55 protein-coding genes (1 of these 55 only partly in view) are annotated in these 56009 nt (G+C 69.2%); 30 read left to right on the forward strand and 25 right to left on the reverse strand.

What is annotated here, in order from left to right:
- Positions 1 to 145 precede the first annotated feature (145 nt).
- The gene (gene hemG / locus AC3WS6_RS00640) at positions 146 to 1708 is read right to left on the reverse strand and encodes a protoporphyrinogen oxidase (protein ID WP_492499155.1); all 1563 of its coding nucleotides are present in this window, start codon (positions 1706 to 1708) and stop codon (positions 146 to 148) included.
- A gap of 17 nt (positions 1709 to 1725) precedes the next feature.
- Positions 1726 to 2748: a uroporphyrinogen decarboxylase gene (gene hemE / locus AC3WS6_RS00645; RefSeq protein ID WP_492499156.1), complete on the reverse strand. Its 1023-nt coding sequence runs from the start codon at positions 2746 to 2748 to the stop codon at positions 1726 to 1728.
- Positions 2749 to 2810: 62 nt separating this feature from the next.
- Here hemE and AC3WS6_RS00650 point away from each other — a divergent pair, with 62 nt between their 5' ends.
- The 4 genes from AC3WS6_RS00650 to AC3WS6_RS00665 all read left to right on the forward strand — a co-directional run bounded on the left by AC3WS6_RS00650 (position 2811) and on the right by AC3WS6_RS00665 (position 5616).
- On the forward strand, positions 2811 to 4115 hold the full coding sequence (locus AC3WS6_RS00650; protein WP_492499157.1) for a glutamyl-tRNA reductase: 1305 nt from the start codon (positions 2811 to 2813) through the stop codon (positions 4113 to 4115).
- Between the two features lie 146 nt (positions 4116 to 4261).
- Positions 4262 to 4585 (forward strand): hypothetical protein, encoded by a 324-nt coding sequence (locus AC3WS6_RS00655; RefSeq protein WP_492499158.1) that lies wholly within the window; start codon positions 4262 to 4264, stop codon positions 4583 to 4585.
- A gap of 36 nt (positions 4586 to 4621) precedes the next feature.
- Positions 4622 to 5194, forward strand: coding sequence for an HhH-GPD-type base excision DNA repair protein (locus tag AC3WS6_RS00660; protein WP_492499159.1), 573 nt, complete (start codon positions 4622 to 4624; stop codon positions 5192 to 5194).
- On the forward strand, positions 5191 to 5616 hold the full coding sequence (locus AC3WS6_RS00665; RefSeq protein ID WP_492499160.1) for a DUF1801 domain-containing protein: 426 nt from the start codon (positions 5191 to 5193) through the stop codon (positions 5614 to 5616). The genes AC3WS6_RS00660 and AC3WS6_RS00665 overlap by 4 nt, the downstream gene beginning before the upstream one ends.
- Here the strand turns inward: AC3WS6_RS00665 and AC3WS6_RS00670 are convergent.
- From AC3WS6_RS00670 to AC3WS6_RS00680, 3 genes are all read right to left on the reverse strand, one after another.
- Positions 5606 to 6337 (reverse strand): hypothetical protein, encoded by a 732-nt coding sequence (locus AC3WS6_RS00670; RefSeq protein ID WP_492499161.1) that lies wholly within the window; start codon positions 6335 to 6337, stop codon positions 5606 to 5608. The genes AC3WS6_RS00665 and AC3WS6_RS00670 overlap by 11 nt on opposite strands.
- 5 nt (positions 6338 to 6342) lie before the next feature.
- Entirely contained in the window at positions 6343 to 7728 is a 1386-nt protein-coding gene (locus tag AC3WS6_RS00675) for a glycine--tRNA ligase (RefSeq protein WP_492499162.1), read from the reverse strand.
- Positions 7729 to 7842: 114 nt separating this feature from the next.
- On the reverse strand, positions 7843 to 8535 hold the full coding sequence (locus AC3WS6_RS00680; RefSeq protein WP_492499163.1) for a GNAT family N-acetyltransferase: 693 nt from the start codon (positions 8533 to 8535) through the stop codon (positions 7843 to 7845).
- Between the two features lie 91 nt (positions 8536 to 8626).
- Here AC3WS6_RS00680 and AC3WS6_RS00685 point away from each other — a divergent pair, with 91 nt between their 5' ends.
- Positions 8627 to 10090, forward strand: coding sequence for a peptide MFS transporter (locus AC3WS6_RS00685; RefSeq protein WP_492499164.1), 1464 nt, complete (start codon positions 8627 to 8629; stop codon positions 10088 to 10090).
- A 60-nt stretch (positions 10091 to 10150) separates the two neighbouring features.
- On the forward strand, positions 10151 to 11593 hold the full coding sequence (locus tag AC3WS6_RS00690; RefSeq protein ID WP_492499165.1) for an MFS transporter: 1443 nt from the start codon (positions 10151 to 10153) through the stop codon (positions 11591 to 11593).
- Between the two features lie 45 nt (positions 11594 to 11638).
- Here AC3WS6_RS00690 and AC3WS6_RS00695 read toward each other — a convergent pair whose 3' ends face one another.
- The 4 genes from AC3WS6_RS00695 to AC3WS6_RS00710 all read right to left on the reverse strand — a co-directional run bounded on the left by AC3WS6_RS00695 (position 11639) and on the right by AC3WS6_RS00710 (position 15748).
- A complete protein-coding gene (locus AC3WS6_RS00695) occupies positions 11639 to 12034 on the reverse strand; it encodes a hypothetical protein (protein WP_492499166.1) in 396 nt (131 codons plus the stop codon).
- Between the two features lie 43 nt (positions 12035 to 12077).
- Complete coding sequence (locus tag AC3WS6_RS00700; protein ID WP_492499167.1) at positions 12078 to 13001, reverse strand: serine hydrolase; 924 nt, start codon at positions 12999 to 13001, stop codon at positions 12078 to 12080.
- Positions 13002 to 13179: 178 nt separating this feature from the next.
- Entirely contained in the window at positions 13180 to 15144 is a 1965-nt protein-coding gene (locus tag AC3WS6_RS00705; RefSeq protein ID WP_492499168.1) for a M13 family metallopeptidase, read from the reverse strand.
- Between the two features lie 43 nt (positions 15145 to 15187).
- On the reverse strand, positions 15188 to 15748 hold the full coding sequence (locus AC3WS6_RS00710) for a DnaJ family domain-containing protein (protein ID WP_492499169.1): 561 nt from the start codon (positions 15746 to 15748) through the stop codon (positions 15188 to 15190).
- A gap of 108 nt (positions 15749 to 15856) precedes the next feature.
- On the opposite strand from AC3WS6_RS00710, the gene AC3WS6_RS00715 reads away from it, so the two are divergent.
- Both AC3WS6_RS00715 and AC3WS6_RS00720 read left to right on the forward strand, forming a co-directional pair.
- On the forward strand, positions 15857 to 17176 hold the full coding sequence (locus AC3WS6_RS00715) for an MATE family efflux transporter (protein WP_492499170.1): 1320 nt from the start codon (positions 15857 to 15859) through the stop codon (positions 17174 to 17176).
- A gap of 116 nt (positions 17177 to 17292) precedes the next feature.
- Positions 17293 to 17496, forward strand: a complete 204-nt coding sequence (locus AC3WS6_RS00720; RefSeq protein WP_082488386.1) for a hypothetical protein — start codon at positions 17293 to 17295, stop codon at positions 17494 to 17496.
- A gap of 12 nt (positions 17497 to 17508) precedes the next feature.
- On the opposite strand, the gene AC3WS6_RS00725 is transcribed toward AC3WS6_RS00720, so the two are convergent.
- Both AC3WS6_RS00725 and AC3WS6_RS00730 read right to left on the reverse strand, forming a co-directional pair.
- The gene (locus tag AC3WS6_RS00725; RefSeq protein WP_492499171.1) at positions 17509 to 17976 is read right to left on the reverse strand and encodes a VOC family protein; all 468 of its coding nucleotides are present in this window, start codon (positions 17974 to 17976) and stop codon (positions 17509 to 17511) included.
- 70 nt (positions 17977 to 18046) lie between these two features.
- Positions 18047 to 18709 carry a TrmH family RNA methyltransferase gene (locus tag AC3WS6_RS00730; RefSeq protein WP_492499172.1) on the reverse strand — a complete coding sequence of 221 codons (663 nt, stop codon included), beginning with the start codon at positions 18707 to 18709 and terminating at the stop codon, positions 18047 to 18049.
- Positions 18710 to 18779: 70 nt separating this feature from the next.
- On the opposite strand from AC3WS6_RS00730, the gene AC3WS6_RS00735 reads away from it, so the two are divergent.
- The gene (locus tag AC3WS6_RS00735; protein ID WP_492499173.1) at positions 18780 to 20069 is read left to right on the forward strand and encodes an Nramp family divalent metal transporter; all 1290 of its coding nucleotides are present in this window, start codon (positions 18780 to 18782) and stop codon (positions 20067 to 20069) included.
- Positions 20070 to 20171: 102 nt separating this feature from the next.
- Here the strand turns inward: AC3WS6_RS00735 and AC3WS6_RS00740 are convergent, their stop codons facing one another.
- Positions 20172 to 22730, reverse strand: a complete 2559-nt coding sequence (locus AC3WS6_RS00740) for a rhamnogalacturonan lyase (RefSeq protein WP_492499174.1) — start codon at positions 22728 to 22730, stop codon at positions 20172 to 20174.
- A gap of 145 nt (positions 22731 to 22875) precedes the next feature.
- Here AC3WS6_RS00740 and AC3WS6_RS00745 point away from each other — a divergent pair, with 145 nt between their 5' ends.
- From AC3WS6_RS00745 to AC3WS6_RS00765, 5 genes are all read left to right on the forward strand, one after another.
- A complete protein-coding gene (locus AC3WS6_RS00745) occupies positions 22876 to 23178 on the forward strand; it encodes a hypothetical protein (RefSeq protein WP_492499175.1) in 303 nt (100 codons plus the stop codon).
- Positions 23179 to 23229: 51 nt separating this feature from the next.
- Entirely contained in the window at positions 23230 to 23862 is a 633-nt protein-coding gene (locus AC3WS6_RS00750) for a metal-dependent transcriptional regulator (protein WP_492499176.1), read from the forward strand.
- Positions 23863 to 23938: 76 nt separating this feature from the next.
- Entirely contained in the window at positions 23939 to 24748 is an 810-nt protein-coding gene (locus tag AC3WS6_RS00755; RefSeq protein ID WP_492499177.1) for an HAD-IIA family hydrolase, read from the forward strand.
- A 1-nt stretch (position 24749) separates the two neighbouring features.
- A complete protein-coding gene (locus AC3WS6_RS00760; protein WP_492499178.1) occupies positions 24750 to 25319 on the forward strand; it encodes a YdeI/OmpD-associated family protein in 570 nt (189 codons plus the stop codon).
- Positions 25316 to 25486 carry a hypothetical protein gene (locus AC3WS6_RS00765; protein ID WP_492499179.1) on the forward strand — a complete coding sequence of 57 codons (171 nt, stop codon included), beginning with the start codon at positions 25316 to 25318 and terminating at the stop codon, positions 25484 to 25486. The genes AC3WS6_RS00760 and AC3WS6_RS00765 overlap by 4 nt, the downstream gene beginning before the upstream one ends.
- A gap of 14 nt (positions 25487 to 25500) precedes the next feature.
- On the opposite strand, the gene AC3WS6_RS00770 is transcribed toward AC3WS6_RS00765, so the two are convergent.
- The 3 genes from AC3WS6_RS00770 to pyrE all read right to left on the reverse strand — a co-directional run bounded on the left by AC3WS6_RS00770 (position 25501) and on the right by pyrE (position 28254).
- Positions 25501 to 26658, reverse strand: coding sequence for an anhydro-N-acetylmuramic acid kinase (locus tag AC3WS6_RS00770; protein WP_492499180.1), 1158 nt, complete (start codon positions 26656 to 26658; stop codon positions 25501 to 25503).
- Between the two features lie 136 nt (positions 26659 to 26794).
- The gene (locus AC3WS6_RS00775; RefSeq protein WP_492499181.1) at positions 26795 to 27697 is read right to left on the reverse strand and encodes an ROK family protein; all 903 of its coding nucleotides are present in this window, start codon (positions 27695 to 27697) and stop codon (positions 26795 to 26797) included.
- Positions 27694 to 28254 carry an orotate phosphoribosyltransferase gene (pyrE, locus tag AC3WS6_RS00780; RefSeq protein WP_072592022.1) on the reverse strand — a complete coding sequence of 187 codons (561 nt, stop codon included), beginning with the start codon at positions 28252 to 28254 and terminating at the stop codon, positions 27694 to 27696. Before pyrE ends, AC3WS6_RS00775 begins: the two co-directional genes overlap by 4 nt.
- A 37-nt stretch (positions 28255 to 28291) precedes the next feature.
- Here pyrE and AC3WS6_RS00785 point away from each other — a divergent pair, with 37 nt between their 5' ends.
- Both AC3WS6_RS00785 and AC3WS6_RS00790 read left to right on the forward strand, forming a co-directional pair.
- Positions 28292 to 29140 carry an exodeoxyribonuclease III gene (locus tag AC3WS6_RS00785; protein ID WP_492499182.1) on the forward strand — a complete coding sequence of 283 codons (849 nt, stop codon included), beginning with the start codon at positions 28292 to 28294 and terminating at the stop codon, positions 29138 to 29140.
- Between the two features lie 4 nt (positions 29141 to 29144).
- Entirely contained in the window at positions 29145 to 29969 is an 825-nt protein-coding gene (locus AC3WS6_RS00790) for a Cof-type HAD-IIB family hydrolase (protein ID WP_492499183.1), read from the forward strand.
- Between the two features lie 59 nt (positions 29970 to 30028).
- Here the strand turns inward: AC3WS6_RS00790 and AC3WS6_RS00795 are convergent, their stop codons facing one another.
- Genes AC3WS6_RS00795 through AC3WS6_RS00805 form a run of 3 tightly spaced genes read right to left on the reverse strand, consistent with a single transcriptional unit; the run spans position 30029 to position 31927 of the window.
- Entirely contained in the window at positions 30029 to 30316 is a 288-nt protein-coding gene (locus tag AC3WS6_RS00795; protein WP_492499184.1) for a winged helix-turn-helix transcriptional regulator, read from the reverse strand.
- Positions 30313 to 30717 (reverse strand): VOC family protein, encoded by a 405-nt coding sequence (locus tag AC3WS6_RS00800; RefSeq protein WP_492499185.1) that lies wholly within the window; start codon positions 30715 to 30717, stop codon positions 30313 to 30315. Before AC3WS6_RS00800 ends, AC3WS6_RS00795 begins: the two co-directional genes overlap by 4 nt.
- A gap of 31 nt (positions 30718 to 30748) precedes the next feature.
- Entirely contained in the window at positions 30749 to 31927 is a 1179-nt protein-coding gene (locus AC3WS6_RS00805; RefSeq protein WP_492499186.1) for an MFS transporter, read from the reverse strand.
- A 79-nt stretch (positions 31928 to 32006) separates the two neighbouring features.
- On the opposite strand from AC3WS6_RS00805, the gene AC3WS6_RS00810 reads away from it, so the two are divergent.
- The 6 genes from AC3WS6_RS00810 (at position 32007) to AC3WS6_RS00835 (ending at position 38644) form a co-directional block, all read left to right on the forward strand.
- The gene (locus tag AC3WS6_RS00810; protein WP_492499187.1) at positions 32007 to 33305 is read left to right on the forward strand and encodes a sensor histidine kinase; all 1299 of its coding nucleotides are present in this window, start codon (positions 32007 to 32009) and stop codon (positions 33303 to 33305) included.
- Complete coding sequence (locus tag AC3WS6_RS00815; protein WP_492499188.1) at positions 33302 to 34003, forward strand: response regulator; 702 nt, start codon at positions 33302 to 33304, stop codon at positions 34001 to 34003. The genes AC3WS6_RS00810 and AC3WS6_RS00815 overlap by 4 nt, the downstream gene beginning before the upstream one ends.
- Before the next feature lie 34 nt (positions 34004 to 34037).
- Positions 34038 to 35234 carry a benzoate/H(+) symporter BenE family transporter gene (locus AC3WS6_RS00820; protein ID WP_492499189.1) on the forward strand — a complete coding sequence of 399 codons (1197 nt, stop codon included), beginning with the start codon at positions 34038 to 34040 and terminating at the stop codon, positions 35232 to 35234.
- A 50-nt stretch (positions 35235 to 35284) separates the two neighbouring features.
- Entirely contained in the window at positions 35285 to 36520 is a 1236-nt protein-coding gene (locus AC3WS6_RS00825) for a hypothetical protein (RefSeq protein ID WP_492499190.1), read from the forward strand.
- 133 nt (positions 36521 to 36653) lie between these two features.
- Entirely contained in the window at positions 36654 to 37550 is an 897-nt protein-coding gene (locus tag AC3WS6_RS00830) for an ABC transporter ATP-binding protein (RefSeq protein ID WP_492499191.1), read from the forward strand.
- 38 nt (positions 37551 to 37588) lie between these two features.
- A complete protein-coding gene (locus AC3WS6_RS00835; RefSeq protein WP_492501430.1) occupies positions 37589 to 38644 on the forward strand; it encodes an ABC transporter permease in 1056 nt (351 codons plus the stop codon).
- A gap of 173 nt (positions 38645 to 38817) precedes the next feature.
- On the opposite strand, the gene AC3WS6_RS00840 is transcribed toward AC3WS6_RS00835, so the two are convergent.
- Positions 38818 to 42306, reverse strand: coding sequence for a bifunctional proline dehydrogenase/L-glutamate gamma-semialdehyde dehydrogenase (locus tag AC3WS6_RS00840; RefSeq protein ID WP_492499192.1), 3489 nt, complete (start codon positions 42304 to 42306; stop codon positions 38818 to 38820).
- Positions 42307 to 42454: 148 nt separating this feature from the next.
- On the opposite strand from AC3WS6_RS00840, the gene AC3WS6_RS00845 reads away from it, so the two are divergent.
- Positions 42455 to 43363, forward strand: a complete 909-nt coding sequence (locus AC3WS6_RS00845; protein ID WP_492499193.1) for a LysR family transcriptional regulator — start codon at positions 42455 to 42457, stop codon at positions 43361 to 43363.
- A 740-nt stretch (positions 43364 to 44103) separates the two neighbouring features.
- Positions 44104 to 44691 carry a nitroreductase family protein gene (locus AC3WS6_RS00850; RefSeq protein WP_492499194.1) on the forward strand — a complete coding sequence of 196 codons (588 nt, stop codon included), beginning with the start codon at positions 44104 to 44106 and terminating at the stop codon, positions 44689 to 44691.
- Positions 44692 to 44773: 82 nt separating this feature from the next.
- Here the strand turns inward: AC3WS6_RS00850 and AC3WS6_RS00855 are convergent, their stop codons facing one another.
- Both AC3WS6_RS00855 and coaBC read right to left on the reverse strand, forming a co-directional pair.
- Positions 44774 to 46990, reverse strand: coding sequence for an ATP-dependent Clp protease ATP-binding subunit (locus AC3WS6_RS00855; RefSeq protein ID WP_492499195.1), 2217 nt, complete (start codon positions 46988 to 46990; stop codon positions 44774 to 44776).
- 76 nt (positions 46991 to 47066) lie between these two features.
- Positions 47067 to 48281, reverse strand: coding sequence for a bifunctional phosphopantothenoylcysteine decarboxylase/phosphopantothenate--cysteine ligase CoaBC (gene coaBC / locus AC3WS6_RS00860; RefSeq protein WP_492499196.1), 1215 nt, complete (start codon positions 48279 to 48281; stop codon positions 47067 to 47069).
- A 78-nt stretch (positions 48282 to 48359) separates the two neighbouring features.
- Between coaBC and AC3WS6_RS00865 the strand changes: the two genes are divergently transcribed.
- Positions 48360 to 49061, forward strand: a complete 702-nt coding sequence (locus tag AC3WS6_RS00865) for an NRDE family protein (protein WP_492499197.1) — start codon at positions 48360 to 48362, stop codon at positions 49059 to 49061.
- Between the two features lie 25 nt (positions 49062 to 49086).
- Here AC3WS6_RS00865 and AC3WS6_RS00870 read toward each other — a convergent pair whose 3' ends face one another.
- Positions 49087 to 50064: a GlxA family transcriptional regulator gene (locus AC3WS6_RS00870; protein ID WP_492499198.1), complete on the reverse strand. Its 978-nt coding sequence runs from the start codon at positions 50062 to 50064 to the stop codon at positions 49087 to 49089.
- An 87-nt stretch (positions 50065 to 50151) separates the two neighbouring features.
- On the opposite strand from AC3WS6_RS00870, the gene AC3WS6_RS00875 reads away from it, so the two are divergent.
- Positions 50152 to 50313, forward strand: coding sequence for a hypothetical protein (locus AC3WS6_RS00875; RefSeq protein ID WP_492499199.1), 162 nt, complete (start codon positions 50152 to 50154; stop codon positions 50311 to 50313).
- Between the two features lie 51 nt (positions 50314 to 50364).
- Entirely contained in the window at positions 50365 to 50904 is a 540-nt protein-coding gene (locus tag AC3WS6_RS00880; protein ID WP_492499200.1) for a hypothetical protein, read from the forward strand.
- A 502-nt stretch (positions 50905 to 51406) separates the two neighbouring features.
- On the opposite strand, the gene AC3WS6_RS00885 is transcribed toward AC3WS6_RS00880, so the two are convergent.
- Positions 51407 to 52609 (reverse strand): glycosyltransferase, encoded by a 1203-nt coding sequence (locus AC3WS6_RS00885; protein WP_492499201.1) that lies wholly within the window; start codon positions 52607 to 52609, stop codon positions 51407 to 51409.
- 11 nt (positions 52610 to 52620) lie between these two features.
- Positions 52621 to 53829, reverse strand: a complete 1209-nt coding sequence (locus AC3WS6_RS00890) for a glycosyltransferase (RefSeq protein ID WP_492499202.1) — start codon at positions 53827 to 53829, stop codon at positions 52621 to 52623.
- A gap of 121 nt (positions 53830 to 53950) precedes the next feature.
- Between AC3WS6_RS00890 and AC3WS6_RS00895 the strand changes: the two genes are divergently transcribed.
- From AC3WS6_RS00895 to AC3WS6_RS00905, 3 genes are all read left to right on the forward strand, one after another.
- On the forward strand, positions 53951 to 54541 hold the full coding sequence (locus tag AC3WS6_RS00895) for a hypothetical protein (RefSeq protein WP_492499203.1): 591 nt from the start codon (positions 53951 to 53953) through the stop codon (positions 54539 to 54541).
- A 167-nt stretch (positions 54542 to 54708) separates the two neighbouring features.
- Positions 54709 to 55191, forward strand: coding sequence for a MarR family winged helix-turn-helix transcriptional regulator (locus AC3WS6_RS00900; protein ID WP_492499204.1), 483 nt, complete (start codon positions 54709 to 54711; stop codon positions 55189 to 55191).
- A complete protein-coding gene (locus AC3WS6_RS00905) occupies positions 55188 to 55838 on the forward strand; it encodes a hypothetical protein (protein ID WP_201470759.1) in 651 nt (216 codons plus the stop codon). Before AC3WS6_RS00900 ends, AC3WS6_RS00905 begins: the two co-directional genes overlap by 4 nt.
- A gap of 16 nt (positions 55839 to 55854) precedes the next feature.
- On the opposite strand, the gene AC3WS6_RS00910 is transcribed toward AC3WS6_RS00905, so the two are convergent.
- Positions 55855 to 56009, reverse strand: partial view of an MmcQ/YjbR family DNA-binding protein gene (locus AC3WS6_RS00910; RefSeq protein ID WP_492499205.1) — the 3' portion only. Its footprint extends 256 nt past the window's final position; the window shows 155 of its 411 coding nt (coding positions 257–411); its start codon lies off the right edge, out of view; it ends in the stop codon at positions 55855 to 55857.

A 56009-nucleotide genomic window follows, 5' to 3' on the forward strand; every position in this document is an offset into this window, starting at 1 on the left:
CCTAGGGCGAACCGACGGCTGCGGGCCGCCTGCAAGTGTCCAGCGTAACGCCGTATGCCGATTTCGGCATCTACTCGTCAGAGGGTTGACAGCGCGCCCCTGATGGGGATCGGTGCGGAGAAGGACCCGACCGTCTCCGTCCCTGTCAGTCCCAGAGGAGTGCGCGGCGCAGCCGGTCGGCTTCGGCCTGCGCGTCGGGCACGACCTGTGCGAGACCGGTCCCCGCCAGCCAGGCACCGACGGCGGCGAGGCCCGGCACAGCCTGCACCGCCGCGCGTGCTGCGCTGCGCCTCTGGCCCGAGCCGATGATCGAGGCCGGCTGAGACTGCACGAACCGGGAGCGATGCGCGGCGACGACATCGTCCGGAGCGAGCGGGACGCCCAGAAGCGCAGAGGCCTCGCGCACCGCGAGTCGCACGGCGGCGGCGTCGTCGAGCGCGGCCGTCGCGGGCGGCTCGCCCTGCGCACCGAACGAGACCCGAACGACGTGTCGACCGGATGCTGCCCGCTGCACCCACTCCCATTTGGCGGTCGAGTGGGTGAGCGCTTTGGCCGTGTGGCTTCCCGGCACCGTGAGCACGCCGGTGCCTCGCGGCGTCCCGTCGAGCGCCGTCGAGGCCAACAGCAGCGTGACGAGCTCGATCGACGGCGATTCGGCCGCGTCCGTCGCGTCGAGCTCAGGGGCCACCGTCGCCAGCAGGGTGCGCGCCGTCGCCTCAGGCGTCGCGATCACGACCGCGTCCGCCTGGAGCGGGGCGTCGTCGAGAGCATCGTCCGTGGCGAGAGCGCCGCCGGTTACGAGAGCGGCGCCTTCGGAATCAGCGGCGGAGACACCGACGGGTGTCTCGATCGCCACGTTCCACAGCTCACCCGACTTCGTGAGCTCCGTCACCCGCACGCCGGTGCTCACGACGGCTCCGAGCTTCTCGAGGTCGGCCATGAGCGCGTCGATCAGAACCGTCATGCCGCCGTCGAGCCCTTCGACGGCAGCGCCGGGAGACTGCGCCTTCGCGGCCCGTGAGGCGCTCTCATCACGCAGCGCCTGCACTGCTCCCGACAAGGATCCGACGCGGGTCAGCGCCGCATTGAGTCCCGGCGCGGCGACGTCGACGTCGACGTCGTCGGGCGACGCCGAGTAGACGCCGGTCGTGACGGGGGCCACGAGCCGGTCGCGCACCTTCGCGCCCATGCGCGATGCCACCAGATTGCCCAGACTGTGACTGTGCCCGATGGTCAGCGGGGGCCGCACGCGGTCGAGGTACGCGCGCCAGACCCCGGACCATCCGAGGATGCGACGGACGTCTTCCTGGAACGGATTCGCGGGTATGCCGAGGATGCCTCCGACGGGCAGAGGCGCCGCGCCGACACCGGGGATGCCTGCGAGCCACGCCCCGCCTGCCGCGGGAGCGACGATGCGATCGGCGATGCCCAGGTCTTCGATGAGCGCACGCACACAGCCACCGCGGGTCGCGTAGCTCTCGGCGCCCGCGTCGAGTGCGACGCCGTCGAGCTCGGCGCGCTGCAGAGCACCCCCGACGACGTCCGTGCTCTCGAGCAGAGTCACGCGCATGCCGACCTTGGCGCATTCGCGCGCCGCGATCAGACCGCCGACGCCGCCGCCGACGACGACCACGTGCGTGCGCGCGGCGCGCTCGGCGCGGGCTGCGAGCTCGGCACGTGAGTGGGTGGTCTCTGCATCAGGAGTCATGGTTGCGGCCCTTCCCGTCAGATCGAGTGGACGAGCTCGACGATCCGCGTCAGCTGACCGGGATCGGCCTCGGGCGGCACACCGTGGCCCAGGTTGACGATGTGACCTCGAGCCGCGCGACCACGCTCGACCACGTCGCGCACATGCGCCTCGAGGACCGGCCATGGCGCCCCGAGCAGCGCAGGATCGATGTTCCCCTGCACAGAGACGTCAGGACCGACGATCGCCGCGGCCTCGTCGAGGGGCATTCGCCAGTCGACTCCGACGCCGTCGACGATGCCGTCGAGCCGCATGTCTGCGAGGAACGGGCCGGTGCCGACTCCGAAGTGGATGCTCGGAGCGCCGATGCCTTCGAGCGCGGTACGGGAGTGGGGCGCCACGAAAACGCGGTAGTCGGCTGTGCTGAGCGACCCCGCCCAGGAGTCGAACAGCTGCACGACGGATGCTCCGGCGTCACGCTGGGTTTCGAGGAAGCGACGCGAGATCTGGGCCAGCCACCCGGCGAGGCGATGCCAGGCGTCGGGGTCGGCGTGCATCATGCCCCGGGCGCGGAGGTGCTCCTTCGACGGCCCGCCTTCGACCAGGTAGGCGGCGAGGGTGAACGGCGCGCCCGCGAACCCGATCAGGGGTGTGTCGCCGAGTTCGGCGGTCACGAGACGCACGGCCTCGGCGATCGCGGTGCCGTCGAGGGAGTCGGGATCGATCGCCGTGATGCGGTCGACGTCGGCTGCTGTGCGCACCGGGTCGGCGAACACGGGGCCACGGCCGGGCTCGATCTCGACCTCGACACCGGCGAGACGCAGCGGGATCACGATGTCGCTGAAGAACACCGCCGCATCGACGCCATGCCGGCGCACCGGCTGCAGGGTGATCTCGGCCGCGAGATCGGGCGTGAGGCACGCGTCCAGCATCCGCGTGCCGACCCGCAGTTCGCGGTACTCCGGCAGCGATCGTCCGGCCTGCCGCATGAACCAGACAGGGGCATGCTCGGGGCGGGGGCCGGTGAGGGCACGCAGCAGCGGAGCGTCGGAGAGAGCCATGCATCCATCCTCCCATCCCCCGCTCGGGCCGACCTGTGCGCGAGGAGGGGTAGAATCGTCCTGTGCTGCTGTGTGTCACGGCGAGTCACAAGACCGCCTCCTTCGAATTGCTCGAACGCTTGAGCCGCACCCCCGATGACGTCGCATCCACGATCGTGGACACGGCGTCGTGCGTGCAGGGTGCGGTCGTTCTTGCTACCTGCAACCGTTTCGAGGCGTACGTCGAGATGGATGAGCCCGTCACCGCCGCCGGTGCGATCGGCGTCGAGGCCGTGCTCGAAGCGGTCGAGTCCGCCACCGGCATCTCGACCGTCGAACTCGAGGGCGCGTACGACGTGCACTCGGGGCGCCGGGTCGCCGAGCACCTGTTCTCCGTCGCCTCGGGTCTGGAGTCCGTGGTCGCCGGAGAGGGCGAGATCGCCGGCCAGGTGCGACGCGCGCTCACGTCGGCCCGCAAGGACGGAACCACCTCGCCTGAGCTCGAGCGTCTCTTCCAGCGCGCCAGCCAGGCGCAGCGCAAGGTCAAGAACGTCACCGCCCTCGGCCGCGCCGGTCGCTCACTCGTGCGGCTGGCGCTGGAGCTCGCCGACAGCCGCATCGTCGACTGGTCGGCCGAGCGCGTACTGCTCGTCGGCACCGGCGCATATGCGGCCGTCACTCTGGCCACCCTGCGCGAGCGCGGCGCTGTCGACATCTCGGTGTATTCACCCTCCGGTCGCGCCGAGAAGTTCGCGGCCAAGCACGGCATCCGCCCGGTCGCGGCCGGCGAATACGCACGCACCGCCGCTCACTCGAGCCTGCTGATCACCTGCACCACGGCGACCGAGCCGGTGCTCACCCCGGAGCACCTCCAGGCGCCGACCGGGATCGCCACCACGGGCTGCCCCGTCGCGTCGCACCGCCAGATGGTGATCGACCTCGGCATGCCCCGCAACGTCGACCCCGCCGTCGCCGCCCTCGAGGGTGTCGCGCTCCTCGATCTCGAGACCATCAGCCTGCACGCACCGCTCGAAGAGCTGCAGGCGACGGATGCCGCTCGCACCGTCGTGCGTGAAGCTGCCGACACATTCCATGTCGTGGGCAGCCGGCAGAGCGTCACGCCGTCGATCGTCGCCCTGCGATCGCACATCTTCGCGCTGCTCGACGCGGAGATCGATCGCGCACGTGCCCGTGGCGACGAAGACGGCAAGGTCGAGCAGGCGCTGCGTCACCTCACCGGTGTGCTGCTGCACACCCCGACGACGCGCGCCCACGCGCTCGCCGCGAGCGGGCAGGCAGACGAATTCGCGGCCGCGCTCTCGACCCTCTACGGCATTCAGCCGGTCGAGCCCGCGCACACCTCGGACATCGACGCGGCGACCGCCTGACGCGACCACTTCCTCTGCACCGAGATGGCCTGCGGGCTTCTCTCCCGCCTGACCGAGGTTTGCACGAACGCCGCGGGCGCCGCATCGCCCACGCTTCATATCGTCGATCGCATGACAGCGTCCGACCCTCGGCGCAGACTGGGAGCATGCTCGTGGACCCGGATGTGATCGGCATCATCATCGCCCTCTTTGCCTTCACGGCCACCGTGCTCGGAGGGGTGTCTCGGATGCTCGCGCGGCAGTCTCGCGGGCTCGATGTTCGCTTCGACACGATCGATGAGCGCTTCACAAAGGTCGAGACCGACATCCACGAACTCCGCACCGAACTCAAGACAGAAATGCACGAACTCCGCACCGAACTCAAGGCAGAGATCGCGGGAGTGAAGACCGAACTCAAGGCAGAGATCGCCGACGTCCGGGTCTCGATCGCACGGCTCGAGGGACCGTTGCCCAAACTGCAGCGCATCTGACACCGATCCCGGCGGCGGCGATGCCACACTGGACGCATGGCCCTTCACATCACCGGAGACACCGCCGCCGACGCGCTGCTGACCGACAATCCGCTGGCTCTGCTGGTGGGGATGCTGCTCGATCAGCAGGTTCCGATGGAGACGGCATTCGCAGGCCCACTGAAGATCGCGCAGCGCACGGGCGCAGCGGACGCCGCGGCCATCGCGAGCATGGACCCGGAGGAGTTCCTCGCCGCGTTCAAGGAGACCCCGGCGGTGCATCGGTTTCCCGGCTCCATGGCCGCGCGGGTGCAGACGCTGTGTCAGACCATCGTCGAGCAGTGGGGTGGCGATGCGTCGGCGATCTGGACCGAGGGCGATCCGTCGGGAGCGGAGGTGCGCAAGCGCCTCACAGCGCTCCCCGGCTTCGGTGAGCAGAAGGCCAAGATCTTCCTCGCGCTGCTGGGCAAGCAGTACGGCTTCACCGGAGCGGGCTGGCGCGAGGCCGCCGGCGACTACGGCGTCGAGGGCTCCTACCGCAGCGTCGCCGACATCGTCTCGCCGGAATCGCTGACCAAGGTGCGCGAGCACAAGAAGGCGATGAAGGCCGCAGCGAAGGCCCAGGCATGAAGCCCACGGGCGATGACGTCGCCGGCCTCATCGCCCGCTCGAGCCCCGCCGTGCGCCGTCGGGACGCCGAGACGCTGACCGCCCTGATGCAGGACATCACGGGGCGCGAACCGCAGACCTGGGGCACGATCATCGGCTTCGGCAGCTGCCACTACCGGTACCAGACCGGCACCGAGGGCGACAGCGGTGTGCTCGGCTTCGCGCCACGAAAGGCGGCGACGACGATCTACCTGTTCGACGGAGTGGATGCGCACCGAGAAGCGCTCGACGATCTGGGCGCGCACACCACCGGGGTCGGCTGCCTGTACATCAAGGACCTCGAGCAGGTCGACCTCGACGTGCTGCGCGGCATCCTCGAGCGCTCGCTCGCGTGGGTCGAGGCGGGCGGCACCGATCAGGTACGGCTGACCGTCACGGGCTGACGCCGCCCCGGCGCCGGCGGGCAGCGATCGCGGGCACCGCGAGCACGATCACGATCGCCGCGACGATGCCGCGCACGATCCACAGCCCCGGTTCCCAGATCACCTCATACGTGCCCGGGATCCCGAAGAACGCGGCGATGATCTGCGCCTCGGCCCGGCGTCCGACCTCGCCGCTCGACATCGACATGCCCCCGACGACGCACACCACACCGAGCGCGAGCAGCACGAACGGCATGATCAACGCCGCAGGCCGCGCCTCACGGCGGGCGATCAGACGGATCACCCTCGCGAGCGACACGAGGGGGAAGACGAAGAAGAACCACACCAGGGCGCCGAGCATCACCCCGACGCAGATGAAGATCGGCACCCAGATCAGCATCCAGGGGCTCTCGTCGCCGACGAAGTACTCGGGGTCACGCAGGAACGCCACCACGAAGCCGAGCAGGGTTCCGACGGGCAGCACGCCGAGCATCAGCCACAGCACCGGCTTCGGCACTCTCTTGCGCTCGCCGAGTCGCGTCATGACGATCTGGATGACGAGTGCCGACGTGATCGCGGGGATGCCGAACATCGCGACGAGGGGCGCTGCTCCGTCGTTGTCGCGAAGGTCGAGCACGGCGAGCAGCATCCAGCTCACCGCGAGTGCGCCGATCACCAGCGCGGCGACCGGTCGGGTCGCCGCGCGAAGCTCCTCCTGCGTTCCTCCCCCCGGAGAACCCATCAGGATCAGGCGCCCTTCAGGCGCTCCGCGAGGTACTGGTGCAGCTCGTCGATCGAGACGCGCTCCTGCGCCATGGTGTCGCGGTCGCGCACCGTCACGGCGCGGTCGTCGAGCGAGTCGAAGTCGATCGTGACGCAGAACGGCGTGCCGATCTCGTCCTGGCGGCGGTAGCGGCGACCGATCGCTCCGGCATCGTCGAAGTCGACGGCCCACGAGCTGCGCAGCGTGTCGGCGACCTCGCGCGCCAGCGGTGACAGGCGCTCGTTGCGGCTCAGCGGCAGCACGGCGGCCTTCACCGGAGCCAGACGCGGGTCGAGCTTGAGGACGGTGCGCACGTCGGTGCCGCCCTTGGCGTTCGGCACCTCTTCTTCGCGATAGGCGTCGACGAGGAAGGCCATCATGGCGCGGGTGAGGCCGAACGACGGCTCGATCACATAGGGCGTGTAGCGGTCGCCGGTCGCCTGGTCGAAGTACGTGAGGCTCTGACCGGACGCCTCGCTGTGGCTCGACAGGTCGTAGTCGGTGCGGTTGGCGACGCCCATGAGCTCGCCCCACTCCTTGCCGGTGAAGCCGAAGCGGTACTCGACGTCGATCGTGCCCGCGGAGTAGTGCGCACGGTCGTCTTCGGGCACGTCGAACTGGCGCATGTTCTCGGGGTCGATGCCGAGATCGATGAACCAGTTCCAGCAGGCCTCCACCCAGTGCTCGAACCACTCCTGCGCGTCGGCGGGCGGCGTGAAGAACTCGATCTCCATCTGCTCGAACTCGCGGGTGCGGAAGATGAAGTTGCCCGGCGTGATCTCGTTGCGGAACGCCTTGCCGACCTGGCCGATGCCGAACGGCGGCTTCTTGCGGCTCGCGGTGAGCACGTTCGAGAAGTTGACGAAGATGCCCTGCGCGGTCTCGGGGCGCAGGTAGTACAGACCGGACTCGTCGTCGACGACACCGAGATAGGTCTTCACGAGCCCGGAGAACTCCTTCGGCTCGGTGTACTGCCCCTTGGTGCCGCAGTTGGGGCAGGGCACGTCGGCGAGACCGTTCTCGGCCGTGCGGCCCTTGCGCGCTTCGAAGTCCTCGATGAGGTTGTCCGCCCGGAAGCGCTTGTGGCAGTGCAGGCACTCCACGAGCGGGTCGCTGAAGGTCGCGACGTGGCCCGATGCCTCCCACACGCGCTTGGGGAGGATGATGCTCGAGTCGAGCCCGACCATGTCGCCGCGCCCGCGCACGAACGTCTGCCACCACTGGCGGCGGATGTTCTCCTTGAGCTCGGTGCCGAGGGGCCCGTAGTCCCATGCCGACCTCGAACCGCCGTAGATCTCACCCGCCTGGAAGACGAATCCGCGGTGGCGGGCAAGGGCGATGACCTTGTCGAGACGGGACTGTTCGGCCACGGTGGCTCCAATGGTCGGATGCGGGAGATGACCCGTGATCACGGGCACATCAATCTTATCCGCGCCGACCGGAGCGCAACTCGCAGGCCCCGAAGCTCGCAGGCTGAGAAGCGCTCAGGCCGCCGAGAAGAGGTAGCCCTTGTCGACGTCGAACCCCGAGAGGGTGAGCCCGCTGCCGAGCAGTCCCTCCATCTGGGCGCGCAGGCGCAGGCGCCACTCGTGCGCGGCATCCGGATCGGAGACCCGCATCGCCTCGATGTCGCTCGGGATCTCGAGGGTCTCGACGACGGAATCGGCGTCGGGCTGCTTCGCGATGTCGGCGAGCGCCCACTCGACGTCCAGTCGATCGCTCTCGTCACCTGCGTCACCGCCGCCGAAGATCCCGTACCGGTTGACCGAGTATCCGGTCACACGCGCTCCGAGCACGGTGAGGAAGAAGTGCGCGTTGCGGGCGACGAGCGGGTCGAACGTCCAGCTGATCCTGCCGACATCGCGCGAGAACGCCCACTGACGCTGGTGCTCCTTGAGCTCACGCCCCCATCCACGGCCGCGGTACTCGGGGAGCAGCGCGGTGATGTGCGAGTGCATGGCCCGCCGTGCCGGGGCGCCGAAGAACGCGATGGAGGCGCCGACCATGCGCTCCTCACCGTCTTCCGCGTCGAAGAGCCCGACGACGTAGTTGCCGGATTGCTGCAGCGCGCGCAGGGTTCCGGCGTCGATGACGCGCTCGGGGCCGCGGATCGAGTCCAGCAGGCTCTGCGCGTCGATGATGAGTTCAACGGTGTCGAGATCACGGATGGTTCGCACGACCCCAGTCTGCCCCTCCCGCGCGGGATTTCGGAATCGCGCGACACGATCCGGCTGTGATCGGCGCCCTGACGAGGCGTACCGTGGAGGGATGGCATCCAGCGACACCACAGCCGAGAAGTCCGACACCCGGTTCTTCGGACAGCCCTGGGCTCTCGTCCACGTCTTCGGCGTCGAGATGTGGGAGCGGTTCAGCTTCTACGGCATGCAGGGCATCCTGCTGATCTACCTCTACTTCTCGGTGACCGAGGGCGGCCTCGGACTCTCCCAGGCGGTCGCGGGCGGGATCGTCGGAGCGTACGGCGGGTCGGTCTATCTCTCGACCATCCTCGGCGCGTGGATCGCCGACCGCATCCTGGGGTCGGAACGGGTGCTGTTCCTCAGCGCGATCGTCATCGTGGCCGGCCATGTCGCGCTCGCGCTGCTGCCGGGCTTCCTCGGCGTGGGCGTGGGACTGGTGCTGGTGGCGCTCGGCTCCGGCGGCCTCAAGGCGAATGCGACGGCGGTCGTGGGCACTCTCTACAGCCCCGACGACACGCGTCGCGACGCGGGCTTCTCGCTGTTCTACCTGGGCATCAATCTCGGCGCGTTCCTCGGCCCCATCCTCACCGGCATCCTGCAGTCGACGCTCGGCTTCCACTTCGGCTTCGGGCTCGCCGCGATCGGCATGACGCTGGGTCTGGTGCAGTACGCGTTCGGTCGTCGCGCTCTTCCCGACGAGGCGCGGAACGTGCCGAACCCGCTGCCGAGGTCACGCTACCCGCTCGTCGCCGGAATCGCCGTCGCCGCCGTGGTGCTGATCGCGGTGCTCGTGCTGGTCGGAGTCATCACCGCGGACAACCTCGCGACCATCGTCATCATCGCGACGGTCGTCGCCTCCGTCGCATACTTCGCCGTCATCCTCACGAGCCGTCGCATCGACGGCACCGAGCGTTCGCGCGTCTGGGGCTTCCTGCCGCTGTTCATCACGAGCGTCGCGTTCTGGTCGCTGTATCAGCAGCAGTTCACCGTGCTCACCGTGTACTCGGACGAGCGACTGAACCGCGATCTGTTCGGCTTCGAGATGCCCATCTCCTGGGTGCAGTCGATCAACCCGGTCTTCATCATCATCCTGTCGGGCGTCTTCGCCGCGATCTGGACGCGTCTCGGCACCCGTCAGCCGTCGACACCGGTGAAGTTCGGACTCGGCGCGATGATCATGGGGGCCGCCTTCCTGCTGTTCCTCCCCTTCGCGAACGGAGCCGCGAACTCGACTCCCCTGCTCGCGATCGTCGGCATCCTCCTGGTCTTCACGATCGCCGAGCTGCTGATCTCGCCGGTCGGGCTCTCGGTCACGACCAAGCTCGCACCGCGGGTCTTCCACACGCAGATGGTGGCGCTGTTCTTCCTCTCCGTCGCTCTGGGCACGGCGATCTCGGGGTGGCTCGTGCAGTTCTACGACCCGAAGAACGAGGTGCCCTACTTCTCGATCCTCGGCGGGATCGCGATCGTCGTCGGAATCGGACTGCTGCTGTCGGCGAAGCCCGTGCTCCGGCTCATGAAGGGCGTGAGCTGAGCGCGACCGCGCGAGGGGTCGGCGCGACCCCGGTGTGCGGATCGCCGATAGCCTGAGGCGATGGGAGAGAACGACGATCGCGCACGCAGAAGGCTCTCCCGCAAGGCTCCGCGCTGGGCGGTCATCGCGGTGCTGGCGTTCGCGGGACTCTGCTCGTCGTTCATGTTCACGCTCGTCGTGCCGCTGCAGGCCGAGCTCCCGCGACTGCTGAACGCCTCCCGTGAGGACACCACCTGGGTCGTCACGATCACGCTGCTCGTCGCCGCGGTCGCCACCCCCATCTCGGGGCGACTCGGCGACATGTACGGCAAGCGACGCGTCGTGATCGTGCTGCTGGCACTGCTCATCATCGGCTCGGTCATCGCGGCCCTCTCGGGGTCGATCGTCGGCGTGATCATCGGGCGCGCGCTGCAGGGTGCCGTGACGGGCGTCGTGCCGCTCGGCATCGCGATCATGCGCGACGTGCTGCCACCCGAGCGACTCGGCACCGCCGTCGCCCTGATGAGCGCGACGATGGGCGTCGGGGGTGCGATCGGGATGCCGGTCGCGGCCCTGCTCGCCGTGAACGCCGACTGGCACTGGCTGTTCTGGCTGGCCGCGGCTCTCGGCGTCGTCGGTCTCGGATTGGTGCTGCTCGTGATCCCCGAGGACGTGCTGCGGTTCCCCGGCCGCCTCGACGTGCTCGGCGCCATCGGGCTCGCGATCGGCCTCACCGGCATCCTGCTCTTCGTCTCACGCGGAGCGGAGTGGGGCTGGACGGCTCCGTTGACGCTCACGTGCATCATCGGCGGAGTCGGCGTGCTGCTGGTGTGGGGCTGGTACCAGCTGAGGACGACGGATCCGCTGCTCGATCTGCGGGTCGCCGCGCGCCCCGCAGTGCTGTTCACGAACATCGCCGCGATCGGCATGGGCTTCGCGCTGTTCGCGTCGAACGTGACCTTCCCGCAGCTGCTCGAGGGGCCCACCGCCTCGGGCGCGGGCTTCGGACTGGACATGGTCTCGGCGGCGCTCATCATCATGCCGGCCGGGCTCGTGATGATGGTGATCTCACCGCTGTCCGGCTGGCTCGAGCGCACGGTCGGACCCCGGCCCCTCTTCACCGTCGGCGCGGGAGCCATCGTGCTCGCCTACGTGTTCGTGCTGCTCTGGTCGAGCGAGGTGTGGCACATCCTGGTCGGCAACCTGCTCATCGGCGTCGGCATCGGGTTCACGTTCGCCGCCATGCCGATGATCATCATGCGGTCGGTGCCCGCCGACGAGACGGGTGCATCGAACGGACTCAACGCCCTCTTCCGCTCAGTCGGCACCTCGAGCGCGTCCGCCGTGATGGGCGGCGTACTGGCCGCGATGAGCATCGATGTCGGCGGAGCCTCCGTGCCGACGAGGGCGGCGTTCGACGTGTGCTTCTGGCTGGCGATCGCGGCCGGCATCGTCGCGCTCGTCCTGTCGCTGTTCATCCCGCGCCAGCGCTCGTCCGAGCAGCACCCGTCGCTGCCGAGCTGACCGCGCAGGCCCACCCCGTCCGTGCCGGCCGACCAGGCTGTCAGGTCAGAACACGCGCGGATCGGGATCCGTCGACGATGGGATCCGCAGCCGGTCAGGGGCGGGCCAGGAGAGCACATACTGCTGGGTGGCCGGGCGGGTGACATCGCCGAAGTCGTCGACCTTCACCACGATGCGGCCCGCCCTCCCCTCACCCTCGGGCGTGACCTCGACGATGCGCACGCGCAGGGCACGCTCGGCCTCGCCCTCGAGCATCCAGGGGTCGGCGAGCCACGAGATGCCGTGGTCTTCCAGAGCTGCCTCGGCGTCGAGCCACTCCGTCGGCTCGGTCACGGCGCGGCCGAGCACGTCGACGCCCACCCACGCGTCGCCCTCGGGGTGGATCCAGCCGAGCAACTCGCCGTCGTCTCGGCGGTGCGGGGTCCAATCGGTGCGCGGCATTCCTCCAGGCTAACCAAGCCCCGTGCGCGCGTACGCTGAGCGATCAGTGCGTGTACTCCATGAGCTCGACGCCGAGGACGCGGAAGGCGTCGTGCGCGCGGAGGCGGTGCGCGATCGACAGGTCGTCGAAGCAGACGATCAGCGCGTACGCGACACCAGCGCGAGGACCCGCGAGGACTCCCGCCTCTGCGCGCACGCCGCGGTCGCGCCCGGTCTTGTTGATGAACAGCAGGCCGTGCGCATCGTGATCGTGCGCGAAGGGATCGAGACCTGTCGCAGAGGCGACGAGGCTCAGATCCTGATTCAGGCTCAGCCACTCCGACACCTGAGCGCTCACCGAGGCACCCACGGCCTGCGAGTTCACGAGCGCCGAGAAGAGACCCGCCAGCTCGCGCGCGGAACCCACGGCGACCTGGGGCGCGTCGTCGGGTCCGCGCTCATCGCGGAACCGATCGAGCAGAGCCGTGCGGCGCAGACCGAGCGCCTCGATGCGGTGACGCACCCGATCGTGCCCCACCCTCTGCAGCAGCGCGTTGACGGCGATGGGATCTCCGGCCGTCGCAGCGAGCACCGCCAGGTCTTCGAGCGGCAGCGCGGGCGCACGCAGGTGCCGCCAGATCCCCGACGTCGAGACCGCGTCGACGGCGCTGCGCTCGACGATCTCGAGCGGGTCGAGCGTGCCGGCCTCGAACGCCGCCGCCACCTCGATCAGCAGGGGAACGACACCGAGCCCCCCAACCGGCATGGTCACATGGTCATCACCCGAGAGCACGTGCGTGTGGTTGTCGAGGTCGACGACGTGCACCGACACCTGGGCCCCGGCATCCGCCAACTGCTCGAGCGCGCGCAGGGTGGAGGTGAACGATCGCCGCCCCTCGGCGGCGCGACGCGGCAAGCGTCGGCTGGGCCGCTGAGAGCGGCGCAGTGCGGCCAGTGGCGGGCCGTCGACAGGCTCGGGAGCACCCACGCGTGATCCTTAAAAGGGGGAGGGATTGGCGGGATGCTGCGGTGTCCATCCTCCGCAGCACGGATATCGTAACCCCGCCAGGTGAGGATGCTCTGCGTACTCCGGTATACGGTCATCAGATCGTCATCCGGAGCCCGCAGAGCACCCCCTCGCGGCGCGGGGCCCTATGCCCGACGTCTCACCAGATCGTGACTCGCGAGTCCTGCGGGATCCACAGCGCGTCGGCTTCGGTGACGTCGAACGCCTCGTAGAACGCGTCGATGTTGCGGACGATCTGGTTGCAGCGGAACTCGTTCGGCGAGTGCGGATCGATCGTGAGCAGTCGCAGCGTCTCGGCGTCACGGCTCTTCTGCTGCCAGACCTGCGCCCACGACAGCAGCAGGCGCTGCACGCCCGTGTACCCGTCGATCACGGGAGCCTCCGCACCGTCGAGAGCGATCTCGTACGCCTTGAGCGCGATGCCCAGGCCGCCCAGGTCGCCGATGTTCTCGCCGATCGTCAGCGCACCGTTGACGTGATGCTCGGCGTCGAGGCCCTCAGGGACGAGCTCGTCGTACTGCGCGATGAGCGCCTTGGTGCGCTGCTCGAATGCCGAGCGGTCGGCATCCGTCCACCAGTCCTCGAGCTTGCCGTCACCGTCGTAGCGGCTGCCCTGGTCGTCGAACCCATGACCGATCTCGTGGCCGATGACCGCTCCGATGCCGCCGTAGTTGGCGGCCGCGTCGCGCGACGCATCGAAGAACGGGTACTGCAGGATCGCCGCCGGGAACACGATCTCGTTCATCGACGGGTTGTAGTAGGCGTTGACCATCTGCGGCGGCATGTGCCATTCGTCACGGTCGATCGGCTTGCCGACCTTCGCCACGTTGCGGTCGTGCTCGAAGATCGCCGCTCGCCGCACGTTGCCGAACAGGTCGGCCCGGTCGATCTCGAGGCTCGAGTAGTCGCGCCAGACCGTGGGGTGCCCGATCTTGGGCGTGAACGAGTCGAGCTTGGCAAGAGCCCGCTCGCGGGTCTCGGCCGTCATCCACTCGAGATCCGTGATGCTCTGGCGGTAGGCCTCGATGAGGTTCGCCACGAGCTCGTCCATCGCGGCCTTCGCCGTCGGCGGGTAGTGCCGCTCGACATAGACCTTGCCGATCGCCTCACTGAGCGCGCTCTCGGTCACCGAGACACCGCGCTTCCAGCGTTCGCGGATGGAAGGGACGCCGGTGAGCTCGGTGCCGTAGAACGAGAAGTTCTCCTGCACGAAGTCGTCGGTCAGGTACGGAGCCGCGGCGTGCACGACCTGCGCGCGCAGCCAGGCCTTCCAGTCGTCGAGGCGCTCGGCGGTCAGCAGCGACCCGAGTCCTTCGAGGAAGCTCGGCTGCGAGACCACGACCTCGGCGAACGCCTCGGGGTGCGCGGGGGCGACGGCGTCCCGCCACGGCTCGAGGTCGACCCCGGCGAGCTCCTGGATCTCGGGCCAGGTCTTCAGGTTGTACGTGGCGACGGCGTCGCGGCTGCGCACGTTGTCCCAGTGGTGCCCGGCGAGCTCGGTCTCGAGCGCGATCGAGCGGTCGGCGGTGCCCGCGGCATCCGCGATTCCGGCGAGCGCGAGAAGCCGTTCGAGGTGCGCGCGGTACGCCGCGCGGGTCTCGGCGAAGGTGTCGAGCCGGAAGTAGCTCTCGTCAGGGAGCGACAGGCCCGACTGCACGATCACCGGAAGGTAGCGCTCGGGGTTTCCGGGGTCGCCGTCGACGTAGAAGCCGATCAGGTGCGCTCGACCGTCTCGGTCGTAGGCGCCGACCGTGCGCAGGAATGCGGGGATGTCGTCGATCGCCTCGATCTCGGCCAGCGTCTCGGCGAGGGGTGCCACTCCGGCCGCATCGATGCGCTCGGTGTCCATGAAGCTGCCGAACAGGTCGCCGATCTTGCGGGCGAGGGTGCCGGGCTCGGCATCCTGCGACTCCTCGATGATCGCCCTGACGTCTTTCTCGGCCTGCTCGGCCAGCAGATGGAAGGATCCCCACCGCGCCTTGTCGCCGGGGATCTCGGTGCGGGCGAGCCAGGCGCCGTTGACATGGCGGTACAGGTCGTCCTGCGGGCGGATGTCGGAGCTGAACTCGGAGGTCTCAAGGCCAGAGGGAAGCACGTCGGTCATGCCGACCAGCCTATGCGTCGCTCCGACATTCGGGCCGGAGCCGTCACGCGCGACGACGGAGGCCGAACCGACGTCGCCGGGGCTGTTCGGGCGCCTGTGCGGCACGGGCTGCGAATCGCGCCGCACGCCGTTCGGCCCACGCGGCGACCTCGGCGTCGATGTCGCGAGGCTTCGTCACGACGGGCGGGCCGCCCTGCAGCTGGCGTCGGGCCTCGAGCACCCGACGGTTGAAGTCCTCGAGCACCGACCGCACGTCGGCCTCGCGACCGAGCGAATCGAGCTGGTCGTCGAGCTCGCGGTCCTCCGTGCGCAGCAGGATCGCCGGAGGGCCGAGGCCGGTCAGGTTCTCCTGCTCGATCTTGCGCCGGATCCACCAGTCGGGGTCGTGGTGCGTGCCGAGCCCTTCCAGGGGCTTGCCCGCCCCGGGGAGGTCGTCGAAGTCGCCCCTGCGGATCGCGACCTGGATGGCCGTCTCGATGAAGGCGGCTCTGTCTGTGGCTGCCGCGATGCCCGGTTCCGCACCCGACTCGTCGTCGCCGTCGCCGTCGCTCCGGCTTCGCTGCCTCGCGCGGTAGCGCGCCGCGGCTTCTCGAGGATCCGTCATGATGCACCTCCGTCGCATCCTGGTCCTACCAGGGTACGACTGCACGTGATCCGAAGGGCCGGGCCCGCTGCGCCGCCGCCTGTCGGCGCCAGCCCATAGGCTCGGAGCATGACCGAGCGCACTCTCAACCGCGAGATCCTGCGCCTCGCCGTCCCCGCGCTCGGTGCGCTGATCGCCGAGCCCGCATTCCTGATCGTCGATGCGGCGCTGGTCGGGCATCTCGGCACGACGCCGCTCGCAGGCCTCGGCATCGCCGGTGCGGTGCTGCAGACGATCGTCGGACTCATGGTCTTCCTCGCCTACTCGACGACCCCGGCAGTCGCCCGACTGTTCGGCGCCGGAAGGCCCGGCGAGGCCGTATCGGTCGGGATCAACGGCATGTGGCTCGCTCTCGCGATCGGGGCCGTGCTCGCCGCCGCGGGCGCGGCATCCTCCCCCTGGCTCGTGTCGCTGTTCGGCGCGAGCGAAGCGGTGGCCGCCGACGCCAACGCCTATCTCGTCGTCTCGATGTGGGGACTCCCGGCGATGCTCATCGTGTTCGCCGCGACAGGGCTGCTGCGGGGGATGCAGGACACGATGACTCCGCTGTGGATCGCCGGCCTCGGGTTCGGCGCCAACGCGTTGCTCAACGTGGTCTTCATCTACGGACTCGGCTGGGGCATCGCAGGATCGGCCGCCGGCACGGTCGTCGCCCAGTGGGGCATGGTCGGCGCCTACGTGCTCGTGATCCGGCGGCTCGCTGCCACGCACGACGCCTCGTTGAAGGCCCGCCGAGACGGCATGGGCAGCACGGCGCGCTCGGGCGGCTGGCTGTTCCTGCGCACGGTGAGTCTGCGCATCGCCCTGCTGGCCACGGTCGCCGTCGCCACGGGCATCGGCACCGACGAGCTCGCGGGATGGCAGATCGTGTTCACGATCTTCTCGGCCGCCGCCTTCGCTCTCGACGCGCTCGCGATCGCCGCGCAGGCGTTGATCGGCAAAGAGCTCGGTGCCGGCGACGAACTCCAGGTGCATCGGGTGCTGAAGCGCACCGTGGCCTGGGGTGCGTGGTTCGGTGTGGCGGTCGGCGCGATCATCGCGGCGCTCTCGGGGGTGCTCGGCATCGTGTTCACCGGTGACGCGCAGATCGCCGCGCTCGTGCAGCCGGCGCTGCTGATCCTCGCGCTCGCACAGCCGATCGCCGGCGTGGTCTTCGTGCTCGACGGTGTGCTGATGGGCGCGAACGACGCGCGGTATCTCGCGCTCGCCGGCGGACTCAACCTCGTGCCGTTCCTGCCCGCGCTGTGGATCATCGCCGCGAGCGGCGTCGACGGTTCGGCGGGCCTCATCTGGCTCGGCCTCGCGTTCTTCGGCATCTATCTGCTCGCCCGACTGGGCACTCTCGGCTGGCGCGTGCGCTCCGGCCGCTGGGTCACGGCCGGCGTCTGACACTGCACACTCGTCGCGAGTCCGGAGTTCTGGACGTATCCCGGAATCTCGCCAACTCTCGTGCTCCAGCCCTGGCATTCTCGTCACGAGCGAACGAGAATCGGAGCGTGCTGACCATGAACGAACCGCAGGTGTGGGTGCTGATCGGCGTCTTCGCGGCCTCGATGTTCGGCATGATCACTGTCGTGTCGACACTTTTCATCCACGTCGTCAAGGCAGAGATCGGAGGCCTTCGTACCGAGGTTCTAGGCGAGATCCGCGCTCTCGACCGCGATGTGACGGCGCTCTACCGCAACACGTTCGGCATCGACAGAGACTGACCTGTCAGGGGATCAGGCGTTCTCGAGCTCGGCGATCACGATCTTCTTCATGTGCATGAGCGCCTGGATCTGCTCAGGCCTCTGTTGCAGCAGGTCCAGACCCGCGGGCACCACCTGCCAGCTCACTCCGAACCTGTCCTTGCACCAGCCGCATGCCTCCGACTCCGGTACGGCCGAGAGGGCCTGCCAGTAGTGGTCGATCTCGGCCTGATCCGCACAGCCGATCACGAACGAGATCGACTCGTTGAACGCGAACTCGGGACCTCCGTCGAGGCACCCGAACGGCGAGCCGTTCAGGGTGAACTCGCCGCTGATCACCTTGCCGGTCATCCCCTGGAAGTGCTCGTCGAGCGACTCAGCAGGATAGAGGACCACCCGGTCGATCGACGAGTCCGGAAACACGGAGACGTAGTACTCCATCGCCTCCTGCGCCTGCCCGTCGAACCAGAGAAACGGGCGGATGCCACTGATCGCTGCCATGTCGACCTCCTCGGATCGGCACTCACGCTACGCCCGAGCAGTCACGGTGTCGAGAGGGTCTGCGCAGCCGTCAGCCCGCGTACCTCCGGCACCACTCGTACATGATCACGGCGGCGGCCGCGCTCGCATTGATCGACCGGGTCGAGCCGTACTGCGTGATCTCGATATGAGCGGATGCTGCGGCGAGCGCGGCATCCGAGAGACCGGGGCCTTCCTGACCGAACAGCAGCACACAGCTCTGGGGCAGCTCGGCGCGGTCCACGGGCACGGCACCCGCGACGTTGTCGACCGCGATGATCGGCAGTCCTTCGGCGGCGGCCCAGGCAGTGAAGGTCTCGACGTCTTCGTGGTGCACGACGTGCTGGTAGCGGTCGGTGACCATGGCACCCCGCTTGTTCCAGCGGCGACGGCCGATGATGTGCACGGTGTCGGCGAGGAACGCGTTGGCGCTGCGCACGATCGAGCCGATGTTCATGTCGTGCTGCCAGTTCTCGATGGCCACGTGGAACGGATGCCGCTTCGTGTCGAGGTCGGCGACGATCGCGTCCATCCGCCAGTAGCGGTAGCGATCGATCACGTTGCGGGTGTCGCCGGCCGCGAGCAGCTCGGGGTCGTACCAGGGGTCCGCGGGCCACTCGTCCTGACCGCCGGGCCAGGGCCCGACACCGTATCCGGGCTGCGCCGACGATCCGCGTGTCTCGGCCGCTGCATCCGCGGGCGCGTGCTCATCCATCCAGCCAGGCTATCCGGCGCATCGACGCGGGGGGATTTAGGTGCACCGAAAGATCCGCTACGATTTCGGCATGCCTAAAAATGCCGCGCTCGGGGTGAGCGCCCCCTCTGCTCGCACGACCGCGCCACGCAACATCTGGCTCCTCGGACCTGCACTGGTCGCGGGTGTCGCCTACCTCGATCCGGGCAACGTCGCGAGCAACATGACCGCCGGCGCGCAGTACGGATATCTGCTCGTATGGGTCGTGGTGGTGGGCAACGTGATGGCCTGGCTGATCCAGTACCTGTCGGCCAAGCTCGGCGTCGTCACGGGGCAGAGCCTCCCCGAGGTGCTCGGAGCGCGCCTCACCAAGCCCTGGGCCCGTCGGGCGTATTGGCTCCAGGCCGAGCTGATCGCGATGGCGACCGACCTCGCTGAGGTCATCGGCGGCGCCGTGGCGCTGTATCTGCTGTTCGACATCCCGCTACTGCTCGGAGGGATCATCACCGGGGCCGTGTCGATGGTCCTGCTCGCCGTGCAGAGCCGCCGCGGCGCGCGACCCTTCGAGTTCGTGATCATCGGCCTGATGGTGATCATCGCGGTCGGCTTCGTCGCCGGGCTCTTCATAGCCCCGCCGGATGCCGCGAGCGTCGTCGGCGGCCTGGTGCCCCGTTTCGAGGGCACCGGATCGGTGCTCCTCGCCGCCTCCATCCTCGGCGCGACGATCATGCCGCACGCGATCTACGCGCACTCCTCACTCACGCGCGACCGTTTCGGAGCCGCCGCGGCGCACGGGCCGACCGAGACTGCTCGAACGGACGCCTCGCGCATCCGCCGCCTGCTCACGGCGACCCGCTGGGACGTGTCGATCGCCATGCTGATCGCGGGCACCGTCAACCTCGGCATCCTGCTGCTCGCTGCCGCCAACCTGGCCGGCGTCGAGGGGACCGATTCGCTCGAAGGCGCCCATGCCGCGCTCGCGGCGGGACTCGGTCCTGTCGTCGCGACCTTCTTCGCGGTGGGCCTGCTGGCCTCCGGTCTCGCCTCGACATCCGTCGGCGCGTACGCGGGAGCGGAGATCATGCACGGGCTCCTGCGGGTGCGCATCCCGCTGCTCGCGCGGCGGCTCGTGACCCTGATCCCCGCGCTCGTGATCCTCGGCATCGGCTTCGATCCGACGCTGGCGCTGGTACTCAGCCAGGTCGTGCTGTCGTTCGGCATCCCGTTCGCGCTGCTCCCCCTCGTCGCCCTCACGGCACAGAGGCGCACTCTCGGCGTCTGGGCCAATCGCACCTGGACGACGGCCGCGGGCATCGTGGCATCCGTGCTGCTCATCGCCCTCAACGGCGCTCTGCTCTGGCTGGTGCTGACGGGCGCCTGACCGGGTCGCGGCCCCGCTCACCAGCGGCCCCCACGCGCGCCGAACCGCCCCGAGCCGGCACGGGAAGAGTCGGCTCGGGGCGGCGTCCTGTCACCGCCGCGGTCAGCGCGAGCGGAGGGTCTCCGTCCACTGCACGGTCGCGCCGTCGGCGATGCGCCAGCCGGGCTCGGGAACGGCGACGACGGTCACCTCTCCCGTGACCTTCACCTTGCCGTTGCGTGCCTCGACCTTCTCGCCGTTGACGTAGTAGCTGATGCCCTTCACGTTCGGCACCTTCACCTCGTCGCGCGAGGTGCCCGGCTTGTCGGTGAATTTCGGAGCCTTCGGAGCGGTCGGCACCGTGAGCACCGGCACATTCACCCAGTCGATGTCGCTCGCCAGGTAGAACGAGGTGTACGCCGGCTGGTTGTAGGTGGTCTGCTGGCGCGCGGTCTCGGCCCGGTACTGCACGTCGTGCATGAGGGTCGTGAGCTTGTGCGCGGTCGGCTCGGTCGTCGTGAAGAACCGCAGCGCGCTCGAGTCCGCGGTGCGCACCAGCAGCTCCTCGCGCCAGTCGCCCAGCACATCAGCGACGAGCGACGGATTGCCCTTGGTGCCGTTGTTCGTGAGTGTTCCGGTGGCGGCGAGCAGCGTCCCGCGCGTCCAGTCGTCGATGGTCGGCGTCTGATCGCCGCTGCCGTTCACGAGCTGAGTCGTCATGTCACCCGCCCACCGGATCGACATGTTGGTGCCCGGAGTCTCCGCCTGCAGCACCTCGCCCGTCGCGCTCAACAGTCCACTGCCTTCGGTGCCGCCGGGCATGCTGGACCACACCTCGATGCCGGGTACGTCGGGACGAACGTCGCCGATCATCGCGCGACCCGTATCGCGGCCCGAGTACGCCCCGAACAGCGACTCCCCCGTCGCGGCATCACGCATCACCGACCCGTACGGTGCACCGGTCGCGCCTTCATGGGCCGTCCAGATCTCCAGGCCGGGGCGGCTCGGATCGATGTCGGTCACGTGCATGGCGTCGCCGTGACCCAGGCGCACGGTCGCCCCAGGATCGGCACTGCCCTCGGGGAGAACGTCGAACGAGCTGTACAGCAGGCTGCCGTCGTCGTCGATCGTCGCCGAGCCGTAGACGAGCTCCTGCTTCCCGTCGGCATCCACGTCGGCGAAGCTCAGCGAGTGATCGCCCTGGGTCGTGATCGTGCCGAACTCGGGGTCGGCGCCGTCGCGACCGTGCGGCGAGTCGTTGAACGGGTTAGACAGGGGCACATGACCGCTGTCGACATCCCACACCTCTTTCAGACGCTTGCCGTCCCAGTCGAATGCCGTGACGGTCGTGCGCGTGTAGTAACCACGGGCGAAGACGGCGGACGGATGCTGCCCGTCGAGGTATCCGACCCCGGCGAGGAACCGGTCGACGCGGTTGGCCGGCTCGATGCGCGACATCGCGTAGTCGCCCCACAGCAGGCCGTCGTCGCCACGCGCAGTCGGATACGGGATCGTCTGCAGTTCCGCTCCGGTCGCGCTGTCGAAGACCGTGAGGTATTCGGGTCCGTCGACGATGAAGCCCTCGAACTCGCGCAGCAGGTTTCGAGCGCTGCGGCTCGGGGCGTAGACGTCGATGAACGTGGTGGCGAGCTCCTGCGCGGCCTCGGGTGAGAGCGGGTACTCGTGCGTCACCGGCATCCCCCACGCCTCTTCGAGGGTGGCGGGCCACTGCCCCGAGACGACCTCTTCGCGATCGCTCCAGCCGAGGAACATCTCGACGAGGTGCTGCTCGTAGTCCGCGGCGCTCAGACGGTAGTCGTCGTCGTTCGAGTACCCGGCCTTGCGGTCATCCTTGGGGAGGGTGATGTACGACTCGCTCGCCACAGTGCCGTCAGCCGCGTACTGCACGGACTTCGTTCCCGGAGCGGTCTTCAGCATGGTCTCCGATCGGCCGTCGCCGTCGAAGTCGTAGACGAGGAACTGCGTGTAGTGCGCTCCGGCGCGGATGTTCACGCCGAGGTCGAGGCGGTTCAGCAGTGTGCCGTCGAGCTCATATGTGTCGAGGTAGACGGGGCCGGTGTAACCGCGCTGGGAGACGTCCTTCGAGTTCGACGGGTCCCACTTCACGACGTACTCGTACTGTCCGTCGCCGTCGACATCGCCGACCGAGACGTCGTTCGCCGAGTAGGTGTAGGCCTCGCCCTTCGGCGTCACCCCGTCGGCGGGCTTCTGCAGAGGCAGGTCATGGTGGCCGTCTGCCCATGCGGTGACATATGCCGAGGCGGATGCCGTCAGCTCGACGCCGTTCACGACGGGGACGACCGAGTACTCCGAGGTCGCCGAGCCGACGGCATCCGCGTAGTTCGTGCTGTCGGTGACCGTGGCGATCTTGGTGCCGTCGCGGTAGACGGCGAAGTCGGGGCCGGCGAGGCCCGTCGCGGTGGAGCCGGTCGTCTCGGTCGCGAGCAGTCGCCAGCTGAGGAAGATGCCCTGGGCCGTCGAGACGGCGACGAGCCCGCGGTCGAGCGACTCGAGTTGTGGCCTCTGGGATGCAGGGTCGTGGCGCCCGGCCGCAGGGGCTGCGACTGACACCGCCCCCGCACTCTGCGCGCCACTCATCAGGAGGCAGCCGGCTGCGGCCACCGCCACGACGGCGCGGAACGGATGGTGTCGGATGTTCATCGTCGAAATCCTTCTCTGAGCGCGAAGCTCGCTCGGATAGCGTTTTCCCGTGCCCGGTCGAAGCTACCCCGCCCGCCGCGGAACGTCAAGGAATTCCGGCCGATTGAGACGATTCACGCGCTCTACCGGCGATTAGGCTCGAGTCATGTCTGCCGAACCCGCACGCCGCACCGTCCGCATCCTCACGTGGACCGCCATCGCGACGGGCGTGATCGGCGGCCTCCTCGTCGCCTTCCCCACCGTGCTGCCGTTCGGCGGCCCGTGGGTGCAGCTCGCACTGGGCATCGTGACGCTGGTGCTGGCCTTCCGCGCCCGCAAGATCGGCATCGCCGAGATCGAGGGGTTCGACGGGCGGATCTCGCTGTTCGCCGCCCTCCTCGGCTTCCTCATCGTGTTCTTCGCGGGTCAGGTCGCCTTCGGCATCCTGGTCGACGTGGCGAACCCCTGATCACCGCGGCCCCCCCTGAACACGCCCATTCCCCTGATCTAGGCTGGACCAGTGGCATCCCCGGCAGCAGACGACTACCTGAAGACGGTCTACGCGCACACCGAGTGGCAGGACGCGCCGATCACACCATCGGTGCTCGCCGCGAAGCTCGGCATCGCGCCGTCGTCGGTGACCGAGATGGTCAAGAAGCTCGCCGCCGCCGGGCTCGTCTCGCACGTGCCCTACGGCGCGGTGCGACTGACGGATGCCGGCACGCAGCGCGCGCTGGCCATGGTGCGCCGCCACCGGCTGATCGAGACCTGGCTGGTGCAGGAGTTCGACTACGGCTGGCACGAGGTGCACGACGAGGCCGAAGTGCTCGAGCACACCATCAGCGATCGCCTGCTCGAGGGCATCGACGCGCGACTCGGCCGGCCCCGGTTCGACCCGCACGGCGACGCCATCCCGGATGCCGCGGGGGTCGTCGAACGCGAGCCCTTCGTGCTCCTCGCCGACGCGCCCACAGGCCACGTCGGACGCGTGCTGCGCGTCGATGACCGCGACCCCGAGCTGCTGCGCGCCCTCGAAGCCGCGGGAGTCGTCGTCGCGGCGACGGTCACGACCACCGCATCCGGCATCGAGATCGGCGGCGGCGAGACGGAGCTCCCTGCGGGTGCGGCCGACGTGGTCTGGCTCAGCGCCTGAGAGGTCTGGCTCAGCGCCCGAAAGGTTCGTCAGAACCTGACACCTGCCCGTAACCGCGGGCCAATAGGCTGAGCACATGGGACACCGCGACGACATCGAATGCTGGCTGACCGACATGGACGGCGTGCTCGTGCATGAGAACACCGCCATCCCCGGGGCATCCGAGCTGCTCGCCGGATGGGAGCAGAACGAGATCCCCTACCTGGTCCTGACGAACAACTCGATCTTCACGGCCCGCGACCTCTCGGCCCGCCTGCGCGCGAGCGGCCTGGTCGTGCCCGAAGAGCGCATCTGGACCTCGGCCCTCGCCACGGCCGACTTCCTGCGACAGCAGCTGCCGGGGGGATCCGCCTTCGTGATCGGTGAGGCGGGCATCCTGACCGCCCTGCACGAGGCGGGCTTCATCATGACCGAGACGAACCCCGACTTCGTGGTCGTGGGCGAGACCCGCAACTACTCGTTCGAGGCCATCACCAAGGCGATCCGCCACATCAACAAGGGCGCCCGCTTCATCGTCACGAACCCCGATGCCACGGGTCCTTCGGCCGACGGCGTGCTGCCGGCCACCGGCGCGATCGCGGCCCTGATCACCAAGGCGACGGGCAAGGAGCCGTATGTCGTCGGCAAGCCGAACCCGATGATGTTCCGCTCGGCGCTCAACAAGATCGGCGCGCACTCGAAGAAGACCGGGATGATCGGCGACCGGATGGACACCGACATCATCGCGGGCATCGAGGCGGGCCTGCACACCGTGCTCGTGATGACGGGTATCAGCGACGAGGCAGAGGTGCAGAAGTACCCGTTCCGCCCCGACGAGATCGTCGACTCGGTCGCCGACCTCCTGCCGACCGTCACCGAATCGATCCCGACGCTCGACGAGGACTGACATGGGCGCACTCGACGAGGGCGAACGGATCAGGGCGGCGGACGCCGCGGCCTGGCGCGCCTGGCTCGAGGAGCACCACGAGCGCCCGTCCGGCGTCTGGCTGCTGAGCGTGCGAGGAAACGGCGCGGGTGGTGTCGGCTATGAAGACGCCGTACGTCAGGCGCTCTGCTTCGGCTGGATCGACGGCCCGGTGCGCACCTTCGACGACCAGACCGTCGGGCAGTGGTTCTCGCCGCGGCGTCGCGGCAGCGGGTGGGCGGCGACGAACAAGGCCCGACTGGTCGAGCTCGAAGCCGCCGGACACCTTGCGCCGGCCGGCATCCGCGTGCTCGAGGCCGCCCACGCAGACGGATCCTGGACCCTGCTCGACGGCCCCGAAGCCGGCATCGAGCCGCCCGAACTGACCGAGGCGCTGGATGCCGTGCCCGCCGCGCGCGCCCACTGGGATGCCTTCCCGAAGTCGGTCAAGAAGTTCGGCCTCACGCACATCGCCATGGCGAAGCGTGCCGAGACGCGATCCGCGCGGATCACCAAGATCGTGGCGGATGCCGCAGAGGGGAAGCGACCGTGAATCAATCGGACGTGCTGTTCCTGGTCGTGTTCCTGATCCTGCTCAGCACGCTGACCGTGTTCGTGGTGCAGTTCTGGCGCTCCCGGCGTGGAGGCGGCGGCAGCGAAGGCGATGGCCGCGCCGGCTGGTGGGAAGGCCCCTGGGACGACGACGACCGCAGGCGCTGAGCGACCGTTCTCGATCAGCGGAGCGTCAGGCTGCGCACCCGATCCACGGGCTCCGGCATCCGCAGCGCACCCGCGCCCGGGGTGATCGTGCCGAGGATTCGCGCCTCCCGCGCTCCGGTGCCTCCCGGCGTCACGGCGGCGACGCCATGCATCGTGCACCAGCCGATCAGCGCGAACAGGATGGCCTCTTTGCTGTCGACCGGGGCGCCGAGTTCGTCGGCGAGCACGACCTCGACGTCGGGGAGCGCATCACGAAGCCCCTGCATGATCAGTGGGTTGTGGCATCCGCCGCCGGAGACGGCCAGGAACCGGATGCCGGCCGAGCGCACGTCGTGCGCGACGGTGCGCACCGTGAGCTCGGTGAGCGTGCGCACCAGGTCTGCCGCCGCGATGCCGGGACGCATCCGATCGATGTGCGCGTGGACGTAGTCGAGGTGGAAATGCTCCTTGCCCGTGCTCTTCGGGGCGGGAAGCGCGTAGTACGGATCGGCGAGGAGCGCGGCCAGCAGCGTCTCATCGACGGTGCCCGTGCGGGCGATCGCGGCATCCGCGTCGTAGCCGCGATCATTCAGACCCTCGGCCACCACGACCGCATCGATCAGCGCGTTCGCCGGGCCGATGTCGTAGGCCGAAAGACCGTCGACGCCCACGACGGTGATGTTCGCGATGCCGCCGAGGTTGACCGCCGCCGAGACGCCCGACCGGCCGCGCAGCAGCAGCTCGTCGAGGAACGACACGAGCGGTGCGCCATGTCCGCCGGCGGCGATGTCCCGGATCCGCACGTCAGACACCACCGGTGCGCCCACTCGCTCCGCGATCCACGCGGGCTGACCGATCTGCAGAGTGCCGAGCGCGCGGCCCTCGTCGACCCAGTGGAAGACGGTCTGACCGTGGGAGCACACGGCATCCACTCCCCCGACGGCATCGGATGCGGCGGCGGCGACCTCGGCGAAGGCCTGCCCGATCAGCGTGTCGAGCTCGCAGACCTCCGCAAAGGTCGTCGACCCCGGCGGCAGCGCGGCGACGAGTCGCGCCCGCAGCTCGGTGTCGTACGGGACGCTGTCTTCATGCAGCACGCTGCCGCGCAGCTCTCCGTCGCTCTCTTCGAAGTCCACGACCGTGACGTCGATGCCGTCATGTGAGGTGCCCGAGAGCAGTCCGAGTACGCGCATGCGTGTTCCTTCCATCGCTGAGCCGTCGCTGAGCCATCGCCTGCTACGAGCGTAGGCCGCTTTTGTTAGGGAGGCGAACGGAAGTGGCGACCCTTTATCGGGGCCGACCTCGACAGAGTGGGGGACCGCGCCCGCGTCAGCGCAGGACGAGCGCCGCGGCGCCGATGAGCGGCCCCTCGTCGCCGAGTCCCGAGCGCACGACCCGGGTACGCCGCGAGTACTCGTGCGCGGCACTGGCCGTGAGCGCCTGCTGCACGAGGTCGATGTAGTCGGCGGACACGCGAGAGAACCCGCCGCCGATCGCGACCATGTCGAGGTCGACGAGGGTCGCGGCATCCGCGAGCGCTTCTCCGACCGCCTTCGCCGACCGCTCGATGGCCGCGCGGGCGACGGCGTCGCCCGCGACGGCATCCCGAGCCAGGTCCTCGCCGGTGGCTCCGGTCCAGCCCTGTTGCTGAGCCCAGGCGGCGCTCGCGGGCCCCGAGGCGATCTCCTCGAGGGTGAGCCCGCCTTCGCGACGCACCTGTCCGAGATGCCCGGCATTGCCGGTGGCTCCGGGAATGTACGCGCCGTTGACGACGAACCCTCCGCCGACGCCGGTCGAGACGACGATCGAGAGCGCGGCACCGGCATCCTGCGTGGCGCCGAGCCAGGATTCCGCGAGGGCGAGCGCGCCACCGTCATGGCCGAGGACGGTCGGAACCTCGCGGCCGAGCGCAGCGGATGCCGCCGAGCGCACCGACTCCGCAAGACCGAAGCCCCGCGCGAGCGGCATGTTCACCGGCATGATCGCTCCGGCGGCACGGTCGATGGGTCCGGCGCTTCCGGCACCGGCGCCCACGAGGTCGGCATCCGCCGGCACAGCGGCCAAAGCGTGGGTCACGATCGAGATCACCGCGTCGTTCAGCGACTCGATCGTCGCCTGGCGCCCGGTCGCCTGTCGCGAGCGGCTGCCGCCGACGAGCACACCGTGCTCGTCCACGAGCGCGGCCTCCATCTTCGTGCCGCCGACGTCGACGGCCAGCGCGTAGCGGGTCACTGGGGGTCGAGTCCGAGGTCGTCGAGGTCGAACGCCGCACGCCATTCGAGGCCCTCGGCTTCGATCGCGGCCTGGGCGCCCGTCTTGCGGTCGACGATCACGGCGACGGCGACGATCTCGGCCCCTTCCTTGCGCAGCGCCTCGACGGCCTTGAGCGCGGACTGCCCGGTGGTCGAGGTGTCTTCGAGCACGACGACGCGCTTGCCGGCGACGTCTGCACCCTCGATCTGGCGACCGCGGCCGTGGTCCTTCGGCTCCTTGCGCACGACGAACGCGTCGAGCGGCTTGTCGGCGGCGACCGAGGCGTGCAGCACCGCGTTCGCGATGGGGTCGGCGCCGAGGGTCAGGCCGCCGACCGCCACGACGTCGAGGTCGCCGATGAGGTCGAGCATGATGCGACCGATCGCCGGTGCCGCGCGGTGGTCGAGGGTGAGCTTGCGCATGTCGACGTAGTACGTCGCCTTCTTGCCGCTCGAGAGCGTGAAGTCTCCGTGGAACACCGCCTCGTCCTTGATCAGGTCGAGAAGGGTCTGGCGGTCTGCGTCGAGTGCGGTCACGGCATCCAGTGTAGGAGGCAAGGCCTAGGCTTGACGCATGCGCTTGGCCACCTGGAACGTCAACTCCATCCGCACCCGTGTCACCCGCACCGTCGAGTTCGCCGTCAGGGAAGACATCGACGTGCTGGCGATGCAGGAGATCAAGTGCAAACCGGAGCAGTTCCCCTACGGGCCGTTCGAAGAGGCCGGCTACCACGTCGAGGTCCACGGCCTGAATCAGTGGAACGGCGTCGCGATCGCGAGCCGCCTGCCGATCACCGATGTCCGCACCGCGTTCGACGGCATGCCGGGCTTCGCCAAGGGACACGAGGGGCCGGATGCTCCGCTCGAAGCCCGCGCCCTGGGTGTGCTCGTCGAGGGAGTGCGCGTGTGGAGCCTGTATGTGCCCAACGGCCGCTCGCTCGACGACCCGCACTACGCCTACAAGCTGCACTGGCTCGAGGAGCTGAAGAAGGCGACGGCGGCAGAGCTCGCCGCCAACCCCGACCTGCCTCTCGCTCTGGTCGGCGACTTCAACATCATCCCGTTCGATACGGACAACGGCGACCCCGACATCGTCGAGGGCGTCTCGACACACGTCTCCCCGCAGGAGCGTCAGGCGTTCTTCGCGTTCGCCGACGCGGGCCTCACCGACGTGGTGCGCCCGCTGCTGCCCGAGGGCTTCACCTACTGGGACTATCAGCGTCTGAAGTTCCCGCGCAACGAGGGCATCCGCATCGACTTCATCCTCGGCTCGAAGACGCTGGCGGATGCCGTCACCGGTGCCTCCATCCACCGCGACGAGCGCAAGGGCGAGCAGCCCAGCGATCACGTGCCGGTCGTTGCCGAGTTCGACCTCGGCGGCGGCGCCGAAGACGACGACGATCTGCCGATGATCTTCTCCTGAGACTGTGACGCTCCGCCTGATCGCGACGGATCTCGACGGCACCCTGCTGACATCGGCATCCGACGTGTCTGCGCGCACCCGCGCGGCCCTCGACGCGGCGCGCTCCCGCGGCATCCATGTCGTCCCGGTCACCGCTCGCCAACCGATCGGGCTGCGAGCGATCGCCGGCGGCGCCGGGTTCGACGAGTGGGCGTTGTGCAGCAACGGAGCCTATGCGACGCATCTCACTGAAGGGCGGATGCTGTTCGCCGAAGAGCTGCCCGCAGAGACGATCCGCTCCCTCGCCGCGGCGCTCGAGGCGAGCATCCCCGGCCTGCTGTTCGCGAGCGTGCGCGAGGGCGGTGAGACGTTCGTCGCCCAGCACGGGTATGCCGAGATCGCCGATCTCTCCGACCACAAGCGCGATCCCAAGACCATGGGCGGCGTGACGCTCGACCAGGTGGTCGACGCTCCGAGCCTGAAGTTCGTGATCCGGCATCCCGAGCTCGCTCCCGTGACGCTCTTCGATGTGCTGCGCGATCTCGGGCTCACCGGTTTCGAGGCGACACTGTCAGGCGCCCCCTTCGTCGAGGTCATGGCCGAGGGCGTGACGAAAGCCTCGGGCCTTGCGCGCCTGTGCACGCACCTCGGCATCGACCGCGCTGAGGTCGTGGCCTTCGGCGACGCCCTCAACGACGTCGAGATGTTGCGGTGGGCGGGCCACGGCGTCGCGATGGCCGGTGCAGATGACGTCGTGCAGGATGCGGCAGACGAGACGACGACATCGAACGACGACGACGGCGTGGCGCGAGTGATCGAGCGGATGCTCGGTATCGGCGGAGCAGGCTGAGGTTCAGCTTCGATCCGACAGCTGGTTCGCGCCCGAGGTGAGGTCAGTCGTCCGACCCGTCACGAGTGCGGAATGTCCCCTCCCCAGCGCGCGAGCGCCCCGATCGCGTCGCTCAGCGCGAGACCGCGGTCGGTGAGCTCGTAGGCGCGCGTGTTGTGCCGCAGCGGCAGTCGACGCAGCACCCCGGCCGCCTCGAGCTCGCGCAGACGCGTCGCGAGGATGTTCGTCGGCGCACCGAGCTCGCGCTGCAGGTCGCCGTATCGTCGAGGCCCCTCGAGGAGCCGCTCGACGATGAGAAGGGCCCAGCGAGCACCGACGACGTCGAGAGCGGCGGCGAGGTCGCTCACGAGGTGGCGTCGGAATCCGGCTTCATCCAGAAGGGCGAGTAGTGGTATCCGTCGGGGTCGTCGAACTGGCGCTGATACATGAAGGGGTAGTCGTCGGTGTCGCCGATCCTGCCGCCCGCGGCTGCCGCGCGTTCGACGAGAGCATCGACGGCCTCGCGACTGTCGAGGTCGAACGACACCGTGACCTTCGAGGGGGTGTCGGGGCCACCGATCAGGTCTTCTGTGCCGCCGACGCTCGCATACATCTCACGGCTCCCGAGCATGACGTACTGCTCGGGCGCGATCGCGAAGCATGACACATTGTGGTCCGACATCTCGGCGTTGAGGGTCCAGCCGAGCGCGGTACAGAACGCGGTGGCCCGGTCGACGCTCTCGACGGGGCATGTGATGAAGAGGCTCATGTGCTGATACTTGCAAAATGCAAGTATCGCGTCAAGAGGGGTCTCCGCGCCGGAGCCCCACGAGGGCGAGCGCGCCGGCGCCGGCAGTCAGAGCCGCGACGACTCCGAGTCCGATGCCGGGGACGGATGCGGTCGCCACCGCTCCCGCGACCAGCGGTCCACCGGCATCGCCCAGCTCTCGTCCGAGTTCGGCGCTGCCCATGGTGCGACCCATCCGCTCGGGAGGGGTGGACGCCGCGAGATACGAGAACGCCACCGGGGTCGCGGTTCCGACGCCGACTCCCACCAGCAGCGCCGTGGCGACCAGTGCCAGCGGGTGATCGGTGACCGCGGCGAGCGCGATGCCCACGGCGATGAGCGCGAGCCCACCCACGGCGGCTGTGCGCACCGACACTCGCCCGCGATCGTGCGCGGCGCCGACGAACGGCTGCGCCACGCTCGACGCGATCGCGAGCACGGTGACGATCGCCATGCTCCACACCGTGTCGAGTCCGGCCTGACGCCCGAGCAGCGGGAGGAAGCCGACGGCCACGGCCAGCGCGCCGGTGGTGGCGGCGAGCACGAGCGTCGGCACCAGGAATCCGCGTTCCGTGAGCTCGCGGCCGAGGTCGACGAGCGTGACCCGTTTGCGGGGCAGCACCGGAACCTTCGGCACGGCGACGGCCACCCAGCCCGCCGCGACGAGTCCCAGCACGGCGAGTGCCCAGAACAGCGCCGGCATCCCGCCCCACACGACGAGGACGGCTCCGATCAGCGGACCGAGGGCATAGCCGAGGCTCTTCCACGATCCGTAGCGACCGAAGTATCGGCCGCGGCTCGCATCGTCGGTGAGCCTCGCCACTGCCGCAGACGATGACGGCGAGAACGCAGAGGCGGCGGCGCCCTGGCCGAAGCGTCCGAGCACGAGTCCGAGCATCCCCGGCACGATGGCCCCCACCACCGAGAACACGGAGAACGCGAGAAGCCCTCCGATGATCACGGGACGCACGCCGATGCGGTCGCTCAACGCGCCGAACAACGGTTTGAGCAGCACCTCGGCGAGGTCGTACAGAGCGAGAGTCAGTCCGAACGCGAACAGCGTCCATCCGATGTCGTCGGTCTCTGCGCCGAGCGCCGCGGCGATGCCGTGGGCGCCGAATGCCGTGGTGAAGCCTGCGAGATACAGGGGGGCGAGGCGAGGCGCGGCAGTCGCAGGAGACGTCGAGGTCACGCTCGATTCTTGCAGGGCGCGGGCGAGAGTCCGCCGCGCGGGGGATGCCGCCGCATCCGAGCCCCCGTACGGTGGAGGGATGCCCGCCGCGCCGTTCATCCGCACGCCCACCGCCCGCGAGCAGCGGGGCGACCTGGTGATGGCCGCGGTCATGTTCGTCGGCGCCGTTCTCAGCGCAGCGCTGTCGACGGTCGCCGACATGTACGGCGACACCAGGGCACCCGAATGGACGGCGCTCGTCTACGCCCTCGCAGTCACGGCGCCGCTCGGATGGCGTCGACGCTGGCCCGCCGCCGTCGCGATCATCGTGTGCGGGGCGTACTTCGTCGCCATCACGTTCCAGGTGCCCGAGATCTACGTCGGCAACATCGCGATGTTCGTGTCGCTGTATACGGTCGGCGCGTGGATGAACGACCGTCGCGCGGCGATGATCGTCCGAGTCGCGATCATCGTCGGCATGTTCATCTGGCTCCTGGTCACGATGTATCACGAGGCGATCGCCGAGGCCGAGAAGGCCGAGGTCGCCGCGGGCCTCCTCTCGCCCTACCTGGCATTCATGCTCATTCAGCTGCTGCTGAACGTGCTGTACTTCGCCGGGGCGTACTACTTCGGCGAGCGTTCGTGGCATGCGGCGCAGGAGCGCTCGGTGCTCGAGCAGCGCACAGCCGAGCTCGAGCAGCAGCGCGAGGTCACGGCCGCTCAGGCCGTCGCGCTCGACCGCGTGCGCATCGCACGAGAGCTGCACGACGTCGTCGCCCATCATGTGTCGGTCATGGGCGTGCAGGCGGGCGCCGCGCGACTCGTGATCGATCAGGATTCCGAGAAGGCGAAGGAGATCCTGACCGGCATCGAAGGCTCGGCGCGCGACGCGATCCACGAACTGCGACAGCTGCTCGAGACGCTCCGCACGCCGGGCGGCGAGACGACGGATGCCTCATCGACCGTGACCCTCGACGACATCGCCGACCTCGCGACGGCGTCGACCGAAGCCGGGCTGCCCACCGACTACGCCGTGATCGGTGAGCCGCTGCCGGTTCCGTCGGTCGTCGCCGTCAATCTCTACCGCATCGCACAGGAGTCGCTGACGAACGCGCGTCGGCATGGGGGCGTCGGCGCGATGGCCGATGTGCGGGTGCGCTACGACGACACGGGCGTCGAGGTCGAGGTCGTGAACAGCGGACGCTCGGTGGCGGCGCTGCGGCCGGGTCTCGGCCAGCTCGGGATGCGCGAGCGGGCAGCGGCCTCCGGCGGAACCCTCGAGGTGACGCCTCGATCGTCGGGCGGGCTGCGTGTGCGAGCGCGGGTGCCGCTCGACGGTTCTGCCCCACGACCGGTCGACGGCTCTCGGAGCCTGGATGAGAGCAGCGCCACGCGATGACCGACACGTCTGCTCCGATCCGCGTGCTGCTCGTCGACGACCACGCGATGCTCCGTGCAGGTTTCCGCACGATCCTCGACACGCAGGCCGACATCACGGTCGTCGGTGAGGCCGCCACGGGTGCCGAGGCCGTCGCCAGGGCCACCGAGCTGCGTCCCGACGTGATCACGATGGACGTGCAGATGCCCGACATGGACGGCATCGAGGCCACCCGGCGCATCGTCGCCGACCCCGAGATCTCGGCTGCGATCGCGATCATCACGACCTTCGACCGAGACGACTACCTGTATCAGGCGCTGGATGCCGGAGCCAGCGGCTTCCTGCTGAAGAACGCCGGGCCCGAAGACCTGCTGGCCGCCGTGCGGGCTCTCGCCGCGGGCGACGGGATGCTGGCGCCCGAGGTGACGCGTCGCGTGCTCGCGAGGTTCGCGACGGCATCCGCGTCACCGGCTTCATCGGAACCGCCTCAGGCTCCGACGCCCGCCGCAGCCCCTGTCGTGCTGGCCGACCCTCTCACCGAGCGCGAGGCAGAGGTGCTGGCTCTGCTCGCGGATGCCCGCAGCAACGCCGAGATCGCCAGCGCCCTGTTCATCGGCGAGGCCACCGTGAAGACGCATGTCTCACGCATCCTGCAGAAGCTCGGCGCGCGCGACCGCGTGCAGGCCGTGGTGCTGGCCCACCGCCGGGGAATGGCCTAGCTCGGACTGCTCGGGTCACGGCTACCCTCGGAGGGTGCCCGCTCCCGCCCCCGTCGCTCCCGCCCCCGTCGCTCCCGTATCCCGTCCGATCGTGGCCGGGATCGTCACGGCGCTCGTCGGGTTCACGAGCTCGTTCGCCGTGGTGCTCACCGGCCTCACCGCCGTCGGCGCCTCGCCCGCGCAGGCGGCAAGCGGACTGCTGGCCCTCAGCCTCACGATGGGGCTCGCCTGCATCGTGCTGGCCTGGCGGTATCGGATGCCGATCACCGTCGCCTGGTCGACGCCCGGCGCGGCCCTGCTCGCCGCGACCGGCATCGTCGACGGCGGGTGGTCGGCCGCGGTCGGCGCGTTCCTCGTCGCGGCGGCACTGATCCTGCTCACGGCCGTCTGGCCGGCACTCGGCGGGCTGATCGCGCGCATCCCTCCGTCGATCGCGCAGGCGATGCTCGCCGGGGTGCTGCTGCCTCTGTGCCTCGCGCCCATCAGCGGACTCGTCACGAACCCCTGGGGCGTGGTGCCCGTCGTGCTGACCTGGCTGATCTTCGCGCGGTTCGCCCCGCGCTGGGCCGTGCCGCTGGCGTTCGTCGCCGCCGCGATCGTCGTCGCCGTCTCGCTGGCGCAGGCGGGCGCGCCGGTGGATGCCGGCCTGCTGCTTCCCCGCGCCGAATTCACCGCCCCCACGTTCACCGTCGGCGCGCTCATCGGCATCGCGCTGCCGCTCTTCATCGTCACGATGGCGTCGCAGAACGTGCCGGGGATCGCGATCATGCGCAGCTTCGGCTACGAGGTTCCCTGGCGTCCGGCCATGCTCGTGACGGGCGTCGGCACGGCGCTCGGGGCGACTGCGGGAGGCCACGCGATCAACCTCGCCGCCATCAGCGCCGCTCTCGCAGCATCGCCCGATGCAGACCCCGATCCGAAGAGACGGTGGCTCGCGGGAGTCTCGACCGGTGTCTCCTACCTCGTGCTCGGGGGCTTCTCGGCCGGGTTCGCGGCGCTCGTGCTCCTCGCCCCCGAAGCCGTGATTCCCGCCGTCGCCGGTCTCGCGCTGTTCGCCGCCTTCGGGTCGTCGGTGCAGCAGGCCATCGACGATCCGGGTGAGCGCATCCCCGCGGTCGTGACGTTCCTCGTGGCCGCATCCGGCATCTCGCTGCTCGGCGTGAGCGCGGCGTTCTGGGCGCTCGTGGCGGGGCTGCTCGTGCGCACGGTGCTGCACGCCGGGCGGCGCTGACACGTCACTCGCCCGTCGCTGACGAGCACGCGCTCGGCTACCGTGGACGCGTGACAGTTCCCTCACCCGCTTCGGCGCCGTCGCCCGGAACCGCGCCCGGATTCTTCGATGCCCGCGCGCTGCTCGACCCCGTGAATCCGGCCGAGGTCGACGCCTTCGCCCGCGCGCAGCGCGCCGCCAACCCCACGTCGGCCGGACGGATCATCGCGTGGGTCGCCGTCGGGTTCGCGGCGCTCTGCGTGGTCCCGGTGATCGGGATCATGATCCTGGGACTCGGCTATGCAGTGGGCCAAGAGGCAGGGGTCGCCGTCGCCGCGCTCCTCGGACTGGTGCTGCTCGCCGGACTCGTCGTCGGCGTCGTGATGCTCGTGCGCCGCAGCATCCGCCTGCGCACGCTGACCCGCTTCCGCCTCTCGCGATTCGCCCGGGCCAACGCGATGAGCTACTTCGAGCGCATCGATGCCCCTCCTCTGCCCGGCATGATCTTCTCGAGCGGGTCGAGCCGCATGTCGACCGACGTGCTGCGCGGTGTCGAGCCGCGGTTCGTCGAGTTCGGCAACTACCAGTACACGACCAGCAACGGCAAGCAGACGACGACCCACCGGTGGGGATACGTCGCCGTCAAGCTCGATGTGCCGCTGCCGAACATCGTGCTCGATGCGCTGGGGAACAACACGCTGGGCAGCACACTGGCGGCCGCGTTCACCCGCGACCAGCGACTGTCGCTGGAGGGCGACTTCGACCAGTACTTCGCGCTGTACTGCCCGGCCGGATACGAAGCCGACGCCCTCTATCTGTTCACGCCCGACGTGATGGCGCGCTTCATCGATCATGCGGCGGAGCTCGATGTCGAGATCGTCGACGACTGGCTCTTCCTGTATGCGCGACGTGACGTGTCGACCCTCGATCCCGCGACCTGGGCATGGCTGTTCGGCGCCGTGGGCGCACTGCTCACCAAGCTCGACCAGTGGGCGCGGTGGCGCGACGACCGGCTGCGGCTGCAGGCCCCGGCGGCGGTGCAGCATCCCGGTGTCGCGGCGACTCCGGCGGCTCCGGGTGCTCCGGCGGCTCCGGGTGCTGCGGCGGCGACGCCTCCGAACTCTCCCGCCCTGCCGTTCGCCGCCCCGCTGGACGTGCTCACCCCGCCCCCTGGCGTCGCGCCGCCGGGACGGCGCCTGCGTCGCCGCAGCCCCTGGCTGGTCGTGGGCATCATCGTCGCCGTGGCGTTCGTCGTCGCGACCGCGCCGTTCGCGCTCGGCATCTTCGCCTTCCTCTTCCTGGGCTGAGCAGCGACCTCCCGGGCTGAACGGCGACTCCCTGCGCTCCGTCGCGAGGGGGACGTGCGGTGTCCGACGCCGACAGGGCAGATCCGCCGCAGGGGGGATGCCGGGGCCGAGCACCGCGCCATAGCGTGAGGGTATGACCACAGGAAAGCTCGTTCTGAGCGGCATCACCAAGAGCTACGGCTCGCGGCGTGTGCTCGACGACGTCTCATTCGAGGTGGCGCCCGGGCGCCTCACCGGGTTCGTCGGCGGCAACGGCGCAGGCAAGACCACCACCATGCGCATCGTCCTCGGGCTGCTCAGCTCTGACGGCGGCACCGTCGAACTCGACGGCCGTGCGCTGTCGAGCGCCGACCGCCGCCACTTCGGCTACATGCCCGAGGAACGCGGCCTGTACCCGAAGATGAAGGTGCTCGAGCAGATCGTGTATCTCGCCCGTCTGCACGGCTTCAGCAAGCCGGATGCCACGACGCGAGCCACTGCGCTGCTCACCGAGCTCGGACTCGAGGAGCGCCTGAACGACACGATCGAATCGCTGTCGCTCGGCAACCAGCAGCGTGCTCAGATCGCGGCAGCCCTCGTGCACGACCCCGAGGTGCTGATCCTCGACGAGCCGTTCTCGGGTCTCGACCCGCTCGCGGTCGACGTCGTCGCGTCGGTGCTGCAGGCCTCGGCGGCCAAGGGGGCATCGATTCTGTTCTCCTCTCATCAGCTCGACGTGGTCGAGCGGCTGTGCGACGACCTCGTGATCCTCGCGGCGGGCACGATCCGCGCATCCGGATCCCGCGACGGTCTGCGCGCCCAGCACGCCGGAAGCCGGTACGAACTCGTCTCGGCCGGAGACGCGGGATGGCTGCGTGCCGAGCCGGGAGTCACCGTGATCGACTTCGAGGGCGGCTACGCCCTGTTCGACGCCGACGGGGCCGAGACCGCACAGCGTGTGCTGCGCACCGCGGTGGAACGCGGCGATGTCGCGAGCTTCGCGCCGAAGCATCCGTCCCTCGCCCAGATCTTCAAGGAGGTCATCCAGTGAGCACTCCCAAGAACAGCGGCTCGCCGTCGCAGGTCTCGATGATCTGGCTCGTCGCCGAGCGCGAGATCGGCTCGAAGCTGCGCAGCAAGGCGTTCCTCATCTCGACCGGCGTGTTGCTGCTCATCGCACTCGCCGGCATCGTGATCGGCGGTTTCGCGAGCAAGAACACCGACACCATGCCCGTGGCCGTGACCCCTGAGACGGCATCCGTCGTGTCGGCCCTGCCCTCTGTCGAGATCACCGAGGTCGCCGATCAGGCCGCGGCCGAGGAGCTCGTGCGCTCGGAGAAGGTCGATGCCGCGGTGCTCCCCGGTGACGGCGCGACGGGAGTCACGATCGTCGCCCTGAAGGATGCCCCGTCGAGCCTCGTGTCGGGCCTGTCGCAGGCCCCGGACATCGAGATCCTCGAACCCGCGACCACCAACCCGCTGCTGCGCTATTTCATCGCGATCGCCTTCGGCGTGGTGTTCATGGGTGCCGCGGCGACCTTCGGCGGCACGATCGCGCAGAGCGTGGTGGAGGAGAAGCAGACCCGGGTGGTCGAGATCCTGCTGTCGAGCATCTCGGCCCGCTCCCTGCTCGCCGGCAAGGTCATCGGTAACACGATCCTCGCGATGGGTCAGATCCTCGCGCTGGCGGCGGTCGCGACGATAGGCCTGATAGCCACGGGGCAACGTGAAGTGCTGTCGACGCTCGGCGCCCCGATCATCTGGTTCGCCGTGTTCTTCCTGTTCGGGTTCATCCTGCTCGCGTCGATGTTCGCGGCGGCCGCCTCGATGGTCTCCCGTCAGGAGGACATCGGGTCGACCACGACGCCGATCACCATGCTCATCATGGCGCCGTACATCCTGGTCATCTTCTTCAACGACAACCCGCTGGTGCTGACGATCATGTCGTACGTGCCGTTCTCGGCCCCGGTCGGCATGCCGATGCGTCTGTTCGTGGGCGAGGCGCAGTGGTGGGAGCCGCTGTTGAGCCTGGTGATCCTGCTCGCGAGCTGCGTCGCCGCGATCGTCATCGCCGCGAAGATCTACGAGAACTCGCTGCTGCGCATGGGGTCGAGGGTCAAGCTCGGCGACGCCCTGCGCGGCTGACCGACCGTCAGCGCTCCGTTCCACGAGCACAGCTTCGGATGCCGCGGCCGACACGCCGCGGCATCCGTCGTCTTCCCCGCGCGTCGAAGCCGAACTCCGAAGCTGTGCCCGTGCGGGTTGAGCGGCCCCAGAGGGGCCCCAGAGGGAGGGCCCAGAGGGAGCCGCCAGGGGCCTCAGATCAGGCCGTCGGACAGCGTCGTCGGGTTACCGAACCGGTGGTTGGTGATCGACACGGCCTGCTCGTGCAGGAAAGGCAGCATCTCGATGCGGCCGGCTCCCGTGACCGAGTGCGACCACACCGCGACATCCGGCGTTCCGCCGAGTGCCTCGAAGAGGGCAGCGGGGTCGCCGCCCACGAGGCGCAGGCGCTTCCAGCTGTGTGCCGCCTTCGCCGCCGCCTTGGCGTAGCCCTTGACCCAGACGGCGTCCTTGGCGTGCGAGACGGTGACGCCGTGCGCGCGCAGCGCCTTCTCGACGCGCGAGGGCAGTGCGGGCGCCGAGACGGTGAACGGGCTGCCGCTGCGCAGGGCGGCGGCGATCACACGGATGCCGTCGACCAGCGGCGTGTTCTCGGCGATGCGCACATCGGCCTCGACCGGGCGGTAGCGGAAGACATTGCGCTCGACGCCGAGGCCGGACTTGTCGCTCACGGCGCCGAACTCCGAGGTCCAGGCACGCTCGTCGGCGGCAGCGGCGCGGTGCAGCCACTCGATCTCGACCGCGTCGAGCGCGGAACCCGCAGCCGCCAGCAGCGCCTCGACCGGCGCACTGAGGGCCGCACCCGCAGCGGCGGCAGGCAGTTCCGCCGAGGTCCACTCCCCGAGCCCGAACAGGTAGTTCGGGCCGCCGGCCTTGGCGCCGGCACCGACGGCCGAGCGCTTCCAGCCTCCGAACGGCTGACGCTGCACGATGGCACCGGTGATGCCGCGGTTGACGTAGAGGTTCCCCGCTTCGACGCGATCGAGCCAGGTCGCGACCTCGGTGGAGTCGAGCGAATGGATGCCGGCGGTGAGGCCGTAGTCCACAGCGTTCTGCAGGCGGATCGCCTCGTCGAGGTCCTTCGCGTGCATGATGCCGAGCACCGGCCCGAAGAACTCCGTCAGGTGCGTGGTCGAGCCGGGAGCGACGCCGATCTTGACGCCGGGAGTCCACTGGCGTCCTTCGGCGTCGAGCTTCTTGGGCTCGACGAGCCAGCGCTCGCCCCGCTCGAGAGTCGTGAGCGCCGTGAGCAGCTTGCCGTTCGCCGGCTCGATGATCGGGCCCATCTGAGTCGCCGGGTCGTCAGGCAGACCGACACGCATCGAGGTGACGGCGTCGACCAGCTGACGCTCGAAGCGCTGCGAGTCGGCGACCGAGCCCACGAGGATCGCGAGTGAGGCCGCCGAGCACTTCTGCCCGGCGTGGCCGAACGCACTGCGCGCCACATCGGCTGCGGCGAGGTCGAGGTCGGCCGACGGCGTGACGATGATCGCGTTCTTGCCGCTCGTCTCGGCGAGCAGCGGCAGGTCGGAGCGGAACGAGCGGAACAGCTGTGCTGTCTCGTAGGCGCCGGTGAGGATCACCCGGTCGACCTCGGGGCTGGCGACGAGGCGCGTGCCGAGGTCGCGGTTCGCGAGGTCGACGAGTGCGAGCAGATCGCGCGGCACGCCCGCGGCCCACAGCGCCTCGACCATGACCGCGCCGCAGCGCTGCGTGAGCTTGGCGGGCTTGATGATCACACCGGAGCCCGAGGCGAGGCCGGCGAGCACGCCGCCGGCGGGGATCGCGACAGGGAAGTTCCACGGCGGGGTGACCACGGTCACCTTCGACGGCACGAAATCGGCGCCGACGATGTTCTCGAGGTCGAGCGCGCGCTCGGCATAGTAATGCGCGAAGTCGATCGCCTCCGAGACCTCGGGGTCTGCCTCGGCGATGGTCTTGCCCGCTTCGTGAGCCATGATCTCGATGAGCTGGCCTCGGCGGGCGGCGAGTTCGTCGCCGGCGCGGTGCAGCACGGCGGCGCGCTCGGCAGCAGGGCGCGCGGCCCAGGCCGACGCGGCGGCGGATGCGGCGGCGAAGATGCCGTCGAGCTCGTCGGTCGTCTCGACCTTGGCGAGCGCGATCGAGTCGAGCCCGAGCGTCGAATCCACCGAGCGGGCCAGGATCTCACGGCCCCAGGCACGGTTCGCGGCGATCGCGGGGTCGCTGTCGGCCTGGTTGTGGAACCCGGTGGTGGCGGCATCCGCTGTGGTCTGCACTGCCTTCTCCGCCTCGGCGGCGCGGTTCTGCACGCGGTGCGACGAGGGCATCGAGCGGTCGGCCTCGAGTGCGGCCAGCGAACGCTCGAAGCGCTCGCGCTCACGGGTCAGCAGGGTCGGGTTCGATGCGAGCTCGAACACGGCCGACATGAAGTTCTCGGGGCTCGCGTTCTCTTCGAGGCGGCGCACGAGGTATGCGATCGCCACGTCGAACTCGGCGGGGTTGACCACCGGTGTGTAGAGCAGCAGCTGGCCGACGTCCTTGCGCACGGCCTCGGCCTGCCCGGTCGCCATTCCGAGCAGCATCTCGTACTCGACGGCATCCGTCACGTTCCTGGCCTTCGCGAGCAGCCACGTGTACGCGATGTCGAAGAGGTTGTGGCCCGCGACGCCGATGCGCACGGCATCCAGTCGTTCCGGCGTCATCGACCAGTCGAGCACGCGCTTGTAGTTGGTGTCGGAGTCCTGCTTGGTGCCGTACGTGGCGAGCGGCCAGTCGTGGATCTTCGAGTCGACCTCTTCCATCGCCAGGTTCGCGCCCTTGACGACACGCACCTTGATGGGCGCGCCGCCCTGGGCACGACGACGCGAGGCCCATTCCTGCAGGTGCTGCATCGCGGCGAGCGCGTCGGGCAGGTAGGCCTGCAGCACGATTCCGGCCTCGAGGTTCTCGAGTCCGGGCTGCTCGAGGATGCTGGTGAATGCCGCGATCGTCAGGTCGAGGTCGCGGTACTCCTCCATGTCGAGGTTGATGAACTTGGTCTTGCCCTGGGCCTCCGAGGCCGCGGCGAGGCGGTAGAGCGGAGTCAGCTTCTCGACGACATCGGCGACCGCTTCGTCGAACGACCACATCGACAGCTGACTGACGACGCTCGAGACCTTGATCGAGACGTAGTCGACGTCTGCGCGGGCCAGGAAGTCGTACGTGCCCTGGAGCCGGTGACCGGCTTCTCGCTCGCCGAGCACGGCTTCGCCGAGCAGGTTGAGGTTGAGTCGATTGCCGGTCTTGCGCAGCTTGGCGATCGCGGGACCGAGCTTCGAGGGGGTGGCGTCGAGCACGAGGTGGCCCACCATGGCGCGCAGAGCGCGGCGCGCGACCGGCACCACGACTCCCGGGAGCTTCGGCGCCCAGAAACCGCCCGTCTTGATCGCCGCCCGCAGGTAACCCGGCAGGAGCGAGGGCGTGAGTTCGGAGATCTCGGCCAGCTTGCGACCGGCGACGCCGAGGTCTTCGGGTCGCATCACGCCGTCGACGAAGCCGACCGTGAACGCGAGGCCGTGGGGGTCCTTCAGCACTTCGGCGAGGCGCTGGGCCGCGGGCTCGACGGGGTGGGTCTCGCTCTCGGCGAGCCAGCGCTGCACGAGAGCGGCGACGTCTTCGGTGCGCGGCGTGGTGTCGGGGGTGGTGTCAGCGGCGACGGTCATCGGGTGGCCTTTTTTCGGGGGAACGCACACCCGGGAATCGTGTGCGGCTCGATCATTCTCAGGCGCACCGGTAGGCTACGTCTATCAACCGATCTGGGTGGTTTCTGTTCGGTTTGACTTAACCTTCTCGGTGAACGGATGCGCGCGGATGCTCGACGTCAATCGACTCCGACTTCTGGTCGAACTCTCGCGCCGCGGCACACTGTCGGCCGTCGCCGATGCCCTCTCGTACAGCAAGGCGTCGGTGTCGCAGCAGCTCAGCGCGTTGGAGCGCGAAGTGGGCGTGCCATTGCTGCGACGGGTCGGGCGCGGAGTGCAGCTCACGCCGCAGGGCACCGTGCTCGTCGACGAGGCGATCGGCATCCTCGATCGGCTCGAACAGGCCGAAGTCGCGGTGGCCGAGTCCCTCACCGAGGTCACGGGCACGGTGCACGTCGCCGTGTTCCAGTCGGCCGCGCACTCACTGCTCCCCCAGGCGCTCGATGCGCTGCGGCACGAGCATCCGGCACTGCGCGTCGAGGTGACGGAGTGCGACCCCGAGACCGGACTCGTGGGCGTCTCGAGCCGTGACTACGACCTGATCCTCGCCGAGCAGTACCCGGGACACACCAGGCCGATCCACGCCGACCTCGATCGGGTGGTGCTCGCACACGACGCGATCACCCTGGCGCGACCGCCCGCCCCCTCCCCCGCGACCGACGCGGCCGCGGCGCTGTGGGCGACCCGTGATCAGCCGTGGGTGCTGGAGCCCGAAGGCACGGCGTCGCGCGCCTGGGCCGAGCAGCTGTGCCGCACGGCGGGATTCGAGCCCGATGTGCGGTTCGAGGTGGCCGACCTCACCGCTCACGTGAGGCTGATCCATGCGGGGTTGGCCGTGGGCCTGCTGCCAGAGCTCGTCTGGGCGGGCGACACCCCTTCGGTCGACCTCGTCGCGCTCCCCGCAGCCCCGCGACGAGAGATCTTCTCGGCGGCCAGGCGCGTGTCGGCGGCGGCGCCGTCGATCCGCGCGGTTCGCCTCGCGCTCTCGGGAGCAGCGACCCGCATCCTCCCCGACTGACCCTCCGCTCGCGGTTCGCGTGCGGCGCCGCGCGTCAGCTCAGCGACGTACGAGACCGTACCCAGCACCCGCCAGGGCGACGCCGACGCTTCGCCACTCGACCCGCCGATCGAGTCGCGCCAGGAGGCGGCGAGGTCGTTCAGAGCCGACACGCCGATGCGGAGCTCGGCCATGACCGCCTGAGCGTCGGGCCACAGGCGCACGGTGCGCGACGTGAACGGTCCGAAGACACGGACGTACGCGGCAACGCATCGGATGGGTTCGGGGTCGGCGTCTCGCATCGAGCTCTGCACATCGCGGTCGCGTGGATACCCGCTCCGACACATCGCCTCGCGCAGCCGGGCGTACGCCTGAGGAGAATCGGCCAGCGCGGTGCGCGCCGTCTCGAGCTCGCGGGATGTCTCGACCCGAAGACCCCACAGGTCGGTCAGCACGACGAGCTTGAGCGCCTCGAGCACGTGCTGCTCGGCGTCGGGTCGACAACGGTCGTGGAGGCGATCCAGCACGGCGGCGACGTACTCTGCGGGGAGGCCGGGCAGCAGGTGCGGGTGCGCGGCGGGGACTCCTGGGACTGCATCGGTCGTTCGCATCCGTGAACTCTACGGAATCATCCGGCTGGATTTCGTCGTCATGTGGATACATGCTGAAATGCCGGGAATATGCGCCCGCATGCACCTGTTTAGACTCGATGTAGCCCGGACGAAGGAGTCCGATTCCTCTCCTTCTCGAAAGGCACTTCCATGAGCACTCCTGTCGTCGACCGCACCGCCCCCACCGAGCACCCCGTCCTCGACGTCCTCGCCGGACGCTGGAGCCCCCGCGCATACGACGCCGAGAACACGATCGACGACGCCAAGCTGAGCGCCGCCCTCGAGGCCGCGCGCTGGTCGCCCTCGGCATACAACCTGCAGCCGTGGCGCTTCATCGTCGCGCGCCGTGGCACCGCACTGTTCGACCAGGTCGTCGACTCGCTGGTCGAATTCAACCAGCTCTGGGCATCGAAGGCCTCGGCCCTCATCGTCGCGATCGCCGAGACCGAGTCGGAGGACGGCAAGGCCATCAGCCACGCGGTCTACGACCTCGGCCAGGCCGTGGCGCACTTCTCGGTGCAGGCCCACCACGAGGGTCTGCTCGTGCACCAGATGAGCGGTTTCGACCCCGAGGTCGTGCGGGAGTTCGCCGACCTGTCGCCGCGCTTCTCCGCCATCACCGTGATCGCCGTCGGCGAGCTCGGCGACGCCGCCGGTCTTCCCGAGGGCCTGCAGCAGGGCGAGACCGCACCCCGCGTGCGTCGCCCGATCGCAGAGACGGTCATCCTGAGCGCCTGACGCTCCCGCCCGCGGGCGACGAGAAGAGGGGCGGATGCGACAGCATCCGCCCCTCTTTCGTGCCGGGCGCGGCCGAGCGGCCTTACTCGTCGAGCAGCTCGGCCTCGATCACGTCGTCGTCGGGCTCGGATTCGACATCGGGCTCCGGCGCGGTCGAGGTGAGCACGAGACCGTCGCCGTCCACCGACACATCGACCCGCACGGTGTCGCCGTCATGCACGCCGCCCGAGAGCAGCGCGGTGGCGAGCTTGTTCTGCACCTCGGACTGGATGAGGCGGCGCAGCGGGCGGGCGCCGAACAGCGGGTCGTATCCGCGTTCGGCGAGCCAGGCCCTGGCGTCAGGGGTGACCGCGAGAGTGAGCCGCCGATCGCGCAGCCGGTCGTGCAGCTGATCGATCGAGAGCTCGACGATCTGCGCGAGGTCGTCCTGACTGAGCGCCGAGAACATCACGATGTCGTCGAGACGGTTGAGGAACTCGGGCCGGAACGCCTGGTGCACCAGCGCCATGACCTGCTCGCGCTTGACGTCGGGCGACAGCGTCGGATCGATGAGGATCGGCGAGCCGAGGTTCGAGGTGAGGATCAGGATGACGTTCGAGAAGTCGACCGTGCGCCCCTGCCCGTCGGTGAGCCGACCGTCGTCGAGCACCTGCAGCAAGACGTCGAACACCTCGGGATGCGCCTTCTCGACCTCGTCGAGCAGGATCACGCTGTAGGGACGGCGACGCACGGCCTCGGTGAGCTGGCCGCCCTGCTCGTACCCGACATACCCGGGAGGGGCGCCGACCAGTCGCGAGACCGAGTGCTTCTCCCCGTACTCCGACATGTCGATGCGCACCATGGCGTGCTCGTCATCGAAGAGGAACTGCGCCAGCGCCTTCGCGAGCTCGGTCTTGCCGACACCGGTCGGGCCGAGGAACAGGAACGAACCGGTCGGACGACCGGGGTCGCTGATTCCCGCACGCGAACGACGCACCGCATCGGACACCGCCTTGACGGCATCCTTCTGTCCGATCAGGCGCTTGCCGAGCTCGGACTCGAGGTGCAGCAGCTTCTCGCTCTCGCCCTGCAGCAGGCGGCCGACCGGGATTCCCGTCCAGGCGGCGATCACGGCGGCGATGTCCTCGTCGGTGACCTGTTCGTTGACCATGCGCGGCTCAGACGAGGCCGTGGCCTCGGCCTGCTCGGCCTCGGCGATCTCACGCTCGAGACGCTTGATGGTCTCGTACTCGAGCTTGGACGCGCGCGTGTAGTCGGCCTCGCGCATCGCGAGGTCGCGCTGAGTGACCGCCTCGTCGAGCTTCTTCTTCAGATCGCCGACGCGGTTCAGGCCCTGCCGCTCACGAGCCCAGCGGGCCTCGAGCTCGGCGAGCTCCTTCTCCATCCCGACGAGCTGCTCGCGCAGCGCTCCGAGCCGTTCCTTCGACGCCGCGTCCTTCTCGCGCTTGAGCGCGAGCTCTTCGAGCTTCATGCGGTCGACCTGACGCTTGAGCTGGTCGATCTCGACAGGAGACGAGTCGATCTCCATCTTGAGGCGCGACATCGACTCGTCGATGAGGTCGATCGCCTTGTCGGGCAGCTGCCTCGCCGGCAGGTAGCGATTCGACAGCGCGGCGGCGGCGACCAGGGCGCTGTCCGAGATCGTCACCCCGTGGTGAGCCTCGTAGCGCCCCTTCAACCCCCGGAGGATCGCGATCGTGTCTTCGACGGTCGGCTCTCCCACATACACCTGCTGGAAGCGTCGCTCGAGCGCGGCATCCTTCTCGATGAACTCGCGGTACTCGTTGAGCGTCGTGGCGCCGATCAGGCGCAGCTCACCCCGGGCGAGCATGGGCTTGAGCATGTTCGAGGCCGCGACGGATCCTTCGCCGCCACCCGCTCCCATGAGCACGTGCAGCTCGTCGATGAAGGTGATGATCTGGCCGTCGGACTCGGTGATCTCCTTGAGCACGCTCTTGAGGCGCTCCTCGAACTGACCGCGGTACATCGCACCGGCCACGAGCGCCGAGATGTCGAGCGACACCAACTCCTTGTTCTTGAGCGACTCGGCGACGTCGCCCGCGACGATGCGCTGAGCGAGTCCCTCGACGACAGCCGTCTTGCCGACGCCGGGCTCACCGATGAGAACAGGGTTGTTCTTGGTGCGGCGCGTGAGCACCTGGCTGACGCGCCGGATCTCGCTGTCGCGGCCGATCACGGGGTCGAGCTTGCCCTGACGTGCGCGGTCGGTGAGGTTGATCCCGAACTGCTCGAGGGCGGACTGCTGGTCGTCGTTCTGTGCGCTCTGTGGGCCTGGCATGTGCTCCTCCTAGGAGACTCCTTCTGTCACGGTGTGGATCGAGACGCCCATAAAGTTGAGTGGACGTGACTCAAGTTTACCGCACGTCACGCACGGCGTCCAGGAGCACTCGGGCGACCTCGCGCTTCGCACCGGATGCGGATGCCACGACCTCGCCGTCCGCGCCGATCACCTCGACCGCGTTGTCGCGACGTTCGAACCCCTGCACGGCGTTCGCGAGGTTCACAGCGAGCAGATCGACGCCCTTGCGCTCCCGTTTGCGGCGAGCACGCTCGCGCCGCTCGGCCGGGTCTTCCGCGGTCTCCGCTGCGAACGCGACGATCGTCTGCGTCCGCGGCGCGCCGCCGTCGCGGCGCGATACGGCGAGGGAGGCGACCACGTCTTCGTTCTCGACCAGATCGACATGGGTGAGCACGCCCTGCTCCTTGGTCAGCTTGTGCTCCGAGACCGTCGCGGGCCGGTAGTCGGCTACCGCGGCGGCCATGATCACGATGTCGGCCGCCGCCGCAGCATCCTTCATCGCGACGGCGAGCTCGGCCGCGGTGCCGACGGCGACGACCCGCACCGAGGGGTGTCGCGCGTCGGCCAGCACGTCGCCCGAGACGTTCGCCGCGACCAGCGTCACGACAGCTCCTCGTGCGGCGGCCTCGGCGGCGAGCGCGATGCCCTGCCTGCCGCTCGACCGGTTGCCGAGGAACCGCACGGGGTCGATCGGCTCGCGCGTGCCGCCGGCCGAGATCGCGACGCTCACCCCCGCGAGATCCTGCGGCGCGAGCAGCGCGAGCGCGGCGTCGAAGATCTCCTCCGGCTCGGCCATGCGGCCAGGACCGCTGTCACCGCCCGCGAGCTCCCCGTCCGCGGGGCCGACCAGGTGCACGCCGCGCCCCGACAGGGTCGCGATGTTCGCCTGCGTGGCGGCGTTCCGCCACATCTCGGCGTGCATCGCGGGCGCGAGCAGCACTGGCGCCTCGGTCGCGAGCAGGGTCGTGCCCAGCAGGTCGTCGGCGATGCCCGCCGTGATCTTGGCGATCGTGTTCGCCGTCGCCGGGGCGACGATCACGAGGTCGGCGTTCTGCCCCAGAGCCACGTGGCGCACGCGCGCGACGTCGTCGTGCACGCTGGTCGTGACCGGATGCCGGCTGAGCGCCTCCCATGTCGGCGTCCCCACGAAACGCAGGGCGTCCGCCGTGGGTACGACGGTCACGTCGTGCCCGGCCTTGGTGAGCAGACGCACCAGGTGCACTGTCTTGTATGCGGCGATGCCACCCGTAACCCCGACGACGATGTTCACGGTTTCGATTCTGCCGCAGCATCCGGTGCCGCGGGCCCGCAGCTGCCTGGCGCCTCGCCGCGCTCCTAGACTCGAGGGGTGTGCACTGTGGTGATCGATGTGGCCGGCCCCGACACCGCGCGTCTGCTCGCGGTGAGAGACGAAGACCCGCAGCGCGAATGGGATGCTCTCGGCGAGTGGTGGCCCGCGGCCTACCCTGGCGTCTCCGGCATCCGCGATCGCCGCGCGGGCGGCGCGTGGCTCGCCGTCGATGCCTCGACGCGGCGCCTCGCCGTGCTGCTCAACCGCGCCGATGTCGTCGACCTCGCAGACGATGCTGCCGTCTCGCGCGGCTCCCTGGCGCTCGAGTCGGTGGCAGGACGCTCACCGATCGCGCCGCTGTCGATGCACGGCTTCAACCTGCTCGAGGTGCGGCCGGAAGGCTCGCGCGTGCTGAGCTGGGACGGCGCCGAGCTGACCGAGACGCCGATCACCCACGGCATCCACATGATCGCCCACGACGACCTCGACGACCTCGAGACGCCGCGCATCGCCGCGTGGCTGCCGGAGTTCCGCGCCCTGGGCCCTGCCGCCGACAGCCCCGACTGGGTCGCGGACTGGACGTTACTGCTGGGCTCGTCGGCCCGGCTCGATCCGGAAGACGACCGCGCGATCATCCGCGACAACCGCCCGCACGGATACCCCACGCAGTCGCTGCTGTACTGCACGGCAGCGGTCGCACCCGAGGGGGTCGACGTGGACTACCGCGCGCTCCCCAACCCGGGGCACTGGGACCGCTGAGCGACCCGGCAGCAGTCGCGGCGACTCACGCCGCCGAGGACTCCGACTCGTCGACGCACGAGAAGCGGGCGCGATAGGCGGTCGGGGTCGTCCCCAGCACCCGGGAGAAGTTCTGCCGCAGCACGGCGGCCGAACCGAAGCCGCATTCGTCGGCGATCTGCTCGAGCGCGAGATCGCTGCGCTCCAGCAGTCGCTGAGCATGCAGCACGCGCTGGCGCGCCAACCACGCCGCCGGCGTCGCACCGTACTCGGCCTTGAAGCGGCGGGCGAAGGTGCGCGGAGACATCAGCGCACGCGCAGCCAGCTGGTCGACGCCCAGGTCATCGCGCAGGTGCTCGACCGCCCAGTCGGCGACCGCCGCCAGCGAATCGCTCTGCACGACCGGGATCGGCCGGTCGATGAACTGCGCCTGGCCACCATCGCGCTGCGGCGGCACCACCATGCGGCGGGCGATGCGGTTGGTGAGCTCGGCTCCGAGCTCCTGACGCAGCAGATGCAGGCACGCGTCGATCCCTGCGGCGGTGCCCGCGCTCGTGATGATGCGGTCGTCCTGCACGAAGAGCACGTCGGGGTCGATGTCGATCTGCGGGTACATCTCGGCCATCGTGTCGGAGTACATCCAGTGCGTCGTCGCGCGCCGCCCGTCGAGCACGCCCGCCGCGCCCAGGATGAACGAGGCACTGCAGATCGTCAGCACCCAGGCGCCACGCGCCACCGCATCACGGGCGAGGTCGAGCAACAGCGGATCGATCTGCGACCAGTACTCCCTCGGGATGGGACACAAGACGACGAGGTCGGCCTCGTATGCGAACGAGAGATCATGCTCGACGTTGATCGAGAAGCCGAGCTTCGACTTCACGACCCCCGGATGCGGGGCGATGACGCGGAAGTCGAAGTTGGGGACGCCGTCATTCGATCGGTCGAGACCGAAGGCCTCGCACGCGAGACCGAACTCGAACGGTGCGAATCCGTCTTGAACGACACAGGCGACGGTCTTCAACATGGCAGCTCCTGGCTTTGGCAGGTTTCGTATGATCGCAGTCTATTCTGCCACTCGTGGCGATTCAAGAGCGACCGTAGCGTTTCTGCCATGTTCCTTCTCGTCATCCTCCTCAGCCTCGCGATCTGGGCGGCCGTCGCCACCGTCGTCGAAGTACGCCGCGACGGATACCGCCAGACGCCCACCGACTGGTCGCGGGCAGCCGCGCACTCCACCTCGGACGCGGCGCAGTCCGGTCACGTCTACCGCTGAGCGCCGCCAAGGACTTCCGGCTCGCCGACATGCACGGCTACGCTCGACCGCATGAGCGACCCTCAGCAGCCACCCGCACAGCCGCACGGCGTGCCCCCTCAGCAGCAGCCGGCGCAGTATCCGGCGCAGCAGCATCCGGCGCAGCCGTATCCGGCGCAGCAGCCGGCGCAGACGCATCCGGCGCAGTATCCGCCGCAGCAGCAGCAATCCCCGTACTACGCCGCCCCACAGTACCCGGCGGCGCCCTCGGCTGCGGGGTCTGCGTCAACTCGATCGGCGGCGTCGGCGGGGACCGGGCGTCTCGCGTTCGTGCTCGCCCTGGTGTCGCTCGGCCTCGGGCTGATCACGACGGTCTCCTATCCGCTGATCTTCCGGTGGTTCTACGACTCGGTGGCGATCGGCGCGTTCGGAGTGATCAGCAACGGGCTGATCTTCGTCGTCGCTCTCGCGGGACTGCTCCTCGGCGTCGTCGCGGTGAGGAGACCCGGCTCGAAGCTCCTCCCCGGAATCGCGATCGGCATCACCGCGTCGCAGCTCGCGGGGATATTGGTCTCCTGGGTGTCGAACCTCTTCTACGGACTGCCGTTCTGAGCCGGCGGGCCTTTCAGCGCTTGTGATCGCCGACTCCGCTGTCGTTCATATGACACCTGTTGTCGCTATCACGCCCTGATTCCGACAACAGGTGCCACATCAAGGCCACGCCCCACACATCAGGCATCAGGCATCAGGCATCAGGCATCAGGCATCAGGCATCAGGCATCACATGACAGCTGTTGTCGCCATCAGGCGCCCATTCCGACAACAGGTGCCACATCAAGGCCACGCCCCACACGTCACATGACACCTGTTGGCGCTATCACTCCCTAATTCCGACAACAGGTGCCACATCAAGGCCACACCCCACACATCAGGCATCAGGCATCAGGCATCAGGCATCAGGCATCAGGCATCACATGACACCTGTTGTCGCTATCACGCCCCCATTCCGACAACAGGTGCCACATCAAGGCCACACCCCACACGCCAAGGCCACGCCCCACAACCGGCACACACCATGGCGCCACACCACAGGCCAACCACAGGGCGCCACGCCTCAGCCGGCGAGCACCCGCTCGTAGACCTCGATCATCGCGGCCGTGCGCGACGATTGCCGGAACGCCTCGGACACCTCGCGTACCGGTGCAGGAGCATCGCCCGCCACGATGTCGGATGCTGCTCGGCGCAACGTCTCGACGAGGCCTGCGCGACGCTGGGCCTCCGTTCCCCCAGACCCGGGAACCGCCCAGAGCCCGCCGCCCAGTTCGGCCGCGATGTCGGGATCGCTGATCACCGAGGGCGTGCCGAGGGTCGCGGCCTCGAACGGCGTCATCCCCTGCGTCTCGAAGCCGATCGACGTCTGCACGAGAGCATCGGCCGCGGCGATGCGAGCGAGAGTCTGCGCGTATGTGAGCTTGCCCGCGAAGCGCACGTTCGGCATGCCGGCGACGATCTTCTCGGCGGCTGCACGCTGCGCCCCGCCGCCGATGATCTCGAGGTCGGCATCGATGCCCGACTCGACGAACGCCTCGAGGAAGGGCAGCAGGCGCTTCTCGGGGCTCATGCGCCCCAGCCAGACGAACCGCGGACGTCCCGGATCACGGTTCGCCGGAGCGGCCGCGAGGGTCTGGTCGCGGATGCCGTCGTCGATGCCGTTCCACACGACGTCGACCGGCGAGAACACGCCGTGCTCCTCGAGCCGACGTGCGAAGTGCGTCGACGGCGCGGTCACCGCAGACGCCCCGGTCGCGATGCCGCGCAGATACGCCCACCCATCGCTTCCACCCACCGGTTCGCCGAGCGATCGCAGGGCGGACCGACGCCAGAGGTTGAGCACCGCGAGCGCCGGGCGGTGCAGCGGGGTCACGGCCGCGATGCCGACATCCACCCGGTTGTGCATCGTGTGGACCACCGGGATGCCGTGCCGCGCGGCGAATCTGTGGCCGATGAGGGCTCCCCAGAAGTCGGCCTGCACGTGCACGAGGTCGACTCTCGGCCGGTGCGTCATCTCGCGATCGAGAAAGCGGTCGGTGCCGCGGCCCGGCCAACTCATCGAGTACTCGCGGTCGATCGTGATCGGCATCGACGGCAGGTCGACATCGCAGGGGTTCGCCTCAGCGACGCGAGACCCGTGCATCCGCGGGGCGACGACCGTGACGGTGTGGCCGGCGCGCTCGAGGAACTCGCGCTGCAGCCGCATCGACACCTGCGCCCCGCCGAGGGAGTCGAGGTGCTGATCGCCGAAGAAGACGATGTGCATGACGCGTCCCGTCACTCGGGCAGCGGCTCGTCGCGGTACAGCGCCTCGAACGTGTCGAGAGTGCGGTTGATGTCGTGGATCGCGACGCCGTCGAGAGACGCCTGCTGCATGCGCGCGTACTCGCCGGGCGATGCTGTGAGCACATCGGTGAGTCGTGCCGCGAGCGCATCCGCATTACCGGGCTCGAACAGGTAGCCGTTCTCGCCGTCGTGCACGAGATGCGGCAGCGCGACGGCATCCGCCGCGACGATCGGGAGAGCCGAGGCCATCGCCTCCATAGTGGCGATCGACTGCAGTTCGGCGATCGACGCGATCGTGAACACCGAGGCGCGGGACAGCAGCGCGCGCAGTTCCTCGTCGCTCGTGCGGCCGTGGAAGGTCACGCGGTCGGCGAGTCCGAGCTGGTTCGCGAGCGTCTCGAGCTGCTTGCGCTGGTCCCCGCCTCCGACGATGTCGAACGACGCGTCGAGAGCGGGGTCGAGCTTCGTCATCGCCTCGAGGATGACCTCGACCTGCTTCTCGGCGGTCAGGCGTCCGACGAAGATGATGCGGTTCTCGTCGCGAGGCGCGACGACCGGGGTGTACTGGCTGCGGTCGATGCCGCAGCTGACCGGTATGACGCCCTCTAACTCAACCGTGCGCTCGAGGAAGTCCGCGGCGCGGCGGGTAGGAGTCGTGATCGCGCGGGTGAGGTTGAAGGTGCGCTTCGCGTCTCCCCATGCCCACCGCAGCACGAGATCGTCGATGAACTTGGGCATGGTGGTGTGATCGAGGATGTTCTCGGCCATCACGTGGTTCGTGGCGATCACCGGGATGCCGCGCTCGTGCGCGATGCGAGAGAGTCCGCGGCCGATCACGATGTGCGACTGGATGTGCACGACATCGGGCTGCACCTCGTCGATGATCCGGCGGGCATAGTGCTTGACGCGCCACGGCCACACGAACCGCAGCCAGTCGTGCGGAGCCCAGCGAACCGACGGCAGCCGATGCAGGGTCATCGGCTCACCCTCGATGACCTCGGTCCGCGCGGGGGTGCGGCGGTACACCAGGTTCGGCGCCACCACGTGCACGTCATGGCCGCGCTGCACGAGCCCCGCGGCGAGGCGCTCGGCGAAGCGTGCGGCTCCGTTGATGTCGGGCGCGAAAGTGTCGCACCCGATCAGGATGCGCAGCGGTCGCGGCCCGGTGTCGGGAGCGCTCGTCGAATCGGAGGTAGACATTCTGCCTTACGGTACGGCGGTCAAGGAGCCCGATCGGGCGCTCGCCACTCTACCGGAGCGCCCTGACCGCGCCGCCGAGGCGTACCGCCATCCCCCAGCCTCACCCTCTAGCGTGGAGGTCATGCGACTGACTGCCGACGCCGACCCGCAGCTGTGGATCCCCGTGACGGATTCGCTCGGATGGAAAGGGCGCCGGCATCGCAAGGCGGCGATCCGGATGCTGTTGGGGCAGGTGAACTCGGCGATCGGCGTGACGGAGCGCCCGGGTTCGAAGCTCGGTGCGTGGGCGATGAGCCAGGCAGCGCCGATGCTGATGCGCAGGGCGGACGGACGCGTGCTCGTCTGGACGTGGAAGGCCGACCCCGAGCTGGTCGTCGCGATGGCGACTGTGCAGGCACTGACTCCGGAGGTGCGGATCGCCCGAGCCTCGATGCCGATGGACTACGACGACACCCAGTCGTTCTCGAGTCGCTGGCTGGGCACCGGAGAGAAGCTCGTCGTCGCGATGCCGCCGACGCCCGCCTCGCCCCCGTTCGCGACCTATACATGGGACGCGGGCACGCACCTCGTGACGCTGACGGCCATGTGCAGTGACCGCGAGCGCTTCGGCACCCTCGACGGCGCGCTCGACGACCTGGCGCGCAGCATCCGCGTGGCCGACGAGGTCACCGGCGGCGAGTCGCCCGAGGTGCTGAGACTCGACCCGGCCTGATCGCCCGCGCACCTCGTGCGAGCGAGCCTGATCGCCGCCGGCACGTGCGGCGGCTGCCGCCACACGGCTGGTCGGCGGCTGCCACACTGCCGGCCTGCGGCGGAGTAGTCGCTGTCGGCGGCGAACCAACTCGTGAAGCTAGGTAACTATGTAGTACCATCACGACTATGGAGCCACTCTTCGTCGACCGTCTGCTGCAGATCGCCGAGCTCTTTCAGAGAGACATGGCGCGCGCCTTCGACGGCACCGGGCTCACCACCGCTCGTGTGCACCTGCTCTGGGTGCTGCAGCACGCGGGGCCGTCGACGCAGCAGACCCTCGCCCAGCTCTGCGAGGTCAGTCCGCGCAACATCACCGGCCTGGTCGACGCGCTCGAGAAGTCGGGGCACGTTCGCCGCGCGCCGCACCCCACCGATCGACGCGCCGTACTGGTCGAATTGACCAGCACGGCCACCGAGACGATGGCGCGGATGCAGCAGGAGCACCTGCAGCTCAACGAGACCCTGCTGTCGGCGATCGAACCGCGCGATCGCGCGGCCGTCGAGCGCGGCCTCTCTGCCGTGGCCGCCCATCTCGAGCATCTGGTGACCGCCGCAGCGTCGGCCGCGCCCGGCTCCGCGTCCGACTCAAGCTCTCAGGACACGCCGTGACCGACCAGCTGCTGACGACGCCGCCGACTCCGATCGCGCGCGCCCTCAACTTCCTGCATCGCGCCTGGATCGCCGAGCTCCGCGTCTACTCGAGCATCGCGCGCGCGATCGCGCGACGCCCGGCAGTTCCCGAGGGCGGCACCGGCATCGGCTACCACCGACCGGTGCTGACCGTGCTCTTCATCTTCATCGGCCTCTCGGCGGTCGAGATCCCCATCCTCGACCTGATCTTCCACCAGTGGCCGGCCGCGCGCATCACCCTGCTCGTCCTCGGCATCTGGGGAGTCACCTGGATGGTCGGGCTGCTGTGCGCGATGATCATGCGCCCGCACGCCGTCGGCCCAGAGGGCATTCGCGTGCGCAGCGGCCTCGAGCTCGACGTGCCCATCAGCTGGGCCGACATCGCATCGGTCGCGATCAGTCGCCGGGTCGATGAGCCCAAGCAGGCCCGTGTCACAGGCACCGAGTACGCCGAGCGGATGCAGGACGAGACCAACATCGAGATCGAGCTCGAGCACCCGGTCGCGATCCGACTTCCCGGACTCGCACCGAAGGGCGGCACACATCATGTCGACCGCATCCGACTGTGGGCCGACGATCCCCGCGCCTTCCTCGTCGCGGCACGTCCGTTCCTCGTCGCGACGTGACGTGACCGAGCCCTGATCAGTCCAGGCCACGCTCCGCGAGCCACTGCTTGGCGACGAGAACCGGCGCGCGCACCAGCCAGGCATCCGCGATGATCTCGGCCAGCCGCTCGCGGTCCACCGCGTCGAGCTGCACCAGCAGTCCCGGGTATCCGTCGAAGTGCGGGATCGAGA

Source organism: Microbacterium sp. EB106-03-03-XG65 (assembly GCF_058791955.1).

Bases quoted from the DNA above. Each gene is read 5' to 3' on its own strand.
- AC3WS6_RS00655 (WP_492499158.1), top strand. From the start codon at position 4,262: ATGCTCGTGGACCCGGATGTGATCGGCATCATCATCGCCCTCTTTGCC.
- AC3WS6_RS00785 (WP_492499182.1), top strand. From the start codon at position 28,292: ATGCGCTTGGCCACCTGGAACGTCAACTCCATCCGCACCCGTGTCACC.
- AC3WS6_RS00885 (WP_492499201.1), bottom strand. From the start codon at position 52,609: ATGCACATCGTCTTCTTCGGCGATCAGCACCTCGACTCCCTCGGCGGG.
- AC3WS6_RS00855 (WP_492499195.1), bottom strand. From the start codon at position 46,990: ATGCCAGGCCCACAGAGCGCACAGAACGACGACCAGCAGTCCGCCCTC.
- AC3WS6_RS00870 (WP_492499198.1), bottom strand. From the start codon at position 50,064: ATGTTGAAGACCGTCGCCTGTGTCGTTCAAGACGGATTCGCACCGTTC.
- AC3WS6_RS00695 (WP_492499166.1), bottom strand. From the start codon at position 12,034: ATGCCGCGCACCGATTGGACCCCGCACCGCCGAGACGACGGCGAGTTG.
- AC3WS6_RS00665 (WP_492499160.1), top strand. From the start codon at position 5,191: ATGAAGCCCACGGGCGATGACGTCGCCGGCCTCATCGCCCGCTCGAGC.
- AC3WS6_RS00900 (WP_492499204.1), top strand. From the start codon at position 54,709: ATGGAGCCACTCTTCGTCGACCGTCTGCTGCAGATCGCCGAGCTCTTT.
- AC3WS6_RS00895 (WP_492499203.1), top strand. From the start codon at position 53,951: ATGCGACTGACTGCCGACGCCGACCCGCAGCTGTGGATCCCCGTGACG.
- AC3WS6_RS00800 (WP_492499185.1), bottom strand. From the start codon at position 30,717: ATGAGCCTCTTCATCACATGCCCCGTCGAGAGCGTCGACCGGGCCACC.
- AC3WS6_RS00835 (WP_492501430.1), top strand. From the start codon at position 37,589: ATGATCTGGCTCGTCGCCGAGCGCGAGATCGGCTCGAAGCTGCGCAGC.
- hemG (WP_492499155.1), bottom strand. From the start codon at position 1,708: ATGACTCCTGATGCAGAGACCACCCACTCACGTGCCGAGCTCGCAGCC.
- AC3WS6_RS00660 (WP_492499159.1), top strand. From the start codon at position 4,622: ATGGCCCTTCACATCACCGGAGACACCGCCGCCGACGCGCTGCTGACC.
- AC3WS6_RS00745 (WP_492499175.1), top strand. From the start codon at position 22,876: ATGTCTGCCGAACCCGCACGCCGCACCGTCCGCATCCTCACGTGGACC.
- AC3WS6_RS00850 (WP_492499194.1), top strand. From the start codon at position 44,104: ATGAGCACTCCTGTCGTCGACCGCACCGCCCCCACCGAGCACCCCGTC.
- AC3WS6_RS00735 (WP_492499173.1), top strand. From the start codon at position 18,780: ATGCCTAAAAATGCCGCGCTCGGGGTGAGCGCCCCCTCTGCTCGCACG.
- AC3WS6_RS00715 (WP_492499170.1), top strand. From the start codon at position 15,857: ATGACCGAGCGCACTCTCAACCGCGAGATCCTGCGCCTCGCCGTCCCC.
- AC3WS6_RS00730 (WP_492499172.1), bottom strand. From the start codon at position 18,709: ATGGATGAGCACGCGCCCGCGGATGCAGCGGCCGAGACACGCGGATCG.
- AC3WS6_RS00840 (WP_492499192.1), bottom strand. From the start codon at position 42,306: ATGACCGTCGCCGCTGACACCACCCCCGACACCACGCCGCGCACCGAA.
- AC3WS6_RS00815 (WP_492499188.1), top strand. From the start codon at position 33,302: ATGACCGACACGTCTGCTCCGATCCGCGTGCTGCTCGTCGACGACCAC.
- AC3WS6_RS00880 (WP_492499200.1), top strand. From the start codon at position 50,365: ATGAGCGACCCTCAGCAGCCACCCGCACAGCCGCACGGCGTGCCCCCT.
- AC3WS6_RS00710 (WP_492499169.1), bottom strand. From the start codon at position 15,748: ATGACGGATCCTCGAGAAGCCGCGGCGCGCTACCGCGCGAGGCAGCGA.
- AC3WS6_RS00770 (WP_492499180.1), bottom strand. From the start codon at position 26,658: ATGCGCGTACTCGGACTGCTCTCGGGCACCTCACATGACGGCATCGAC.
- AC3WS6_RS00830 (WP_492499191.1), top strand. From the start codon at position 36,654: ATGACCACAGGAAAGCTCGTTCTGAGCGGCATCACCAAGAGCTACGGC.
- AC3WS6_RS00760 (WP_492499178.1), top strand. From the start codon at position 24,750: ATGGGCGCACTCGACGAGGGCGAACGGATCAGGGCGGCGGACGCCGCG.
- AC3WS6_RS00690 (WP_492499165.1), top strand. From the start codon at position 10,151: ATGGGAGAGAACGACGATCGCGCACGCAGAAGGCTCTCCCGCAAGGCT.
- AC3WS6_RS00845 (WP_492499193.1), top strand. From the start codon at position 42,455: ATGCTCGACGTCAATCGACTCCGACTTCTGGTCGAACTCTCGCGCCGC.
- hemE (WP_492499156.1), bottom strand. From the start codon at position 2,748: ATGGCTCTCTCCGACGCTCCGCTGCTGCGTGCCCTCACCGGCCCCCGC.
- AC3WS6_RS00685 (WP_492499164.1), top strand. From the start codon at position 8,627: ATGGCATCCAGCGACACCACAGCCGAGAAGTCCGACACCCGGTTCTTC.
- AC3WS6_RS00890 (WP_492499202.1), bottom strand. From the start codon at position 53,829: ATGTCTACCTCCGATTCGACGAGCGCTCCCGACACCGGGCCGCGACCG.
- AC3WS6_RS00720 (WP_082488386.1), top strand. From the start codon at position 17,293: ATGAACGAACCGCAGGTGTGGGTGCTGATCGGCGTCTTCGCGGCCTCG.
- AC3WS6_RS00725 (WP_492499171.1), bottom strand. From the start codon at position 17,976: ATGGCAGCGATCAGTGGCATCCGCCCGTTTCTCTGGTTCGACGGGCAG.
- AC3WS6_RS00740 (WP_492499174.1), bottom strand. From the start codon at position 22,730: ATGAACATCCGACACCATCCGTTCCGCGCCGTCGTGGCGGTGGCCGCA.
- AC3WS6_RS00810 (WP_492499187.1), top strand. From the start codon at position 32,007: ATGCCCGCCGCGCCGTTCATCCGCACGCCCACCGCCCGCGAGCAGCGG.
- AC3WS6_RS00670 (WP_492499161.1), bottom strand. From the start codon at position 6,337: ATGGGTTCTCCGGGGGGAGGAACGCAGGAGGAGCTTCGCGCGGCGACC.
- AC3WS6_RS00705 (WP_492499168.1), bottom strand. From the start codon at position 15,144: ATGACCGACGTGCTTCCCTCTGGCCTTGAGACCTCCGAGTTCAGCTCC.
- AC3WS6_RS00875 (WP_492499199.1), top strand. From the start codon at position 50,152: ATGTTCCTTCTCGTCATCCTCCTCAGCCTCGCGATCTGGGCGGCCGTC.
- AC3WS6_RS00755 (WP_492499177.1), top strand. From the start codon at position 23,939: ATGGGACACCGCGACGACATCGAATGCTGGCTGACCGACATGGACGGC.